This is a genomic window from Nocardia sp. NRRL S-836 (assembly GCF_001279525.1).
GTDB lineage: Bacteria > Actinomycetota > Actinomycetes > Mycobacteriales > Pseudonocardiaceae > Lentzea.
Genome location: NZ_LGDY01000001.1, coordinates 335,320 through 392,990, shown reverse-complemented (window position 1 = coordinate 392,990; position 57,671 = coordinate 335,320). Strand labels below are relative to the sequence as shown.

Annotated in this window: 46 protein-coding genes and 1 pseudogene (1 of these 47 running past the window's edge); 29 read left to right on the top strand and 18 right to left on the bottom strand. The window is 70.1% G+C overall.

The annotated features are described in order from the left end of the window. The 8 genes from ADL03_RS01875 to ADL03_RS01845 all read left to right on the top strand — a co-directional run. Nucleotides 1-44: the 3' portion of a DUF1918 domain-containing protein gene (locus tag ADL03_RS01875; protein ID WP_053731635.1), read on the top strand. It extends 154 nt beyond the left edge of the window; 44 of the gene's 198 nt are visible here — the last part of the coding sequence; its start codon lies off the left edge, out of view; its stop codon occupies nt 42-44. A gap of 3 nt (nt 45-47) precedes the next feature. Further along, nucleotides 48-176 (top strand): hypothetical protein, encoded by a 129-nt coding sequence (locus ADL03_RS50130; RefSeq protein WP_255353321.1) that lies wholly within the window; start codon nt 48-50, stop codon nt 174-176. Next, on the top strand, nt 158-925 hold the full coding sequence (locus tag ADL03_RS01870; protein WP_053731558.1) for a DUF4010 domain-containing protein: 768 nt from the start codon (nt 158-160) through the stop codon (nt 923-925). Before ADL03_RS50130 ends, ADL03_RS01870 begins: the two co-directional genes overlap by 19 nt. A 76-nt stretch (nt 926-1,001) precedes the next feature. Then, entirely contained in the window at nt 1,002-1,505 is a 504-nt protein-coding gene (locus tag ADL03_RS01865) for a universal stress protein (protein ID WP_053731557.1), read from the top strand. Next, nucleotides 1,502-4,084: a bifunctional GNAT family N-acetyltransferase/acetate--CoA ligase family protein gene (locus ADL03_RS01860; RefSeq protein WP_053731556.1), complete on the top strand. Its 2,583-nt coding sequence runs from the start codon at nt 1,502-1,504 to the stop codon at nt 4,082-4,084. The genes ADL03_RS01865 and ADL03_RS01860 overlap by 4 nt, the downstream gene beginning before the upstream one ends. Nucleotides 4,085-4,114: 30 nt before the next feature. Next, on the top strand, nt 4,115-4,564 hold the full coding sequence (locus ADL03_RS01855) for a universal stress protein (RefSeq protein ID WP_053731555.1): 450 nt from the start codon (nt 4,115-4,117) through the stop codon (nt 4,562-4,564). Between the two features lie 112 nt (nt 4,565-4,676). After that, entirely contained in the window at nt 4,677-7,199 is a 2,523-nt protein-coding gene (locus tag ADL03_RS01850) for an HAD-IC family P-type ATPase (RefSeq protein WP_369808917.1), read from the top strand. Continuing rightward, complete coding sequence (locus ADL03_RS01845; RefSeq protein WP_053731553.1) at nt 7,199-7,822, top strand: hypothetical protein; 624 nt, start codon at nt 7,199-7,201, stop codon at nt 7,820-7,822. Before ADL03_RS01850 ends, ADL03_RS01845 begins: the two co-directional genes overlap by 1 nt. 47 nt (nt 7,823-7,869) lie before the next feature. Here ADL03_RS01845 and ADL03_RS01840 read toward each other — a convergent pair whose 3' ends face one another. Beyond that, complete coding sequence (locus ADL03_RS01840) at nt 7,870-8,901, bottom strand: LacI family DNA-binding transcriptional regulator (protein WP_053731552.1); 1,032 nt, start codon at nt 8,899-8,901, stop codon at nt 7,870-7,872. A gap of 371 nt (nt 8,902-9,272) precedes the next feature. Between ADL03_RS01840 and ADL03_RS01835 the strand changes: the two genes are divergently transcribed. From ADL03_RS01835 to ADL03_RS01820, 4 genes are all read left to right on the top strand, one after another. Then, nucleotides 9,273-10,586, top strand: coding sequence for an ABC transporter substrate-binding protein (locus tag ADL03_RS01835; protein ID WP_082372793.1), 1,314 nt, complete (start codon nt 9,273-9,275; stop codon nt 10,584-10,586). Between the two features lie 64 nt (nt 10,587-10,650). Further along, a complete protein-coding gene (locus ADL03_RS01830; protein ID WP_197287985.1) occupies nt 10,651-11,616 on the top strand; it encodes a carbohydrate ABC transporter permease in 966 nt (321 codons plus the stop codon). Next, complete coding sequence (locus ADL03_RS01825) at nt 11,613-12,473, top strand: carbohydrate ABC transporter permease (RefSeq protein WP_053731550.1); 861 nt, start codon at nt 11,613-11,615, stop codon at nt 12,471-12,473. Before ADL03_RS01830 ends, ADL03_RS01825 begins: the two co-directional genes overlap by 4 nt. A 7-nt stretch (nt 12,474-12,480) precedes the next feature. Then, a complete protein-coding gene (locus tag ADL03_RS01820; RefSeq protein ID WP_053731549.1) occupies nt 12,481-13,986 on the top strand; it encodes an alpha-N-arabinofuranosidase in 1,506 nt (501 codons plus the stop codon). Here ADL03_RS01820 and ADL03_RS01815 read toward each other — a convergent pair. From ADL03_RS01815 to ADL03_RS01800, 4 genes are all read right to left on the bottom strand, one after another. Continuing rightward, nucleotides 13,980-15,362: a glycoside hydrolase family 43 protein gene (locus tag ADL03_RS01815; protein ID WP_053731548.1), complete on the bottom strand. Its 1,383-nt coding sequence runs from the start codon at nt 15,360-15,362 to the stop codon at nt 13,980-13,982. The two genes, ADL03_RS01820 and ADL03_RS01815, sit on opposite strands and share 7 nt — an antisense overlap. A 70-nt stretch (nt 15,363-15,432) precedes the next feature. Then, nucleotides 15,433-16,929 (bottom strand): family 43 glycosylhydrolase, encoded by a 1,497-nt coding sequence (locus tag ADL03_RS01810; RefSeq protein WP_053731547.1) that lies wholly within the window; start codon nt 16,927-16,929, stop codon nt 15,433-15,435. A gap of 41 nt (nt 16,930-16,970) precedes the next feature. Continuing rightward, nucleotides 16,971-17,921 carry an arabinan endo-1,5-alpha-L-arabinosidase gene (locus tag ADL03_RS01805; protein ID WP_053731546.1) on the bottom strand — a complete coding sequence of 317 codons (951 nt, stop codon included), beginning with the start codon at nt 17,919-17,921 and terminating at the stop codon, nt 16,971-16,973. Between the two features lie 652 nt (nt 17,922-18,573). Next, a complete protein-coding gene (locus tag ADL03_RS01800) occupies nt 18,574-19,644 on the bottom strand; it encodes a LacI family DNA-binding transcriptional regulator (protein ID WP_053731545.1) in 1,071 nt (356 codons plus the stop codon). A 452-nt stretch (nt 19,645-20,096) separates the two neighbouring features. Here ADL03_RS01800 and ADL03_RS01795 point away from each other — a divergent pair. The 4 genes and pseudogenes from ADL03_RS01795 to ADL03_RS01780 all read left to right on the top strand — a co-directional run bounded on the left by ADL03_RS01795 (nt 20,097) and on the right by ADL03_RS01780 (nt 26,139). Then, nucleotides 20,097-22,813, top strand: a pseudogene (locus ADL03_RS01795) (hypothetical protein). A gap of 8 nt (nt 22,814-22,821) precedes the next feature. Beyond that, nucleotides 22,822-23,001 (top strand): hypothetical protein, encoded by a 180-nt coding sequence (locus tag ADL03_RS01790; protein ID WP_053731544.1) that lies wholly within the window; start codon nt 22,822-22,824, stop codon nt 22,999-23,001. Beyond that, nucleotides 22,998-24,335, top strand: a complete 1,338-nt coding sequence (locus ADL03_RS01785) for a right-handed parallel beta-helix repeat-containing protein (protein ID WP_197287983.1) — start codon at nt 22,998-23,000, stop codon at nt 24,333-24,335. Before ADL03_RS01790 ends, ADL03_RS01785 begins: the two co-directional genes overlap by 4 nt. Nucleotides 24,336-24,525: 190 nt before the next feature. Then, on the top strand, nt 24,526-26,139 hold the full coding sequence (locus tag ADL03_RS01780; protein WP_197287982.1) for a family 43 glycosylhydrolase: 1,614 nt from the start codon (nt 24,526-24,528) through the stop codon (nt 26,137-26,139). A 134-nt stretch (nt 26,140-26,273) separates the two neighbouring features. On the opposite strand, the gene ADL03_RS01775 is transcribed toward ADL03_RS01780, so the two are convergent. The 4 genes from ADL03_RS01775 to ADL03_RS01760 all read right to left on the bottom strand — a co-directional run bounded on the left by ADL03_RS01775 (nt 26,274) and on the right by ADL03_RS01760 (nt 30,694). Further along, on the bottom strand, nt 26,274-27,158 hold the full coding sequence (locus tag ADL03_RS01775) for an alpha/beta hydrolase (RefSeq protein WP_053731632.1): 885 nt from the start codon (nt 27,156-27,158) through the stop codon (nt 26,274-26,276). A gap of 82 nt (nt 27,159-27,240) precedes the next feature. Further along, nucleotides 27,241-28,281, bottom strand: coding sequence for a rhamnogalacturonan acetylesterase (locus tag ADL03_RS01770; RefSeq protein ID WP_053731542.1), 1,041 nt, complete (start codon nt 28,279-28,281; stop codon nt 27,241-27,243). Between the two features lie 11 nt (nt 28,282-28,292). Beyond that, entirely contained in the window at nt 28,293-29,303 is a 1,011-nt protein-coding gene (locus tag ADL03_RS01765) for a glycosyl hydrolase 53 family protein (protein WP_053731541.1), read from the bottom strand. Between the two features lie 344 nt (nt 29,304-29,647). Continuing rightward, nucleotides 29,648-30,694: a LacI family DNA-binding transcriptional regulator gene (locus tag ADL03_RS01760; RefSeq protein ID WP_053731540.1), complete on the bottom strand. Its 1,047-nt coding sequence runs from the start codon at nt 30,692-30,694 to the stop codon at nt 29,648-29,650. 547 nt (nt 30,695-31,241) lie between these two features. On the opposite strand from ADL03_RS01760, the gene ADL03_RS01755 reads away from it, so the two are divergent. Next, on the top strand, nt 31,242-32,168 hold the full coding sequence (locus tag ADL03_RS01755; protein WP_063798431.1) for a DUF3048 domain-containing protein: 927 nt from the start codon (nt 31,242-31,244) through the stop codon (nt 32,166-32,168). 158 nt (nt 32,169-32,326) lie between these two features. On the opposite strand, the gene ADL03_RS01750 is transcribed toward ADL03_RS01755, so the two are convergent. Both ADL03_RS01750 and ADL03_RS01745 read right to left on the bottom strand, forming a co-directional pair. Next, nucleotides 32,327-32,881 carry a DoxX family membrane protein gene (locus ADL03_RS01750; protein ID WP_053731539.1) on the bottom strand — a complete coding sequence of 185 codons (555 nt, stop codon included), beginning with the start codon at nt 32,879-32,881 and terminating at the stop codon, nt 32,327-32,329. A 134-nt stretch (nt 32,882-33,015) separates the two neighbouring features. After that, nucleotides 33,016-33,999, bottom strand: a complete 984-nt coding sequence (locus ADL03_RS01745; protein ID WP_053731538.1) for a nitroreductase family protein — start codon at nt 33,997-33,999, stop codon at nt 33,016-33,018. Between the two features lie 350 nt (nt 34,000-34,349). Here ADL03_RS01745 and ADL03_RS01740 point away from each other — a divergent pair, with 350 nt between their 5' ends. From ADL03_RS01740 to ADL03_RS01730, 3 genes are all read left to right on the top strand, one after another. Further along, nucleotides 34,350-35,444 (top strand): ricin-type beta-trefoil lectin domain protein, encoded by a 1,095-nt coding sequence (locus ADL03_RS01740; protein WP_053731537.1) that lies wholly within the window; start codon nt 34,350-34,352, stop codon nt 35,442-35,444. Between the two features lie 371 nt (nt 35,445-35,815). Further along, nucleotides 35,816-37,798, top strand: coding sequence for a tetratricopeptide repeat protein (locus ADL03_RS01735; protein ID WP_053731536.1), 1,983 nt, complete (start codon nt 35,816-35,818; stop codon nt 37,796-37,798). Further along, on the top strand, nt 37,795-38,997 hold the full coding sequence (locus tag ADL03_RS01730) for a hypothetical protein (protein ID WP_053731535.1): 1,203 nt from the start codon (nt 37,795-37,797) through the stop codon (nt 38,995-38,997). The genes ADL03_RS01735 and ADL03_RS01730 overlap by 4 nt, the downstream gene beginning before the upstream one ends. Nucleotides 38,998-39,090: 93 nt before the next feature. Here ADL03_RS01730 and ADL03_RS01725 read toward each other — a convergent pair whose 3' ends face one another. Both ADL03_RS01725 and ADL03_RS01720 read right to left on the bottom strand, forming a co-directional pair. Next, nucleotides 39,091-40,173 (bottom strand): hypothetical protein, encoded by a 1,083-nt coding sequence (locus ADL03_RS01725; protein ID WP_053731534.1) that lies wholly within the window; start codon nt 40,171-40,173, stop codon nt 39,091-39,093. A 290-nt stretch (nt 40,174-40,463) separates the two neighbouring features. Then, nucleotides 40,464-41,165, bottom strand: a complete 702-nt coding sequence (locus tag ADL03_RS01720) for an SDR family NAD(P)-dependent oxidoreductase (protein ID WP_053731533.1) — start codon at nt 41,163-41,165, stop codon at nt 40,464-40,466. 114 nt (nt 41,166-41,279) lie between these two features. Between ADL03_RS01720 and ADL03_RS01715 the strand changes: the two genes are divergently transcribed. The 8 genes from ADL03_RS01715 to ADL03_RS50640 all read left to right on the top strand — a co-directional run bounded on the left by ADL03_RS01715 (nt 41,280) and on the right by ADL03_RS50640 (nt 48,501). Beyond that, nucleotides 41,280-42,143: a helix-turn-helix domain-containing protein gene (locus ADL03_RS01715; protein WP_231641346.1), complete on the top strand. Its 864-nt coding sequence runs from the start codon at nt 41,280-41,282 to the stop codon at nt 42,141-42,143. 24 nt (nt 42,144-42,167) lie between these two features. Next, nucleotides 42,168-43,013, top strand: coding sequence for an alpha/beta hydrolase (locus ADL03_RS01710; RefSeq protein ID WP_053731531.1), 846 nt, complete (start codon nt 42,168-42,170; stop codon nt 43,011-43,013). Then, complete coding sequence (locus ADL03_RS01705) at nt 43,010-43,663, top strand: TetR/AcrR family transcriptional regulator C-terminal domain-containing protein (protein WP_053731530.1); 654 nt, start codon at nt 43,010-43,012, stop codon at nt 43,661-43,663. The genes ADL03_RS01710 and ADL03_RS01705 overlap by 4 nt, the downstream gene beginning before the upstream one ends. 410 nt (nt 43,664-44,073) lie before the next feature. Then, nucleotides 44,074-44,682 (top strand): CBS domain-containing protein, encoded by a 609-nt coding sequence (locus ADL03_RS01700; RefSeq protein WP_063798430.1) that lies wholly within the window; start codon nt 44,074-44,076, stop codon nt 44,680-44,682. Between the two features lie 31 nt (nt 44,683-44,713). Then, nucleotides 44,714-45,040 (top strand): universal stress protein, encoded by a 327-nt coding sequence (locus tag ADL03_RS01695; RefSeq protein ID WP_082372790.1) that lies wholly within the window; start codon nt 44,714-44,716, stop codon nt 45,038-45,040. Further along, nucleotides 45,037-45,453, top strand: a complete 417-nt coding sequence (locus tag ADL03_RS01690) for an HPP family protein (protein WP_082372789.1) — start codon at nt 45,037-45,039, stop codon at nt 45,451-45,453. The genes ADL03_RS01695 and ADL03_RS01690 overlap by 4 nt, the downstream gene beginning before the upstream one ends. 83 nt (nt 45,454-45,536) lie before the next feature. Then, nucleotides 45,537-47,678: a DEAD/DEAH box helicase gene (locus tag ADL03_RS01685; protein WP_053731526.1), complete on the top strand. Its 2,142-nt coding sequence runs from the start codon at nt 45,537-45,539 to the stop codon at nt 47,676-47,678. A gap of 154 nt (nt 47,679-47,832) precedes the next feature. Further along, nucleotides 47,833-48,501 (top strand): hypothetical protein, encoded by a 669-nt coding sequence (locus ADL03_RS50640; RefSeq protein ID WP_053731525.1) that lies wholly within the window; start codon nt 47,833-47,835, stop codon nt 48,499-48,501. A 45-nt stretch (nt 48,502-48,546) separates the two neighbouring features. Here ADL03_RS50640 and ADL03_RS01675 read toward each other — a convergent pair whose 3' ends face one another. Then, nucleotides 48,547-49,824 (bottom strand): hypothetical protein, encoded by a 1,278-nt coding sequence (locus ADL03_RS01675; protein ID WP_053731524.1) that lies wholly within the window; start codon nt 49,822-49,824, stop codon nt 48,547-48,549. Between the two features lie 190 nt (nt 49,825-50,014). Here ADL03_RS01675 and ADL03_RS01670 point away from each other — a divergent pair, with 190 nt between their 5' ends. Beyond that, entirely contained in the window at nt 50,015-50,455 is a 441-nt protein-coding gene (locus ADL03_RS01670; protein WP_053731523.1) for a hypothetical protein, read from the top strand. A 21-nt stretch (nt 50,456-50,476) separates the two neighbouring features. Here ADL03_RS01670 and ADL03_RS01665 read toward each other — a convergent pair whose 3' ends face one another. The 4 genes from ADL03_RS01665 to ADL03_RS01650 are packed head-to-tail and all read right to left on the bottom strand — an operon-like array spanning nt 50,477 to nt 57,552. Next, complete coding sequence (locus ADL03_RS01665) at nt 50,477-51,691, bottom strand: cytochrome P450 (protein ID WP_053731522.1); 1,215 nt, start codon at nt 51,689-51,691, stop codon at nt 50,477-50,479. Then, nucleotides 51,688-54,072 carry an SDR family oxidoreductase gene (locus ADL03_RS01660; protein WP_053731521.1) on the bottom strand — a complete coding sequence of 795 codons (2,385 nt, stop codon included), beginning with the start codon at nt 54,070-54,072 and terminating at the stop codon, nt 51,688-51,690. The genes ADL03_RS01665 and ADL03_RS01660 overlap by 4 nt, the downstream gene beginning before the upstream one ends. A gap of 23 nt (nt 54,073-54,095) precedes the next feature. Then, on the bottom strand, nt 54,096-56,339 hold the full coding sequence (locus ADL03_RS01655; RefSeq protein WP_197287981.1) for a beta-ketoacyl synthase N-terminal-like domain-containing protein: 2,244 nt from the start codon (nt 56,337-56,339) through the stop codon (nt 54,096-54,098). A 4-nt stretch (nt 56,340-56,343) separates the two neighbouring features. After that, a complete protein-coding gene (locus tag ADL03_RS01650) occupies nt 56,344-57,552 on the bottom strand; it encodes a DUF1493 family protein (protein ID WP_053731519.1) in 1,209 nt (402 codons plus the stop codon). Nucleotides 57,553-57,671 lie beyond the last annotated feature (119 nt).

The window sequence follows — 57,671 nt, the reverse complement described above, 5'->3', positions numbered from 1 at the left end:
TCGTCACGGCAGAAGACGAGGCCGCGCGCCTCCACGCGAGCTGAGTCGTGGACACCGCTGTCGCATTGGGCCACCTCGCGACGGCGCTCGCGATCGGGTTGCTGCTCGGCGTGGAACGTGAACACGACAACCCGCACAGCTCGACCACACCGGCGGGTTGCGGACGTTTCCGCTGATCGCGTTGACCGGTGCGGTCAGCGCCGCGTTGTCACCGGTCGCACTGGGAGTGGCGCTCGGCGCCGTCGCCGCTCTCGTGATCGCCTGGTACCGGCTCGAGCTCGCGGTGCCGGTGGGCGCCGCGGCAGCGGTGTTGCTGGCTGCGAAACGACCGTTGCACCGGTTTGCCCGCAAGGTGATGAGCGACCAGGACGTGCGGGACGCGATGATCCTGTTCGTCGTCGCGTTCGTCGTGCTGCCGCTGCTGCCAACCGGCCGCTCGGCCCGTACGACCGCGATCGCCGGCCCGTCGGTCGCGTTGAGGCTCCTGCCCGCGGTCGGCGCGGGCGCTGTGGTGCTGCTCGCCGAGGTGGCGTGGCTGGTGTGGCGGACGAAGCCCGCTGAGACCGAGAACGACGACCCGCTCGTCGGCAGACCCATGTCGCAGAAGGACGTGCTGTCGCTGGCAGCGGTCCTGGTGCTGTTCCTCGTGCTCACCCGCGCCGCGGCGGAGTGGCTCGGTGGCGGGGGAGTGGTGGCCGCAGGCGGCCTGGCGGATGCGCACGCCACGGCGATCGCGGCCGCTTCGCTCGCACCGCGGTCGATCCCGGTGCACGTCGTGGTGCTGGCGTGCGGCGCCGCCCTGGGCACGAACACCGTCGTGGAGCTCGTGCTGGCGGCGATCTCGGGCGGGCCGCGGTGCGCGTTCAGGCTCGCCGCGTGGCTGCTTCCGGTGGTGGTTGCGGTGGCGCCGGGCATGGCCCGGTAGCGCGGGGACGAAGGTCCCGGGAGGCCTGGGACCGCGGCCACTCACCGGCCGCGGCACGGTTCGCGAGGCTGAGGGCATGAGCGAGAACGAGTCCCGGCCCGTGGTGGTCGGAGTAGACGGATCACCCGCGTCCCGGGCCGCGCTGCGGTGGGCCGTGGAGGACGCGCGCCGGCGTGGTTGCCCCGTTGACGCGATCTCGGCGTGGCACCCGGACTACGGCGTGATGATGGGGCCGTTGCCCGCCGAGGTGTTCGCCGAGGTGACGCCGCAGGCGTTGAAGGCGGCGGGGCAGCAGGTCCTCGACCACGAGGTCCAGGGCTTCGAGGGCGTGGAGATCCGCCGGATCCTGGTGGAGGGCGATCCCAGGGACGCGCTCACCAAGGCTTCGCGGGACGCGGAGTTGCTCGTCGTCGGCAGCCGCGGTCGCAGCACCTTCGCCGGGATCATCCTCGGCTCGGTCAGCTCGTACTGCGTGCACCACGCCGCGTGCCCGGTCGTCGTGGTTCGTGAACCGAAGGTCGAGCAGGACCACGCACCCGTCACCGCGGCCCCGCCACTGACGCCCGGACCGCTGCTGTGAACGCGACCGCGCTGCTGACCGACGGCTCGGTCGTGACGGTGCGCGAGTTGGAGCCGGACGACGTGCCGGCGCTGCTGGAGCTGCACCGGGCTCTGCCGCTCGAGGACCAGTACCTGCGGTTCTTCAGCACGTCGCCGCGGCAGCTGGAGGACTTTGTCGAGCGGATGGTCTCGCCGGACGCGCCGCGGCACGTGGTGCTCGGCGCGTACGGCGACGGCCGGCTGCTGGGTGCCGCGAGCTACGTGGTGGTGCGGAAGACCTACTTCGCGGAGGTGGCGCTGGTTGTGTCGCACGCCGAGCAGGCCCACGGCGTCGGCACTCTCCTGCTCGAACACCTCGCCTCGCTGGCGCGCGGCCGGGGCGTGCGGCGGTTCACCGCCGAGGTGCTCACGATCAACGGCCGGATGCTGCGGGTGTTCACCGACCTGGGCCTGGTCACCTCGATCGTGCCCGATGGCGAGGTCGTCCACGTCGAGCTCGTCCTGGAACCGGGAGACCGCTACCTCGATGCGGTGGGCCGGCGGGAGTCGCGCGCCGACGTCGCGAGCCTGGCCCATGTGCTGCGGCCCGGTTCGATCGCCGTGGTCGGTGCGGGCCGGTCGTCCGGCTCGGTGGGCCACGCCGTGCTGCGCAACCTGGTGGAGGGCGGCTTCACCGGCGACCTGTACGCGGTGAACCCGCACGCGAGGTCCGTTGCCGGCGTCGACTGCCACGCCTCGGTCAGCGAGCTGCCGCAAGCCCCGGAGCTGGCGGTGCTGTGCGTGCCGGCGAAGGCCGTTCCGGCTGTCGCGGAACAATGCGGTCGCCGGGGTGTGCGGGCGTTGGTCGTCATCTCGTCCGGTGTCGACGCGGAGCAACTGCTGGAGGCGGTTCGCGCGCACGGCATGCGGCTGGTCGGACCGAACTGCCTCGGTGTGGCGACGAGTTCGTCGGGGGTGCGGATGAACGCCACGTTCGCCGCCGGCCACGGCCTCGTCGGCGGCGTCGGGCTGGTCACGCAGTCCGGTGGCGTCGCGATCGGGGTGCGGGAGGAGCTGCGGCGGCTCGGGCTCGGCCTGTCGAGCCTGGTGTCGACGGGGGACAAGCTCGACATCAGCAGCAACGACCTGTTGATGTGGTGGGAGCACGACGCCGACACCCGGATCATCGCGTTGTACCTGGAGTCGTTCGGCAACCCGCGCAAGTTCGCCCGGATCGCCCGCCGCGTCGCCGCCGCCAAGCCGGTGCTCGCCATCCGTGCGGCCACCAGCGAGGCCGGTCAGCGCGCCGCCGCCTCGCACACCGCCTCTACCGCGACGCCTGCGGTCACCAGGGACGCCCTGTTCCGGCAGGCCGGTGTGATCGCGGTCGACAGCGTGCCGGAACTGACCGACGCCGTGATGGCGCTGAGCTGGCAGCCCCTTCCCGCAGGAAGGTCGGTCGCGGTGCTGAGCAACGCCGGCGGCCTCGGCGTGCTGGCCGCGGACGCCTGCGTCCCGGAAGGCCTGCACATGGCCACGTTGAGCGAGAAGACCCGCGCGGCGTTGGCGGAACTGGTCCCCGCGACGGCCAGCACGCAGAACCCGGTCGACACCACCGCGGTCGTCACCGACGAGACCTTCGCCCGCTGCCTCGACACCATCGGCGCGGACCCCGCGGTCGACGCGGTGATCACCGTGACGGTGCCGACCGCACTCGGCGACCCCACCGCCGGCGTGCGCAACCTCAACCTCAACGGCAAGCCGGTGCTCGCGGTGCGCACCGGACAGACCGAACGACTCGCGGGCCAGGTGCCCTGCTACGCGGAGCCCGCTCGCGCCGCCGCTGCACTGGCACGGCTGGTCGAACGCGCTGACTGGTTGGCCCGGCCCAGGGAGTTCGCCCGCCTGGGCCGGATCGACCTGGACGGCGCACGGGCGATCGTGGTGAAAGGGCAGGGCTGGCTGCCGCCCGACGAGGTGGTGTCGCTGCTGACCGCGTTCGGGCTGCCGGTGCTGGGCGGAACGCTCACGACCACCGTCGAGCACGCGGTCGCGGCACAGCAGGCCTACGACGCGCCCGTGGCGCTCAAGGCCGTGGCCGATGACCTGCTGCACAAGAGCAAGGGAGGCGGCATCGAGCTCGGGGTCACAGACGCGGCCGGTGTAGCGGAAGGCTTCCGCGCGTTCCAGCACCGCTTCGGTGACCGGTTGCGTGGTGTGTTCGTGCAGCCGATGGCGTCCGGTCGCCGGGAGCTGCTGATCGGCGTGGTCACCGATGAGAAGTTCGGGCCGCTCGTGGTCACCGGCCTTGGCGGCGTGGACACCGACCTGCTCGACGACCGCGCCGCGGCACTGGCCCCGTTGTCCACTGCGGACGCCGACGACCTGCTGCACGGTTACCGCGCCGCGGGTCAGGTCCTCGCCGGCACCGACGAGGACGCCGTGCGGGACGTGCTGCTCCGCGTCGCTGAACTGGCCGGTGCACTGCCCGAAGTCGTCGAACTCGACCTCAACCCCCTGGTGCTGAACGAAAACGGGTGCGTGGTCGTGGACGCGCGGGTGCGCGTCGCTCCGGCTCAACACGCCGACCCGTTCCTGCGTCGCCTGCGCACCACCTGACCGGAACCGGAAACCGAGGGAGAACGAGCCATGAGCAGCAGGCCGATCGTGGTGGGCGTCGACGGCACGCCCGCGTCCGACCAAGCGCTGGAGTGGGCGCTGGACGAGGCAGCCGTGCGCGGGTGCCCGGTGCACGTCGTGCACGCCTGGACCTTCGAGGCGCTGACCGACTGGACCGAGACCACGGAGCAGCGCACGCGGGCCGAGTCGGAAGCCCTGATCGACAAGGCCGTGCAGGCCGCAGCGGAGAAGCGCCAGGAGATGCCCGAGATCGTCCGCCAGAGCTTGCGCGGCGAGGCGGCGGAGACGCTCGAACGCGCCTTGGAGGGCGCCGCGATGGTGGTGGTCGCCTCGCACACCGGGCACCGGCTCCGGCAGATCGTCCTGGGCTCCACGAGCATGCACGTCGTGCGGCACGCACACGCGCCGATCGTGGTCATCCCGGTCGACGACCGCGAACTCGCAAAGCCCGCGCGATGAAGGCCGCCGACACCGTGGCCCGCCCGCTCGTCACGGCCGGACCGCGTGACTTCGCCCGCCACGCCGAGGGACTGATGGACGACTTCGGCCCATCTGCGAGTGGGCCATGCCGCTGAGCACCGCTGACCGCGAAGACGTCGTCCACCACGGGCTGCCGGTGGCCGACGTCGTCCTCATCGCGGAGACCGATGAAGCCGCGGGCCTGTCCACATCCCAGTGGCGGGAACGTCTGGCCGCGCTCGGTCCGAACGAGCTGCCGGCCCGGCGCGGGCCCAGTCGGGTGGTGCGGTTGCTGCTGCAACTGCACCACCCGCTCATCTACGTCCTGCTGGTGGCCGCGGGGATCACCGCCGCTCTGGGCGAGGTCGTGGACGCCTCCGTGGTGTTCGGCGTGGTCGTGGTCAACGCGATCATCGGCTTCATCCAGGAGGCGCGGGCGGAACGCGCCCTGGACGCCTTGACCGCGATGGTGCGGACCGAAGTCACCGTCGTGCGCGACGGCCTCACCGAACGGGTTCCGTCGGTTGAGCTCGTACCAGGCGACCTGGTCGTGCTGGAGGCAGGCGACCAGGTCGGCGCGGACCTGCGCCTGGTGACCACCAAGGAACTGCGGATCGACGAGTCGGCGCTGACCGGCGAGTCCGTTCCGGTGGCCAAGGACCCGGTGGAGCTGCCGTCGGACACCGCGCTGGCCGACCGCGCCAACATGGCCTACTGCGGCACGCTGGTGACCGCCGGGGCCGGGCGTGGTGTCGTGGTCGTGACGGCGGCCGGCACCGAAATCGGCCGGGTGCACCGGTTGGTCACCACGACCACCACCGTCCAGACGCCACTCACGCGCAAACTCGCCCGCTTCAGCCAGATCCTGACCGTCGTGATCCTCGGGCTCGCGGCGTTCAGCGTCGTGATCGGTGTGCTGCGCGGCGAACCGCTCGCCGAGATGGTGACCGCCGCCGTCGCCCTCGCGGTCGGCGCGATCCCCGAAGGCCTCCCCGCCGCGGTCACCGTGACGCCCGCCATCGGAGTGGCGCGGATGGCGAAGCGCAACGCGATCATCCGCCGGCTGCCGGCCGTCGAGACGCTGGGCAGCACCACCGTGATCTGCACCGACAAGACGGGAACGCTGACTGCCAACGCGATGACGGTCAACGCGGTGCTCGTGGGCAGCACGCGCCACGACGTCTCGGGCATCGGCTACGAGCCCACCGGAACCGTGACGCCCGAGCCGACCTCGGCACTGCGGGAGTGTTTGCTGGCGGGTCTGGCGTGCAACGACGCGCGGGTTGTCGAGGATGGCGGGCGCTGGTTGCCCGTAGGCGATCCGACCGAGGCCGCGCTCGTCGTGGCGGCACGCAAAGCCGGCTTGGACCACATCCATGTGCCGCAACGGGTGGACGTGCTGCCGTTCAGCTCGGAGCGGATGTTCATGGCGACCCGGCACGCCGACGACGTGGTCTACGTGAAGGGCGCGGTCGAACGGGTCCTCGCCCTTGCCGGGCTCGACCACCACGCCGAAGCCGAGCAACTCTCCGCCTCCGGCCTGCGGGTACTCGCCATCGGACGCGCGGCAGGCGTCGAACTGACCGAGAAAGCCCTGCAGGGCAACGTGGAGCTGCTCGGCGTCGTCGCCATGCACGACCCCGCGCGGCCGGAGGCGGTCGAGGCGGTGCGCGCCTGTCAGGCGGCGGGCATCGAGGTCAAGATGATCACCGGCGACCACCCGGCCACGGCCAGGGCCATCGCCGCCGAGTTCGGCATCGCCGACGTGCACGCCCGCGTGGCACCCGAGGAGAAGCTGCGGCTGGTCGAGGAGATCCAGGCCGCCGGTGAGGTCGTCGCGATGACTGGTGACGGTGTGAACGACGCACCCGCGTTGCGTCGCGCGGACATCGGTGTGGCGATGGGCAGGGGCGGCACCGAGGTGGCGAAGCAAGCTGCCGACATGGTGCTGACCGACGACAATTTCGCCTCGATCCGCGCCGCCGTGGAGGAGGGCCGCGCGGTCTTCGACAACCTGCGCAAGTTCATCATCTGGACGCTGCCCACCAACATGGCCGAGGGCCTGGTGATCCTCACCGCGATCCTGCTCGGCGCCGCGCTGCCGATCCTGCCGGTGCAGATCCTGTGGATCAACATGACCACGGCGGTCGCCCTGGGACTGACGCTGGCGTTCGAGCCGCGGGAAGCGGACGTGATGAGCCGCCCACCGCTGCCTCCTTCGTTGCCGTTGCTGACCAAGCAGCTCGTCGGCCGGATCGTGTTGGTCTCCGCGATCCTGCTCGCCTGCTCGTTCGGCGCGTTCCGCTGGCAGCTCGCCTCGGGCGCCACGCTGGAGGTGGCGCGCACGGTGGCGGTGAACGTGTTCGTCGGAGCCCAGATCGCCTACCTGGTCAACTGCCGGTCGCTGGAGAAGTGGCGGCCGAGCACCGGCCCGAACCGGTGGCTGTGGGCGGGTGTCGCGGTGACCGCGGGCCTGCAGCTGCTGCTGACCTACGTCCCGGTCATGAACGACCTGTTCCACACCGCACCGCTCGGGTGGCAGCCCTGGCTGGTGGTCTTCGTGCTGAGCGCCGCGGCGTATGTCGTCGTGGAGCTGGAGAAGTGGCGGCAACGCCGCCACGGGAAAGGCAGTTGATGGCCAAGCTGGGGCGCGACGTCTACGAGCGGGAGCTGCTGCGCCTGCAGATCGAGCTCGTGAAGCTGCAGGAGTGGGTGCGGGCCACGGGCGCGCGGCTCGTGGTGGTGTTCGAGGGCCGTGACGCGGCGGGCAAGGGCTCGGCGATCAAGCGGATCACCGAGCACCTGAACCCGCGGGTCGCGCGGATCGTGGCCCTGCCCGCGCCCAGCGAACGAGAACGCACCCAGTGGTACTTCCAGCGCTACGTGGCACATCTGCCGGCGGCGGGCGAGATCGTGCTGCTCGACCGGAGCTGGTACAACCGCGCGGGCGTCGAACGCGTCATGGGCTACTCCCCGATGGACCTCGAGTCGCTGACGCGCTGGGAGGACTACTCGCGCGCCAAGGACGAGATGATGGTGCACACCGACATCCCCGAAGCACCCTGGTACGCCGTCGAAGGCGACGACAAGCGGCGGGCGCGGATCAACATGATCGCGCACCTGCTCGGGACGATCGACTACCACGAGGTCACCGCTCCGGAGATCACCCTGCCCGCGCGGCCGCCGTCGACCGGATACCAGCGCACGGCGCGTGCCTTGCAACGCGAGGTGCCGGACCACGCCGCCAAGTTGACCTGACGGCACTGCGCGGCCGGCCCCGGCGACCGGCCGCGCAGTCCCAGCTGTCACTCGGCGCCTGGTGCGCGCCCCACGGTGCTGTGCCGGGCGATCAGCCGATGCGAGGCACGCACCTCTATGCCGGGCAACGGTGTCGTGCTGCCGATGCGCATGAGCAGCCGATCCACCGCGGTCGTCGCGATGGCGTCCTTGTCCGGAGAGATCGTGCTGATCGCCGGGTTGGCGTAGCGGCCTTCCTCGATGTCGTCGTAGCCGATCAGCGCGATGTCCTCGGGCACGCGCAACCCGCGTTCCAGCACCTCGTGCAACGCGCCGAGCGCCACCGTGTCGTTGTAGCCGAAAACGGCGTCCGGCGGGTCGGCTCGATCGAGCAACGCCCGCATGGCGGCCGCACCGTCGGCGCGGTTGAACCGGCGCGTCTGGATGATCAGCGACTCGTCCACCGGCACGCCGGCGTCCGCGTGGGCCCGCCGGTAGCCGAGGGTGCGCAGCTGCGCTGCCTCGCCGGTCGGGTACGGCTGGTCGCCTATCGCGGCGATCCGGCGCCGGCCCAGGCCGATCAGGTGTGCCGTGGCCGCGCGGGACGCCTCGACGTCGTCGATGCCGACGTGGTCGAAGAAGGCGTTGGACGATCGCTCACCCAGCAGGACGAGCGGGAACGTCGGGTCGCTCTCGGCCAGGTCCTCCTGCGCCAGGCCGAGAGGGCTGTAGATCATCCCGTCGAACAGGGCCGCCCGTGCGCCGCGCCGGATCAGCTCCCGCTCGTGGGCGGGATCGCCGTCGGTCTGGTCGATCAGCACGTGGTAGCCCCGTTCGCGGGCCTTGGGGATGATCGCCTGCAGCAGCTCGGAGAAGTACGGCACGTCCAGGAAGGGAACCACCACCGCGATCTGCCCCGACCGGCCGTTCGCCAGGTTGCGGGCCAGCACGTTGGGCCGGTAGCCCAACTCCTTGATCGCTTTCTCGACCTTCTCGCGGGTGGGCTCGGTGACCGGGGCATAGCCGTTGACCACGTTCGACACCGTGCGTGCGGACACCCCCGCCAGCTCGGCAACGTCACGCAGCGTGGCATCGCGCATGTGTTCACTCCGTCGAGACCGGCGCGGCGGCCCACCGCTGCAGCGCTGCAGCGCAGTGTGCCCGCCGGCCCTCGCCACGACAAGTCCCAGCCCTCCGGGTGTCGGGAACCGGCCTCACGGCTCGTTCGACGTACCTGAGATTGGGTCTTGCAGCGCGGCAAAAGCCAGTCCATAGTGCTTTGCAGCGCAGCAAGACCATTGCCACGGTGGCAGCCACGGTCGATCCACTCGGATCCGCCGGCCGTGGTGCAGCACCGCATCGACTCAGCGGTCCTCGGTTCGTGCCTCACGGGGTCACCGCATCTCCGATCACTCACCGTGATGGCGATCGAGCATGCACTGACGCATGCCGCGACGGAAAGGCGCTACTCATGCTCCGCACCAGATGGATGGCGAAACTCCGCGCAGGGCTCGTCGTCACGGGCCTGCTCGCCGTGGCCGCGTGCGGCGGGGCCGCCGGCAACGCCGACGGACCCGTGCGCGTGTCGGTCTGGGCCTGGTACCCGGAGTTCAAGGGCGTGGTCGACGCGTTCAACGCCTCCCACAGGGACATCCAGGTCGACTGGACCAACGTCGGCACCGGCCCCGACCAGTACGCCAAGCTCAAGACGGCGTTCACCGCCGGCAAGGGCGCGCCGGACGTGGCGATGGTCGAGTTCCAGCAGATCCCGACGTTCGTCATCCTCGACGCACTGGTGGACATGGGGCAGTACGGCGCCAACGACGACAAGAGCCTCTACGCAGAATGGGCGTGGAGCCAGGCCACCGACGGCGACAAGGTCTACGCCATCCCGGTCGACGGCGGACCGATGGCGCTGATGTACCGCAAAGACCTCTTCGACCAGCACGGCATCCCGGTGCCGACGACCTGGCAGGAGTACGCCGACGCGGCGGTGAAGATCAAGGCCGTCGACCCGAACGCCCACATCGCGAGCTTCGGCAGCGACGGCGGCTGGCTCAACGGTCTGATGTGGCAGGCGGGCTGCCGCCCGTACGGCTACTCGCAGGCCAGGGCGAAGGACGAGGTGAAGATCAACCTGACCGCGCCCGAGTGCGAGAAGGTCGTGAACCTCTACGGCGACCTGGTGAACAAGGGCTTGATGGCCCAGGACAAGTTCTTCACCGCCGACGCCACCGCGGCGCTGGACTCCGGCAAGTACTGGACCTGGGCCGCGGCCGGCTGGACGCCCGGTTACGTGGCCGGCTCGCTCAAGAACACCGCGGGGAAGTGGGCGGTCGCGCCGATGCCGCAGTGGACCGCGGGTGCCGATGAGCAGGGCGACTGGGGCGGTTCGACGTTCACCGTGACCAAGCAGGCCAAGAACCCGAAGGCGGCGGCCACGGTGGCCCGCGAGTTGTTCGGCCGTTCGAAGGCCGCGTGGGACATCGGGCTCAACAAGGCGTTCCTCTACCCGCTGGTGAAGGAGGTCGCGGCCGACCCGGCGTTCACCGGCAAGGCGTACGACTTCTTCAACGGGCAGAAGGTGAACGAGATCTTCGTGCCGGTGTCGCAGAAGCTCGGCGAGTTCCAGTACACGCCGTTCCAGGACTTCGTCTTCAAGGACCTGAACGACCGCACCGCCGAGGCGATGTCGGGCAGCAGGCAGTGGAGCACGGTGCTCGGGGAGACGCAGAAGAACGTCGTCGCGTACGCCGAGAAGCAGGGCTTCAAGGTCAGCCGTTAGTGCAGCCGAGGTCTGCCGCGGCCCACGGGTCGCGGCAGACCGCCCCCAGTCCAGGAGGTCCCCCGTGACGCGGTCCGCACCGATCACGGCACCCGCGGCCGACGCCCTGCCGCCGTCTCCCCGTCCGGTCGAGCGCCGGCCACGGCGGAAGCCGCGCCGGGTCACCGCGCACCCGGTGGCCGGAGCGCTGTTCGTCCTGCCGTTCTTCCTCGTCGTCGTGGCGTTCCTGGTGGTGCCACTCGGTTACGCGTTCTGGCTCAGCCTGTCCAGCAAGAGCCTCGCGCTCGGCACCCGGTTCACCGGCATCGACAACTACGTGCGCGCGTTCACCGATCCGCTGCTGCTCGACGGCCTGCTGCGGGTCGTCCTCTTCGGACTGGTGCAGATCCCCGTCATGCTGGGCATCGCGCTGGCCGGAGCGTTGACGCTCGACGCCGTCACGACCAGGCTCGCCCTGGCGTTCCGGCTCATCGCCTTCATGCCCTACGCCGTGCCGGCCGTCGTCGGCGCCCTCATGTGGGGCTTCCTGTACAGCCGCACGTTCGGTCCGTTCGCGGACCTGCCGACGCTCGTCGGCGGCGACCCGATCGACTTCTTCAGCGCCTCGCTGCTGCTGGTGTCGCTCGGCAACATCGTGACCTGGGCGTGGACCGGCTACAACATGATCATCCTTTACTCGGCGTTGCAGGGCGTGCCGCGCGAGATGTACGAGGCCGCGGTCATCGACGGGGCGACGCCGGTGCAGATCGCGCTGCGGGTCAAGGTGCCCGCGATCAAGCAGGCCATCTCGCTGGCCGTGATCTTCACCGTCATCGGCACCATGCAGTTCTTCACCGAACCGCAGATCATGGCCCGGTTCGCACCGCAGGTCTCGGCCGGCTACACGCCGAACCTCTACGCCTACAACCAGGCGTTCGCCTACTCGGACTTCCACTACTCGGCCGCGCTCTCGTTCGCGCTCGGTTTCCTGGTGTTCGTGGTGGCCTACGCGTTCGTGTTCGTCAGCCACAGGCGGGGAGCGCGCTCATGACCGGTGGAGCCGGCAACACGACGGCACGGACGTGGCTCCCTCACCTGCTGATGGGGGCGGGCATCCTGTACTTCCTGGTACCACTGCTCTGGGTGGTCATCGCGGCCACCAAGAGCCAGCCGGACCTGCTCGACAGCCCGGCGCTGTGGTTCGCCGACTTCAACCTGCTGGAGAACGTCGAGCAGCTGTTCCACGAGGACGGCGGCGTCTACGGCGGGTGGCTGGTCAACACGGCGTTGTACGCGGGGCTCAGCGCTGTGGGCGCGACCGCGCTCGCCGCGGCCGCGGGCTACGGGCTGGCGCGGTTCTCGTTCCCGGGCAAGCGGTTCTTCCAGACCGCGTTGCTCGGCATGATCATGGTGCCGGCCACCGCACTGGTGCTGCCGACGTACCTGATCCTGTCCGAGCTCGACATCGTCAACACCATGTGGGCGGTCGTCCTGCCGTCGCTGCTCAGCCCGTTCGGTGCGTACCTGGTCCGCGTCTACGTGGACGAGAGCGTGCCGGCGGAGCTGATCGACGCGGCACGGGTCGACCGGGCGAGCGAGCTGCGCATCTTCTGGCAGATCGTGCTGCCGATGATGCGTCCCGCGCTCGTCACCGTCTTCCTGTTCACCCTGGTCGCGACGTGGAACAACTACTTCCTGCCGCTGGTGATGCTCAGCGACGCCGACCTGTACCCGCTGACCGTCGGGTTGACCACCTGGTTCAACACCGCACAGCAGGACGCCGGGAACCGGATGCTGTTCAACCTCGTCGTGACCGGCTCGCTGCTGGCCATCGTCCCGCTCATCGCCGCTTTCGTCCTGTTGCAGCGCTTCTGGCGCAGCGGCGCGGCGGCGGGCGCTCTGAAGTAGGAGAACCGTGCTCAACGCCTCTCTGGTCCTCAACCCCCACTACGTCATCGCGCCGGTGCGACGCAGGCTCTTCGGGTCGTTCGTCGAACACATGGGCCGCTGCGTCTACACCGGCATCTACGAGCCAGGGCACCCGACCGCCGACGAGGACGGTTTCCGGGGCGACGTGCTGGCACTGGCCCGCGAGCTCGGCATCGAGCTGGTCCGGTACCCCGGCGGCAACTTCGTCTCCGGCTACCGCTGGGAGGACGGCGTCGGCCCGGTCGCCGGGCGGCCGGTGCGCCGCGAGCTCGCGTGGCACAGCCTGGAGACCAACGAGGTCGGCATCGACGAGTTCGTCCGCTGGGCGCGCAAGGCCGACGTCGAGGTGATGTACGCGGTGAACCTCGGCACCCGCGGTGTCGCCGAAGCGCTCGACGTGCACGAGTACATGAACCACGACGGCGGCACGCACCTGTCGGAGCTGCGCAAGGCGAACGGGTCCAAGGCACCGCACGGGGTGAAGCTGTGGTGCCTGGGCAACGAGCTGGACGGTCCGTGGCAGCTCGGCCACAAGACCGCGCACGAGTACGGGCGGCTGGCCGCCGAGACGGCCCGTGCGCTGCGGCAGGCCGAGCCGGACCTGGAACTGGTGGCGTGCGGCAGCTCGAACTCGGCCATGCCCACGTTCGGCGAGTGGGAGGCCACCGTGCTGGAGCTGGCGTACGAGGAGGTGGACCACATCTCCCTGCACGCCTACTACGAGGTGCTGGACGGTGACGTGGACAGCTTCCTCGCCTCCGCGGTCGACATGGACCGGTTCATCGAGAGGGTCGTCGCCACGGCGGACGCGGTCGGCGCGCGGCTGAAGAGCGACAAGCGGATCACGTTGTCGTTCGACGAGTGGAACGTCTGGTACATGCAGCGGTTCCACGACACTCCGCGCACCGAGTGGGAGGTCGCGCCGCGGGTCATCGAGGACCGGTACGACGTGACCGACGCGGTCGTCGTCGGCAACCTGCTGATGTCGTTGCTGCGGCACAGCGACCGGGTGGCCGTGGCGTGCCAGGCGCAGCTGGTCAACGTGATCGCGCCGATCCGCAGCGAGCCGGGCGGGCCCGCGTGGCGCCAGACGATCTTCCACCCGTTCGCGTTGACCTCGCGGCTGGCGCGCGGGCAGGTGCTGCGGGTGGAGACGTCCTCGCCGACGTACCGGACCAAGCGCTTCGGTGACGTCCCCGTCGTGGACGCTGTCGCGACCCACGATCCCGAAACGGGCGACACGGTGGTGTTCGCGGTCAACCGGCACCAGACCGAGCCGGTGGACCTGCGGGCGGACCTGGCCGCGTTCGGCGAGGTGGCGGTGGCCGAGGCGTGGTCCGTGCACGACGAGGACGGTGCGGCGACCAACACCGAGGCCGACCCGGACCGCGTCGTCCCACGACCGCGGCAGGCCGACGTCGTCGACAGCGGCCTGCACGTCGTCCTGCCGCCCAGGTCCTGGACGGCCGTCCGCCTCACCGGCGGTCAGTAGCCGACGCGGAAGGTGGCGTCCTGGCGGTCGGCCGCCGCCGACCCGGCCGAAATCGGGTCGATGCGCAGGACGTATCCGGAGTGCCGGATGTGGCGGTCGGGGAAGTTGTGGGAGCGGAACGAGGTCCACGCCGGGTCGGCGAGTCCCGCGACCCGGTGGAAGGTGGCGTCGGCGGCGAAGGTCGTGCTGCCGTCGTTCGCCGCCAGGACGAGCGCGTAGTCGGCGTGGCGCAGGTAGCGGTCGGGGTAGTTGACCGAGCGGAACGAGATCCCGGCCGAGGCCGCCAGGCCCGGGACGAGCTGCCACATCGCGTCCTGGTACGGGTCGAACGGGTAGGGGTCGATGCGGGCGGTGTTGCCGGTGTGCCGGATGAGCTGGTCGGGGAAGTTGTAGGACTTGATCCGGTTCCAGGTGGGCGTGCCCCAGCGGCTGACCAGGGCGTTGTACTCGGTCGCGGTGATGCCGCAGATGGTGGGGTGCTTGGCGTTGAGCGGCTGGGTGTACTGGGCCTTGGTCAGCGGCGACCACGAGTCGGCGGCGATGTTGCCCGAGCGCCAGGCGTACAGCTCGCCGTTGACCGGTGAGTACGAGTCGCCCCACAGCCACCACTCGTCGCGGTCGTGCGCCTTGACCACGATCGGGGCCTCGATGCCGCCGCTCACCACGCCGGCGGTGTAGGTGCCCCGGTCGAAACTGCGCGGGGTGAGCGTGGCGGACCGCGCACCGTGCAGGCGGCCGTCGCTGAAGCTCTTGTAGTACAGGTAATTCGTGCCGTTGCCGACGTGCACGGTGGCGTCGAGGACGTTGAAGCCGGGGTCGAAGAACAGCTGCGGTGCGCCGACGTTGACGAAGTCGGTGGTGTAGTTGACGTAGAACGCGTCACGGCCGCCGCTGTTGGCGGAGTAGAGGATGCCGTACTGGTTGCGCGAGGCGTCCCAGAACGCCTCCGGCGCCCACGTGTGGGTCGGCATGGAGTGCATCTTCAGCCGCCGGTATCCGGTGAACGACCGCAGGTCGGCCGAGTCCCAGGCGTGGATGTACTGGTTCTGGCGGGTGAAGTCGGTCCCGGTCAGGTCCGTCGCCAGCACGACGAACCCGCCGTTCTGCTTGCGCATGATGAACGGGTCCCGCAGGCCCCCGGTGCCCGCGGTGGGCGTGGTGACCGGGTTGCCCTGGTTGAGCGGCATCCAGTTCAGGCCGTCGGTGCTGACGGCCAGGTGCAGGGCGTACCGGTCGGCGACCTTGCCGGGTGACTCGGTGAAGTAGCCCATCGCGTAGGCGGTGTCACCCGGGGCGGCGAGGGAGGTGAGCCGGTTCGTGCCCGCCAGGGCGACCGCGGCCACTCCACCGGCGAGAAAAGTGCGTCGTTGCGGCACGGGACGTCTCCTGTCCGGAGCGGTGGGGGATGGCCGGCGGCGCGGGCCGCCGGCCATCGGAGGGGATCGGTCAGGCCGCGGGTTCGCCGGATGGGGCGGCGAGCTGCGTGCCGAGGCGGACCGGGGTGCCGAAGTTCGGCGTGCCGTCGGAGTTCCAGCTGAACTTCTGGGCACGCGTCGACCGGTTCATGTCACAGCCACCGGAGGCGCTGTCGTTGGCGTGGTACACGATCCAGTCCTCGGTGCCGTCGGGCGACTTGAAGAACCCGTTGTGGCCCGGGGCGAACACGCCGTTGCCGTCGTTGCGCTGGAACACCGGGTTCGGCGACTTCGTCCAATGTGAGCGGTTGAGCGGGTCGGAACCGGTGAGCGTGAGCAGCCCCAGCTTGTAGTCGGGACCCCAGCACGCGCTGGCCGAGTACACGATCATGGTCTTCCCGTTGCGGTACAACGGTTCGGCGCCCTCGTTGACCGCACCGGTCTGCCGTTCCCAGGACAGCGTCGGCTGGCTGATCGTGCGCCGCGCGCCGCTGAGCGTGTAGGGGTTCGACATCGGGGTGATGGTCAACGACTGGGTGCCGTCCATCGCACTGCCCATCAGGTACAGCTTGCCGCCGTGCTGCAGGATGCTCGGGTCCAGCTCCCAGGTGTTGCCCAGGTCGGCCTTGAAGCTGTACGGCCCCATCGGGTCGGTGCCGGAGGACTCCAGCACGTGCAGCCGCTGGGTGGGGTTGTAGTCCGGCACGTTCTGCCCGGCGACGTAGTAGAGGTACCAGCGGCCGTTGAGCAGGTGGAACTCCGGTGCCCACATGTTGCAGCACCCGTTCGGCCGGCCGGACAGGCTGAAGACCACCTGGTCGGCGGCGCTCGACAGCCCGGCGAGGGTGCGCGACCGCCGCATGGTGATCGTGGAGTTCCACGTCGTCGTCGCCAGGTAGTAGTACCCGTTGTGGTACTGCAGCCACGGGTCCGGGCCGTTGCGCTTGATCGGGTTGGTGAACGTCCCCGCCGCCGGTGCGCCCAGCTTCACCAGCTGCCACTGCTGGTTCGCGCCACCGGTGTCCGGCCACTGCACCACCCGCGCGCCGTCGGCGGTGGACCACTCGTAGGTCTCCACGGCCTTGCCGCTGTTGCGGTTGAGCAGCCGCACGTACCCGCCGGACGAGTCCGCGAGCCGGAACTGCTGGCTGCTCGCGTTGCTGTCGGTCCACTGCACCACGTCGGCGGCGTCGGCCGTCGAGCCGCCCGAGACCTGGAGGACCTTGTTGCTGTGCTTCGACTTGAGCCGGTAGTAGCCGCCACCGGAGTCGACGAACTGCCACTGCTGCCAAGCCCCGTCGTTGCGCGTGTACTGCGAGATCCGGGCGCCGTCGTTGGTCGCGAGGTCGTAGACGTCCAACGCCTTACCGCTGTTGCGGTTGACCAGTACGTACGACGCGTTGGTGTCCACGGAGGCCGCCGACACCGCCGGTGGCAGGGCGGAGGTGACCCCGCCGAGCAACGCGGTGGTGGCGGCCAGGACAAGTGTGGTTCGCCGTCGTCCACGGCGGCTGATGGTCGAGATCATGCTCTTCTCCCTGCGGCTGCACGGATGTCGTTCGCATTCGATCAGTGGAGGTACGGCCAGCCGGCGGAGTCGATCGCCAGCAGGTTGATGCCCAGCAGGGACGCGCCGTTGTCCGCGTAGTAGTGGTAGACCAGCACATCGCTGTCGCTGTCGGCCAGCACGTCCTGGTGTCCGGGTCCGTGGATGCTGCCGTGGCCGGCGAGGATCTCCGTGCCACCACCGGAGGTCATGGCGGTGCCGTTGCGGTCGGTGTAGGGGCCGGTGACGCTGGTGGAGCGGCCGACCATGACGCGGTAGGTGCTGGCGGCGCCCTGGCAGCAGCGGTCGAACGAGACGAAGAGGTAGTAGTAGTTGCCGCGCTTGACGATGTTCGGCGCCTCGATCGCGCCGCCGTTGCGGCCGGCGATCGAGCGGATCGTGGAGTCGGAGCGCAGGCCGGTCGACGCGTTGAGCGCGATCATCTTGATGCCGGACCAGAAGGAGCCGAAGCTCAGCCACCAGCGGCCCTGGTCGTCGACGACGAGGTCGGGGTCGATGGCGTTGAAGTTGTCGCTGGTGCGCGACTCGACAACCAGGCCGCGGTTGGTCCACGTGCCGGAGTTGCCGCTGGGGCTGGTGGCCAGGAAGATCGCCGATCGGTTCGAGCCGAACGTCGAGGCCGAGTAGTACATCCAGTACTGGCCGTTGCGGTAGGAGAGGTCCGGCGCCCACAGGTTGCGGCTGTTCGCGGTGTAGGTGTCGGCCCACGGCGTGCCGTTGGGGAAGGCGGCGCCGGCGTTGCGGAACGCGGTGCGGTCGGCGGAGGTCTTGAGCGCGATTCCGTTGCCCGTGTGCGCGACCAGGTAGCTGCCGTCCGGGCGCTTGACCGTACTCGGGTCGTGCACGCCGATGTCACCGGTGACCCGGCCGGGCGCGGGGTAGGCCGCCGACGCGGAAGGTGTCACCGCGACGGTGACGACCAGGGCCAGCAGCGGTATCAGTACGCGTTTCATCGATGGGACCACGATGTCCTCGATTTCTGGCGAGTGGTTGCGGCGGCGCGGGTTTGACGCCGACGCGGTCCGGTGACCGCATCGGCTGGTGAGGTGTCGAGCAGTGTCAGGACGTCCGGTGCCGGTGTGGTGATCTGCGCAGGGCCAGGACATCGGCAGCCCGGAAAGCCGGCTGCGTGAGTGAGCTCATGCCTCGCCTCCTCGCGAGCGGGAACCTGAGTGCACCACCGGTCGTGTTCCGAGCTATAACTTCGGCTGCGCTTTTAGCACGATAACGATGACCGACACCTCCGACAAGACCTGCTGTTATCGCTAACAGTGGTTGTGCTGTCGAATTTTTCGACCACAGGTGTTTCGAAACACTTCTGAACTGCCCAAACACTTGATCAACCAGGGCGGAAACGCTGCTGTCGGCGAAGGCTATGTTAGCGATAACATCACTTGGCGATGCTGTTCGGTGGTGCGCGACGCCGATCAGCGCCGCTGTGACGAGCTGGTGCGGTCCGGTGTGGACGGTCCCGTTGTCCCGCGATGTCGAAGTGGTGTCATCGGCGGTCTGCACGTGCCCGCGGGTGGAGTCGGTGTCGTCTTCCGGCCACCATCGACTGTCTCGACGTCGGAGCTGCCGCTGCCTGACCCCGTGCCCGGGGTGTCAGGACACGCGGGGACGGACCGAGTCGCGGATCACCAGGTGCGTCCCGAGGACGACGTGCGGAGGTGTGCCGCCGCGTGCCTCGTGCTCCAGCGCGAGGCGCACGGCGGTGCGCCCGATCTCCTCGTGCGGCAGGTGCACGCTGGTCAGGCCGAGGTCGAGCGACGACTGCAGGTCGTCGAACCCCACCATCGACACGTCGTCGGGCACCCGGAGTCCGTGTTCGGCCAGTGCGCGGCAGGCGCCGCCGGCGATGAGGTCGTTGAGGGCGAAGACCGCGGTGAAGTCGAGGGGGCCGGTGGCCAGCCGCTCCTTCATCATCCGATAGCCCTCGTGCCACTCCATCGTCGTGCCCTCGACCTCGAGCGCGGGGTCGTGCGGCACGCGGTGCGCCTCCAGCGCCCGGCGGTACCCGGCCACCCGGCCTTCCTGCGTGGTGTGGCCGGGACGCGTGCCGAGGCACAGGATGCGCTCGTGTCCCGCGGACAGCAGGTGACTGGTCGCCGCGAACGCGCCACCCGTGTTGTCGTACTCCACGACGACCGCGGGTACGTCGGGGCCGAGCGGAGGGCGGCCGCACAGCACCAGCCGGGAACCGATCGCGCTCAGGGCGTGCGCGTACTGGCCCATGCGCTTGCGGTACCTCTCGTCGGCCACGACGTTGCCGACCAGGATGACCGCCTCGGCGTGCTGCTCCCGCATGAACTTCACCATCGCGAGCTCACGCTCGGGGTCGCCGCCGGTCGTGCCGATCAGGCAGAGCCGGCCTTCGGCGGCGGTCTGGGTCTCCACGCCCTGCGCGACATGCGCGTAGTGCGGCGAGGTCACCGAGTTGAGCACTATGGCGATGCTCTTGGCGGACGTGCCCGCAAGCGCACGGGCGTGGGCGTTGGCGACGTAGTCGAGTTCCTCGACGGCGCGCAGGACGCGCTTGCGGGTGGCAGGGGCGGCCGGGTAGTCGCCGCTCAGGATGCGCGACACGGTGGCCACGGACACGCCGGCCCGTTCCGCCACCTCGCGGATCGTGGACCGCCGCCGGCCGTTCGCCTGTTCGCTCGCCCGCCGCGTCATCGTCCACCGGCCCTTCCCGTCACCGCAGTACCGGGGATTGTTCCAGAAAACGGTTACCGAACCGGTTGTACCCCGAGTTGAGTCGAACAGGTCGAAATGCCATCGACGGGCGCCTTGCGGTGCCAGCGCGATCGAGCATGCCACTCGATGAGCTCCACCCGCATCGGCGATGTGGAAGCCGTGAGCAGAAAGCCCTTGTGCACCCCTTACGCCGTTGCTGTCCAAGCCCGCGCGCCCTGGTGGGGAGACAGCTGCCTGACAGTCGAAGACTGTCGAATCCGAGTTGAACCGCTTACCTCGGATGGATCGAATGCATGATCGACCGGTGGCATGCCAAAACCATTGCTGAAAAGGAAAGTAAGGACGGCGGGCTTGACACGATCAAGAAAACCTTGGTTCGCTCGCCGCAGCGATAGTAACCGTTTTAACCTCGGCTCAGGTGGAGGGCAACGATGCCCGAACTGTCTCGCCGCACTCTTCTGGTCGGCGTCGCGATGACCGGCGCGGCAAGCGGGCTGCCAGCACCGGCACAAGCCGGCACCGCGCTGAGCGGTCAGCCGACACCGGTCACGGACGCGGAAGTTCCGCTGCACTGGCTGGAAAGCGATGCGCCGCAGGCACTCGTCGGTACCACCTGGGGAGTGCCGTGGGCGCGGGGCGCTCTGTCCCAAGGCAGTGAGTTGTCCCTCACCACGGCTGCGGGCCAGGCCGTACCCGTGCAGTCGTGGCCGACTGGTTTCTGGCCGGACGGGACGGTCAAGTGGACCGCACACGCGATCGGCACGGAGGTCGCGCCGGCGCGGGAGTACCTGCTGCGCAGGGGAAAACCGGCCGCGCCCGCCGCCCCGTTGCGGATCAGCCAGAACCGCGAGGAGGTCGAGGTCGACACCGGCGTCATCCGCTGCCGGATCGCTCGCCGCGGCCGCGTCCTCGTTCCGTCGATCTCCAGGGGAAACCGGACCGTCGCCACCGGCGGCACCCTGGTCTGCCTGCGCAAGAACACCGCGGACGACGCTCCCGAGGTGGTGCGCACCGAACGGTTCACCGCCGACGTCCGTGCGGTGACCGTCGAGCAACGTGGCCCGGTCCGCGCCGTGGTCCGCATCGAGGGCGCGCACCGCGCCGAGCGCGGCCCTCGGGCGTGGCTGCCGTTCACGATCCGGCTGTACCTGTACGCGGGTAGCGACGGCATCCGCATGGTGCACACCTTCGTCTTCGACGGCGACGCGAACAAGGACTTCATCTCGGGCCTCGGTGTCCGCTTCCAGGTGCCGATGACCGATCAACCGCACGACCGCCATGTGCGCTTCGCCGGTGAGGGCGACGGCGTGTTCGGCGAGGCCGTTCGCGGCGTCACCGGTCTGCGCCGTGATCCCGGTGCGGCGGTGCGGCAGGCGCAGATCGCCGGACGAGCGACACCTCCGCTGTCCACCTGGGACACACGGGTGAGCGGCCGGCTGCAGTACGTCCCGGCCTGGGGCGACTACAGCCTGCGGCAGTTGTCCGAGGGCTGCTTCGACGTCCGCAAGCGCACCCGTGCGGGCCACGGCTGGATCCCGGTGGACTCCGGGCGCCGGGCGTCCGGCCTCGGCTACGTCGGTGGGATCAGCGGCGGGTTCGCGTTTGGCATGCGGGACTTCTGGCAGCTGCACCCCACGCAGCTCGACGTCCGCGGCGCGGCCGGGGAGACCGCCGAGGTGACGATGTGGCTCTGGTCGCCCGACGCCACCCCGATGGACCTGCGCTCCTACCACGACGGGATGGGCCAGGACACGTACCCGGAACAGCTCGAAGGGCTGGAGATCACCTACGAGGACTACGAACCTGGCTTCGGCACGCCGTACGGGATCGCCCGCACCACCGAGCTGTCGTTCTGGGCCTTGGACGCCACGCCGTCCGCCGAGCGGTTCGCGCAGCTGGCCGCGGCCGTCCGCACGCCGCCGTTGATCGTCGCTTCACCGGCTTGCCTGCACAGCGCCGGTGTCTTCGGGGACTGGAGCCCGGTCGACCGCGGCACCCCGGCGCGGCGGGAGGTCGAGGACCGGCTGGACTTCCTCTTCGACCACCACCGCGGCCAGGTCGAGCAGCGCAGCTGGTACGGGTTATGGAACTACGGCGACATCATGCACACCTACGACCCCGACCGGCACGTGTGGCGCTACGACGTCGGCGGGTACGCGTGGGACAACTCCGAGCTCTCCACGGACCTGTGGCTGTGGTACCAGTACCTGCGGTCCGGGCGCGCCGACGTGTTCCGGTTCGCCGAGGCCATGACCCGGCACACCGGCGAGGTGGACGTCTACCACCTGGGCAGGTGGCGCGACCTCGGCACCCGGCACGGCGTGCAGCACTGGGCGGACAGCGCCAAGCAGCTGCGGATCAGCACCGCCGCGTACCGCCGGTTCTACTACTTCCTCACCGCCGACGAACGGGTTGGCGACCTGATGCGCGACCTCGTCGACGGCGATCGGACGTTCCTCGTCCTCGACCCGCTCCGCAAGATCCGCACCGAGCCCTACGAACCGGATCCGCACGCGTTGTCCGTCTCGCTCGGCACCGACTGGAGCGGTGTCGCCGCCGCCCTCCTCACCAGTGGGAGCGTGGTGGGGACCCGGTCGCGCTGCGCAAGCTGTCAGCGGGCGCTCGCAGCATCGGGGCGCTGCCCAACGGCTTCGTCCAGGGCAGCGGACTGTACGACCTGGACACCGGAGCCTTCGCGCCGGCGAAACCGGCTGTCTCCGTCGGTGCGCTCGGCGCGGTGTTCGGCCTGGTTGAGATCTGCAGCGAGCTCGTCGGCCTGCTCGACATCCCGGAGTTCACCCACGCCTGGCTGCAGTACTGCCGCCTGTACAACGCCACGGCCGAGGAACAGCAGGCCGAGACCGGTCAGTCGTTCGGCAGCCTGAACCTGCGGCAGGCCCATTCCCGGCTCACCGCGTACGCCGCGGCGAAGACCGGCAACGCCTCGTTGGCCGCCAGGGCGTGGCAGGAGTTCTACACGGGCCACGCCGGTTACCCGCGCAACGCACCCTGGACAGCGGTGCGGGTCGACGGCCCCGCCGTGCTCAAACCGGTGGACGAGGCGAGCTTCGTGTCCACGAACGCCTCCGCGCAGTACGGCTTGGCCGCGATCCAGTGCCTTGCGCTGGTCGGGGACCACCTTCCCTGACCGGAGCCGTGGCCGTCCTGCTGTCCGCGACAGCGGCGGCCTCCACGATCAACGCGGCGGCGCCCGGCGGCGTTGCGCAGGCGGCCGCCAGACCGGTGGAGAACCTCGGCCGCGGCCTCCTCGCCCGGCGCCGGCCTGAGCCGCCCGCTCAGGCCGAACATCACTCATCCAGGCAGGTGAAGCTGTGAGAACCACGAAGTTCATGACCCGTGCCCTCCTGCTGGCGGTGGTCACGGCGAGTCCGCTGGTGGTGGTCGCCGGCTCGGCAGCCGCGGCCGGAGCCGTCTACTACGTCGCCCCGAACGGCAACGACGGCGCAGCGGGCACCCAGGCCGCCCCGTGGGCGTCGATCGCCCGCGCGCAGACCACCGCCAAAGCCGGTGACACGGTTTACTTCCGGGGCGGCCGGTACGCCTACACCCGCGCGACCGGTGCCTGTTCCAGCCAGACCGCCAGGGTCTCCGCGATCGTCCTGAACAAGAGCGGCAGCTCCGGCAACCCGATCCGGTACTGGGCCCAGCCGGGGGAGAAGCCCGTCTTCGACTTCTCCGGCATGAGGGACGACTGCCGCATCAAGGGCTTCGACGTGACCGGCAGCCACCTGCACCTCAAGGGCCTGGAGGTCACCGGTGTCCCGCAGAACAACAACCGCAACCACGAGTCGTGGGGGCTTTTGATCTCGGGCGACAACAACGTCTTCGAGCAGATAGACACCCACCACCACATGGGCGCCGGGCTGTTCATCGACGGCGGGGGCGGCAACCTCGTGCTGAACTCGGACTCGCACGAGAACTACGACTCGCGCAGCTCGAACGGTGCCGGTGAGAGCGGTGACGGCTTCGGGTCGCACTACACGCCAGCCGGACAGCCCTCGAACGTGTTCCGGGGGTGCCGGGCGTGGTGGAACTCCGACGACGGGTTCGACCTCATCCACACCTATTCGCCGGTGCTCATCGAGAGCTCGTGGGCGTGGCGCAACGGGTACGTGCCAGGCACGACGACGTCCGCGGGCAACGGCGCCGGTTTCAAGATGGGCGGCTTCGGCGCCAAGTACGACGCCGGGGCGGTGAAGCACACCGTCCGCTCCTCGGTGGCGTTCCTCAACAAGGCCGCGGGCTTCTACTCCAACCACCACCCGGTCGCCAACGACTACTTCAACAACACCGGCTACGGCAACCACCCCGACTTCGACATGCGGGGCATCAACTCGACCGGTACGTCCGTCGGCCGGGGCACCCTGCGCAACAACATCGCCTACACCGGCACGCTGCTGGCGAACATGGACGGCACGACGGCGTCGCACAACTCCTGGAACCTCGGCGTCCCGTTGTCGGACGCGCAGTTCCGCAGCGTCTCGACGTCCGGCTGGGACGCACCCCGGCAAGCCGACGGCACCCTGCCCGCGCTGCCGCACCTCCGCCTCGCCGCGAACAGCGCGTTGATCGACAAGGGCACCGGCGTCGGCTTGCCCTACAACGGAAGCGCGCCGGACCTCGGCGCCTTCGAGAGCGATGGAAGGTGACGTTTTGAGGCAAGCACCGCGGGTCGCTTCGAAGTACTGGAAGTTGTCCGCCACCGCGTTGTTGTCCCTGGCACTGGCCGTACCGCTCTGTGCGAGTACCGCCGTGGCGGGACCAGCGGTGGCCCGGACGCAGACAACCGGGGCAGCGGGAACGCGGCTCCTGGACGAAGGGGCGGCCGCTGGACCGGTGGTGGAACGCGGCCTCGACCACCTGGTGTCCGACTACCGGACCCGCGTTCCGTCGCAGTACACGGCCGACTCCTGGGCCCCCTTCGCCAAGGCTCTGACCACCGCCGCCGGCGTCGCCGGCAGCAGGTCGGCCACCACCTCGGAGGTCGCCGCCGCGAAGACGGCGCTGATGAACGCCGCCGCCGAGCTGAAGGCCGCGGACGAGGGCACGTTCCAGACCATCACGAACGACACGTTCTGGAACGACACCAGCGGCAACCCCATCTACTCGCAGGGCGGCGGAGTCTTCAAGTTCGGCGACACCTACTACTGGTACGGCGTGCACTACGCCGGTGCCGAGCTCTACCGCGCCAATCCGACGAAGAAGTACGACGGCAACGTCTCGTTCGTGTCGATCCCGGTGTACTCGTCGAAGGACCTGGTGAACTGGAAGTTCGAGAACCGGGTCGCGACGCGGTCCACCGGCGTGGGCAACGGCGCCGACCTGGGTGGTGCGGGCTGGGTCGGCCGGCTCGGTGTCTCCTACAACGAGAACACCGGCAAGTACGTGCTCGCCGTGCAGATGTGGCACACGGGTCGCGGCGGACACGGTGTTCTGCTGCTGCAGGGCGACTCGCCTACCGACACCTTCGACTACGGCTACTTCCAGACGCAGATCACCAACTCGCCCACGACCGGCACCGGTGACCAGACCGTCTTCACCGACGACAACGGCAAGGACTACCTGGTCTTCTCCAACCGCGAAGGGCGTTCGCGCGGCTTCGTGGCCAAGTTCCGCGAGTCCGACTCGCTGCGGATCGAGCCGGCCGTGGAGATCCGCCGCGGCGACGGCCGCGAGGGCAACGCCATGTTCAAGCTCGACGGCAAGTACTACCACGCGGCGTCGGACCCGCACGGCTGGAACAGCTCCGTCAACTACGTCAACGAGTTCGGCAGCGTCCAGAGCGGCTACTCGGCCGAGTACGTGCTTCCGGGCACCGAGATGGACTACAGCCACGTGACCCAGACCGGGTTCTTCGTGACGGTCAAGGGGACCAAGCAGAACACGGTGGTCTACGCCGGCGACCGCTGGGCCGACTTCGCCTGGAACGGCATCGGGTACAACCAGTGGGTGCCGATCACCAAGACCGGTGCGCGGCCACAGTTCCACTCGGTGAGCCAGTGGCAGTTCAACGTCACGACCGGCGAATGGCGCGCCGGACCGGCGAACAACCACATCCTCAACCCGGACATCCAGGCCGACCGCGTCATCGTCTCCAGCGTCCGGGGATGGCGGAACCTCGGCGGTGCGGTCACCAACGTCAACGGCGGTGTGAACGGGTCCCGCTTCGCCCTCCAGGTGAGCAACAGCGGGGGCGTGGAGCAGCGGATCGAGTCGGTGCCCGCGGGCACCTACACCCTGGCCCTGCACGCTCGCGGCAGTGCCGGACAGGTCGTCGTCACCGGCGCCGACGGCAGCCAACGCACCCTGAGCATCCCGTCGGCGAGCGGCTGGACCAGGCGCGAGCTCACCGGCGTCGTGCTCCCCGGCGGGGCCGCCACCGTCACCGTGCGGGCGTCGGGTTCGGGCGGTGTCGTCGTCGACCAGCTCTCACTGGTCAAGACCTCACCGTGACGTGACCAGGGCAGCGTCAGCGAGGTGATCGCCGACCTCCACCACGGCCATCGGCGCCGGGTGGAGGTCGGCTCGCGCCTAGCTGAGCACGTGGCCGGGGCCTTGGACGCGTCGTAGCCCCGGCAGGTCCGGTGTCACCCCAGCTGGGCTTCCCACCTGGTCTTGGAGCCGGACGCGTCGGCCGGGAGGCGGTCCCGTGCGGCGGTGTCGCCGTACATGGTCCAGCGGGCCCAGTCGACGACGGTCCTGGGGAAGCGCTGGTCGCTCCAGAAGCTGGTGTGGCTGCCGCCGACGAAGGTGAGGAAGGCCTTGGGCCACCGCAGCTCCGCGTACGCCTGCCGGGCGGAGGAGTAAGACGTGGTCGAGTCCTTGTCGCCGTGGACGAACAGGACCTTGGCGGTGACCGAACCGGCCGGGTCGCCCACGTCCACGCAGGACTGCGGGTTGGCGGAGATGATCCGGCTGTCGGGCCAGCGGGTCAGCAGGCCGTGGGTGACCATGCCGCCCAGGGAGTGGCCGGAGACGCCGACCCCGATGCCGGTGTTGATGTGCCCGGCCAGCGGTCCGCTCGCGTTGAGGGCGAGGGTGTCGGTGAGGACCTGCGAGACGTCCTTGGAGGTGTTGCCGTTGTTGACGTCGTCGAAGCTGTGGTTGAAGTGCGGGGCCGGAACGACGAAGCCCGCCGAGGCCAGGGCCCGGATGATGAACAGGGAGTTCTGCGGACTGCTGCCGAAGCCGTGGGTGAAGTTGTAGACGGGGAAGACCCCGGCGGCGGCAGGGGCGTTCGTCACGGGATTGCCACCGGCCGTGCCGGTGGCGGGGTAGTAGACGTAGGTGGTGATCCGGCGGCTGCCGCGCGTCCAGCTGTACTGGCGCACACCGACGGCGAACGGCGTGGCCGGCGCGGTTCCCAGGGGCGCGGCGGGAACGGCACCGGCCGGGCTGGAGCCGAGCAGGGTCGCGCTACCCGCGGTCGCCGCTGCGACCGTGCTCAGCCTCAGGAAGGTACGTCGTTGCATCGACACGATGACTCCTTGCAGGGGTGGGGAGGTGTGCGAAGCGGCGGCGGGAGAGTCGGCCGCGGCGAGGCGGGCCGGAAGGTCAGCGCAGGTAGCCGGTCAGCGGCAGGTTCAGCTCCCGGACGCCCTGCACGACGAGGTTCGCCATCTCCGCACCGCCGCGCTCGGAGAAGTGGGTGTTGTCGCCCGTTTCCCTGGTGAGGTACAGCGCCTGTGACGCCGACGGTCCCATCGACTCGACGAGGACCTGGCTCTTGGCGGTCAGGTCGATGACCGGCACGTTCGCGCTGCGGCCGAGCGCCCGCATCACGGCGGGCAGGTCCACGCCCGCGCCGTTGACGTGCAACGCGGTCCCGGTGAGCTTGCTGCCGCTGAACTGCCGGCGCACAGGTGGCGTCACCAGCACCGGAACGCCGCCGCGCTCGCGCACGCCGTTGATCAACCGGGTGAGGTTGTCGCGGAACGCCGTCGCGGTCGTCTGCTTGTCGTTGTGACCGAACTGGACGAACACCAGGTCCTTGCTCTTGATCAGCGGCTTCACCGTCGGGAACAGCACGCGGTTGGACAGGAAGCTGCCGGAGCTCTCGCCGGAGTCGCCGTAGTTCGCGATCACGGCACCGCCGCGGACCCTCGCGGGCAGGAACTGGCCCCAGCCCGCGTAGGGCGCGGTCGGCTGATCGCAGGTGGTCGAGTCGCCCGCGAGGTAGGTGACCAGCGGGGCGGCGGCCGGTGTGACGGTGAGCGCGCCGATCGCGGGTGCGCTGCCGCCGAAGGTGATCTGCAGGCCCGGCGTGCCGGTGCCGCCCTGACCGGTGGGCTGACCCTCCGGGTTGCGGACGTTGACCGTCGCGGTGGCGCGGACGATCTGGCCCGCGGTCGTGGGAACGGCGTCGAGAACTTGCCTGCGGGCTTCCACCGACATGGAGGTGTTGGCTGCCTTGGTGGTGCTGCCGAGTTCCACGGTGATGTCGTAGTTGCCCGGTGCGACGTCGAAACTGCATTTGACCGGTGCGGTGCCGGAACACTGCGGCGGCAACGCCGCGGTTGCCGCCACAGCGGGGATCGGGGCCAGCACGGCCACGTTGACCGCGGCCGTGAGGAGCGCGAGACGCTTGAGGGACATCGGTTCTCCTGTCACACGTCGAGGAAGCCGTCCATGGCGGCGGTGGGACGGCGATCGCTGGTCCAAGCGGTCATGCCGTAGCCGGTGAACGGCGAGTAGCCGGCGGGTTCCCAGAAGAACGTGCCCAGGCCGCCGAACCCCTTGGTGGTGGTGATGAACTGCCGCAGCCCGTCGCGGACCTGGTTGGCCTTGCCGACCGGTCCTCCGTATTCGACGTGCATGACCGGCTTGCCGTAGGTGGACTGGATCGTCCGCATGTTGCCGGCGATCGGTGCGACGTTGCTGCCCTGGGCGTAGGAGGACAACGCGGTGATGTCCCACTTGCCGCCGTTGCCGCGGTAGGCGTCGAAGAACCGCTGGATGCTGTCCATCTTCTGCGGCTGGGCCAGGTGCACCATGACCGGCGTGGCCGGGAAGACCTGTTTGGACACGTCGTAGGCGCCGTTGAGCAGACCGGTCATCTGGGACGGTGTGCTGACGCTGCCGACGGGCGAGCAGATGCCGCTGTTCTGCTCGTTGCCGATCTTCACCCAGCCCGGCGTGACACCGCCGGCCTTGAGCAGCCGCAACGAGTCGTCGACGTACCTGCGCAGCGCGTCCCGCATCTGCGGATAGCTCATGTTCGCCCACGCCTTGGGCGGCTTCTGCACACCGACGGAGTTCCAGGTGTCACCGAAGTGGAAGCCGAGCAACACCTGCATGCCCGCGTCCCGGCACCGCTGCGCCATCTTCGCGGTTTCCTGGATGCCGCAATGCCCGTCGGTCGGGCTGTTCGACGGGTTCACCCAGGTGCGCAGGCTGATCGCGTTGATGCCGTAGCCCCTGAGGATGGTGAACAGGTCCTGTCGCTGCCCGGACCTGGTGAGCCAGTAGTAGCCGTTGGCCTCCATCTGCGGCATCCAGCTGATGTCGGCGCCCTTGACGTAGGTCGCCGCGGACGCTGGTGGAGCTGTGCCCAGCGCGAGGGCACCGGCTCCGGCGGCCGCGCCGATCATCAGGCTGCGGCGGGAGATTTCGGTCATGACGAATCACCTCTTCTTCGGCAGGGCGGTGAAGAGAAGTCGGAGCGGGCCGATGTGGTCAGGCTGTTCAGCGGCCGCCGGGTACCGCGCACCAGGTGCCGCTCGGCGCCAGCGCGGTGATCTTCTTCGCACGGCACACGTCATGCGCGGTCATTCGATCTCCTTTGATCGAGCGAGGCCAGCCGAGAGGTCGCGAACTGTGAACGTGCACGGTCTCGTGGGACGCGCGATTAGCCTTGATAGAACCGTATTCAGGTGATCGTTTCAAGTGAGCGGAATGGATTCCTGTGAACGTGCACAGTCTGGTCGAAATTCGACCGCCGAATTCGACGGCGCCGGTCGGATCAGGCTGACTCGCGGACGACGAGCTCGGTCGGCAGGATCACCGCGGCCGGCCCCTCGCCGTCGATCTGGGCCAGCAGCTGGCGCGCCATCATCTCGCTGATGCGGTTCCACGGCTGCCGGATGGTGGTCAGCGGGGGACGGGCAGCGGTTGCGACCGGCGAGTCGTCGAAGCCGCCGACAGCGATGTCGTCGGGCACACGCAGGCCCGCCCGCTCGATCGCCGCCAGCGCGCCGTCGGCCATCAGGTCCGACGCCACGAAGACGGCGTCGACGTCCGGTGCACCGGTCAGCAGCCGCTGCATGCAGCCCTCACCGCTGGCCCGGCTGTAGTCCCCGACCGCCACCAGCCGCTTGTGGTAGGAGATGCCGTGCTCGGCGAGCACTTCCCGGTAGCCGGCAAGCCGTTCCAGTCCACCGGGCGTGTCCTGCGGGCCGGCGATGGTCGCGACGTGTTCGCGGCCGGACTCGATCAGGTAGCGCACCATGGCCTTGGCGCCCTCACGGTCGTTGGCCGTCACGTAGGACACCGCCTCGTGCTCACCGAGCGGCTCGCCGCAGCACACGAACGGCAGGTTGGCCTGCCGGAGGTGGCCGATCATCGGGTTGCCGCGGTGCGAGGAGACCAGCAGCACGCCGTCGACGTGGTGCGCCGACAGGAACGGGGCGATGCGGCGGCGTTCGGCCTCGGTGCCCGCGGTGATCAGGACGAGCGGCAGGTCGTGCTCTGCCAGTGCGGTGGTGCAGCCGCGCAGCAGGGTGGTGAAGTTGGGGTCCTCGAAGAACCGCTCCTGCGGCTCTGACAGGAGGAACGCCACCGAACCCGCGCGCTGCGTCACCAGGCTGCGGGCCGCCCGGTTCACCACGTAACCCAGCTTGCGGATCGCGGCGTGCACCGCCTCCTGCGACGCCGGGCTGACGTTGTGCCCGCCCTGCAGGACGCGGGAGACGGTGCCGCGCGACACGCCGGCGTGCGCGGCGACGTCGAGGATCGTCGGCGGCCGCTTCGTTCGCGAGCGCGCTCGCCGTTGTGGCGCGGTGTCCGTCATGTGCCCTCATCCGCTGTGACCGGTGGTCACGACTTTACGGCCCCGTCAACAGGTTGACGCGCCAGTAGCGCCGCAGGGCGAGCGACAACTCGATCAGGAGGATCTGCACCGTTTCATACCGGCGGAGTGGCCGCTTCGGATGAACGCGCTTCCACGCGGGCGCGCACTACGCGCCACCGCGCCGGTGCCGTGACCGGCGACAACCGTCACGGCACCGGATGAGGGGCGGTCAGACCGCCCAGCCGGTGCCCGCTCGATGAACTGGCGGACGAGAACCGTGCCGTCGAGCTGCACGATGTAGGCCGACTGGGGGGCCTTCGAGCGCGGCGTCCCACGTGCCGCCGCTGTCGGTCCAGTCGAAGACGTGCTCATCGGGCCGTGCTGGTCCCGGCTCGCCCGTCCACGCCCCGGAGAACCTCCGTCACCCGATCGATCGACTCTCCGGAGTCACTGACGGGTTCAGCACCTCTGAGCTCGGTCACTGTCCGGAAAGGACTCCGGCCGCGTCGCGAAACTCTCCGAAGCGGTCTACTGTGGAGCGTTCACCGTGGAGAGGCAGGACGTGCGCACGAAAATCGTTCTCGCTGTGGCGGTGGTCGCCGCCGTGGTCGCCGCTGTCGTCGTGCTCCTGCCCAAGGGTGGTGAGCCCGGCAAGAGCACCGCGTCGCCCACGAACACCCTGCCGGGGGTGTACGTCGTCAAGATCGACAACGCCACCGCCGCCCGACCGCAGACCGGTCTGGGATCGGCCGACGTGGTGTACGTGGAACCGGTCGAGGGCGGCCTGACGCGGTTCGCCGCCGTGTACTCGTCACCACCCGAGGTGGTGGGACCGGTGCGCAGCGCCCGCGAGACAGACCTCGACCTGCTGACCCAGTACGGGTCGCCGGTCCTCGCCTACTCCGGTTCCGCGCCCGAGCTCGCGCCCCTGGTGCAACGCTCCGGCCTGGTCCGCGCGGCACCGGAGGACGCGGCCGACGCGTACTCCCGGGACAACGCCAGGGCCGCGCCGCACAACCTCTACGTCCGGCCGCACCACCTGCCCGCACCGTCCGCGGGTCCGGCGAAGGCCCCGCGGACGGGCCCGGCCCCGTCCGGCGGCCGCCCGGTCACCAGCCAGGAGATCACCTACCCGGGTGACCGCTTCGACCTCGCCTGGAACGACGGCTGGAAGATCTCGCTCGACGGGTCCCCGTTGACGTCGACGGAGTCGGGCCAGGTCACGGCCACCACCGTCGTCCTGCAGCAGGCCTCCACCCGATCGGGCGAGTTCGTGGAGGACACCAGCGGTAAGCCGTCCCCCGTCGTGGTGACGGTCGGGTCCGGTTCGGGCGTGGTCCTGCGCGACGGCCGCGCCTTCGACGTCACGTGGTCCCGCCCGACGGCGACCGAGCCGACCCGCTACACCACCGCCGACGGCACCGAGGTCCCGCTGGCCCCGGGACAGACGTGGGTGTTCCTGGTCGTGCCCTGACCTGGCAGCACCCTCCACTGTGGACGCGACACTTGCGGCGCCCTCGGTCGTGTTGCCTGCGCTCACGTCGAGCACCTTGCCGCTGTGGCGGTTGCTCGGACCGATGAGCGCGAGTCGGGGGCGCCGCGATCTCGTGGCGCCCCCGACCCCTCCCACCATCACCGCAGCCAGGTGTTCGCCTTGACCACGGGCAGCTCGTTCCACCAGCGGGCCAGTCCCCAGGTCGCGCCCGAGGCGGTGGCCGCCAGTGCGATCAGCACGAGCGCGTAGACGACGTGGTAGTCGATGAGCGGGTTGGTCGACATCGTGGCCTGGCCGCCCGAGGTGTGCTGGGCCGGCGGCCATTCGGCGGCCCACATGAGCAGCATCATCACGGCGCCGCCGGTGGCGGCGATCCGCAGGCCGATGCCCAGTACCAGGGCGACGCCGATCGCGAGCAGACCCGCCATGAAGAGCAGGTCGGCCCACCAGGCGCCGGCCATGTCGTGGAACACCGACTCGAACGGTCCGACGGCCACCCGGCCGAGGAAGCCCTTCGTGGGCGAGCCGCCCGAGAACCACGCGTTCTTGGGCTGGGTGGCGTAGCCGAGGCCGAACGCCTTGTCGGCGAAGGCCCAGACGAACAGCAGGCCGGTCGTGATGCGCAGCACCGCGAGGGAGACGGTGGCACCCGTGCGGGTGTCGGTGCGGGCAGGGGCGTGAACGGCGGACATCGTTACCTCCTGGGAAGTTCCTCTACGTCGAGTCTGCTCAGGACCGTCGGCCGCGGACGCGGTCCTTGGTCCCGATCCGGCCGGGACGTCACGACCTGCCGTGGCGTCGAAACTGTGCCCTGCACCGAAATCGGTCAGTCGCGAAGCAGGTCGACGACCGGGCGGCGGGGTGTCGCGGGCAGCGGGTCGGCGTTGAAACCGGCCCAGCCGATCCTGATCACGAGCTGCGGGCACGCGGCGCCGCCGAGGACCTCGTCGCGCACGAGCTCCCTGGTCTCCACCACCTCCAGCGGCTGGCTCAGCGGGCAGGTCGCGAGTCCCGCGGCGGTGGCCTCCAGCAGCACCGCGCTGGTCGCCTCACCGGCCCGCAGCCGTGACAGGTCGTCGTCGGACGACGTGCTGAGCACCAGCAGCGCACCCGAGTCCTGGCCGAGCACGCCGCGGCCGCCCTGCAGCAACGAGCCGGGGGAGAACTCGCGCATCCTGAGGTTGCCGTACTGCCGCGGACCGACCGGGATGTTCGCCGCGGGAACACCCGCCGACGCACCGGGGTACACGCCGCTCCACTGCCGGATCTCGGCCCGGTAGGCGGGATCCGACTCCTGGACCTCGGCGGCCCTGATGATCGCCATCAGCAGCTCGTCACGCGCCTTGCCGGTCGCGACGTGAGCGTCCACGCCCTCGGCGCGCGCGGTCGCGACGAGCTGGTCCAGCAGCTCGTCGGGCGCGGGCCACGAGGAGAAGGCGCGGCGATCGGTGCGCCTGCGCGGGATCGCGGCCGCCAGCGCCACCTGGACGCCCCTCGGTTCGGATGGTTCGAACTCGACCGCGGCCAGGTGGTCGCGCAGGGCCGGGTTGGGCAGCCGGTGGACCTTCGCACGCCAGCCCAGTGCCGCGAGCCCGACCCGCAGGTGGTGCAACGCCGCCCCGCAGCTGACGACCAGGTCGGCGCCCAGCGGGTCGGTCGCCGGCACCGCGCGGGTGCGGTCGGCGTACAGGTGCAGGCTGTGCGCACCGGTTTCCCAGCGCCACGGCTGGGAGTTGTGCACCGACGGCGCTCGGCCCGCGAGCGCCACCGCCGCTCGCAGCGTCGTCTCATCGGGCTGACCACGGTCCATCCCGCTCACCTCCACGTCGAAGTACTGCCCTGAAGCTCGCAGGAGGGGCCACCGAGCGTGAGGGGCCTACGTCCCGACCGGACCGGGACCCATGTTCGCCCACAGATGATGTGAGCGTTAACTTCCGGGGCCTGGTGGCCAATTCCGCGGACAGGCGGTGGATCCGTCCGGTGAGGTCGAATTCGACAACCTTTGTTCGACGGTCACCACGTGCTAATCAGAGACACGATGTGTCTGCCTGGGCGTTTTCGAAACGTCGTCTCGTCTGGAGTTCTCCTTGACAGTGCGGCGGCGCGCGCCTTGACTGTGAGCGTTAACATTCCATTGTTGCTCTCAATGGGGAGAACACGATGCAGATCAGGTCAAGGTGGCTCGTCGGCTGTGCCGCCGCTCTGCTCGCCGCAGCGCTGACGTCCGCCCCACCGGCGGTCGCGGAGTCCAACGGTGGAACGCGGGTCATGCCGCTGGGCGACTCGATCACCGAGGGCACGCAGGTGCCCGGCGGCTACCGCATCGGGCTGTGGCAGCGGTTCGGCTCGGGTAACTACCGAGTCGACTTCGTCGGCTCCCAGTTCAACGGCCCCGCGTCGTTGGGAGACCACGACCACCAGGGTCATCCCGGCTGGCGCATCGACCAGATCGACGCGAACGTCGTGACGTGGCTGCGCAACACCAACCCGCGCACCGTGTTGCTGCACATCGGCACCAACGACATCCTGCAGAACTACAACGTCGCCAGCGCGCCCGCGCGTTTGTCGGCCCTGGTCGACCGCATCACCGCGACCGTGCCGAACGCCGACGTGTTCGTCGCGACGATCATCCCGCTGGCCAACTCGGGTCAGGAATCCGCTGCGCGCCAGTACAACGCGACGATTCCCGGCATGGTGCAGAGCAAGGTCAACGCGGGCAAGCGCGTGCGCCTGGTCGACATGCACGCCGCACTCACCACCGCCGACCTGATTGACGGCGTCCACCCGACGGCCACGGGCTACGACAAGATGGCGGCCGCCTGGTACGCGGCGCTGCGGTCCGTGCCCGGCAGCATCGGCGATCCCGTGACGGGCGGCAGGCAGATCGTCGGCGTGCCGTCGGGCCGGTGCGCGGACGTTCCGGGGTCGAGCACCGCCAACGGCACGCAGCTCCAGCTGTGGGACTGCCACGGCGGCAGCAACCAGAGCTGGACCTACACCTCCGGCCGGCAGCTCGTCGTCTACGGCTCGAAGTGCCTCGAAGCCGCCGGCGGCGGTACGGCCAACGGCACCAAGGCGACGATCTATGACTGCCACGGCGGCACGAACCAGCAGTGGAGCGTCAACGTTAACGGCACCATCACCAACGCGTTGTCCAACCTCTGCCTGGACGCCAGCGGCCTCGGCACGGCCAACGGCACCCAGCTGATCCTGTGGTCCTGCTCGGGGCAGTCCAACCAGCAGTGGAGGCAGTGAGCTGACGGATCGTCCCCTGGCCCGCGTACCGGGTCAGGGGACGGGCGCCTTGCCGCGGTTGTGGCCGCTTCGGACATGCGTGTGCCTCGGCGGCGCTGAGCGCGCGGGATGGTCGATGCCGAGCCGTGAAAGCCAGCCGAACAACGCGTGCCGATCTGATTCCGTTCGACCTGGCAAGATTGTTCAGAAATTCCTATAGCAGCTGCCAGGAGCCCTTTCGAGGAGCGACCTGGAAGTCGTCGTGTATCCTCCCGTGCGCCTTTTCCTGCCGCTAGCCCGTTGGAGTGCAAACGCCACTTCGTCGTTCATTTTCTGGGCATCATCGTGGGGTGAGCGACGATTCGAGAACAGGTGGCGGGAACAGAGCGGATGTGAAGTCGGTCGGAACGCTGGTTCAGACCGGGGTCGTCAACGGCGACCTCAACCTGCACCCCGGCGCCGGACATCAGGCCGCCGAATACCGCGCTCCGCGGCAGCTGCCGGCGACCAGCAGGCACTTCGTCGGGCGGGCCGAGGAGCTCGGCCGGTTGACGGCGCTGGCCGAAGCGCCCAGCGGCAGGGGCAACCGGGTGTGCGTGGTCGAGGGCGCGCCTGGGGTCGGCAAGACCAGCCTGGTCACGCGGTGGGCGCACGACGTGGCCGACCGGCTCTTCCCCGACGGTCAGATCTACCTGAACCTGCACGGCTTCACACCGGGACGGCCCGCCGTCGACCACGAACGGGCCACCCTCGCGCTGCTGGCCGCCTTGCGGGTGCCGCCGGAGCGGGTGCTGCCCGACGCCGACCTGCGCATGGCGTTGTTCCGCGACCTCGTGCACGACCGGTCGTTGTTGCTGGTGCTCGACAACGCCTTGGACAGCGGTCAGGTCGAGCCGTTGCTGCCTGGCGACGGGTCGTGTTTCGTGGTCGTCACCACGCGCCGCAACGCCACGGGGCTGCGCGCTTTGTACGGGGCGGAGTCCGTGCGGCTGGAGTTGCTGGCGCGGGACGAGTCGCTGGAGCTGTTCGGGCGTTATCTCGGCGCGGAAAGAGCCGGCAGTCCCGCTGTCCACGAATTGGCCAGGAAATGCGCCGACCTGCCGTTGGCGATTTCCATCGCGGCCGCGGCTGCGGGTCAGCACCCCGGCATGGATCTCGACAGGTTCGCCGGGGAGCCGCTGGACGAGAGCCTGCGGCTCGACCTCCCCGCCGCCGACGTGTGGGCGGTGGTCGCGAGCTCGTGCCGACTGCTGTCGGCGGGGGCGGCGAGAGTGCTGCGGCTCACCGCTCTGTGGCCGGGCGACGCCTTCGGGGCGGAGGCCACCGCGGCGGTGTGCGGACTGGGGGTCCGCGAGGCCGAACGGCTCCTGCGGGAGCTGGTGTCGCACAACCTGCTGCTCACCGACGGCCGCCGCTACCGGTGCCACGACCTGCTGCGCACGTTCGCCCAGGAGCGGTGCGCGGCGACTGATCCGGCCGCGGACCGCGACAAGGCGATCACCGCGTTGCTCGACTACGCCCTGCACGCCGCGTTTCGGGCGGACCGGTACCTCAACGCGCACCGCCGGCCGATCGCCGTCCCCGAACCACCGGCCGGGATGGCGTTGCCCGCTGTCACCGACTACGCGGGCGCGGTCGCCTGGTTCGGCTCGGAGATCACGGCGCTGCTGGGTGCCGCGCGGCTGGCGTTCGACCGCGGTTCGTTCGGCCACGCCTGGATGATCCCGTGGACGCTGGTGAACTTCCTGTCGCTGCACGGCCGCTGGCAGGACTGGATCGACAGCCACACCACGGCCCTCGACGCCGCGCGCCTGCTGCACGACGTGACGGCGGAGAGCCGCGTGCTGCAGTCGCTGGCCAGGGCGCACACCGAGGCCGGGCAACCGGACCGCGCGGTCGCGCACTACTCGGCCGCGCTCGCGAACTACAGGCGGGCCGGCGACACGAACGGCGAGGCCAACTGCCTCAACGGCCGCGCGGGCAGCCACCTGCGCGCGGGCCGGCCGGAGGACGCGCTGCCCGACGCCACGGCGGCCTTGGCGATCTACACGGCGCGGGACGACACGATCGGCCGCGCGAGCACGATCAACCTGATCGGCCGGGTGCAGACCGCCCTGGGCGCGCGGGAACGGGCCGTCGTGGTGCACGGCGAGGCGTTGCGGTTGTTCCGGCGGGCGGGCGACCGGTACGGCCAGGCGCAGGCCCTCGGTGCGATGGGACTCGCCCTGAGCGCGTCGGGACGGCACCGGTTCGCGGTGGTCTGCCACCAGCGGGCCGTCGCGCTGCACGAGGAGCTGGGCAGCACCGTGCAGCTCGCGCTCGCCCGCGACTGGGCCGCGCAGGCGCTGGCCGCCGAGCGGGAGGTGGCGAGGTGACCGCGCTGGACCTGTTCCTGTTTCTGGCAACCACCACCGCGGTCAGCGCCCTGTTCCGGGTCGGCAAGGCGGCGCGCGTCCTGTGGGGACCCGCGGGGCTGCTGCTCTACGCCCTGATCGCGCTCTTCCTCAACGTGGTCACGACGGCCGGCCTGCTGGCGATGCTGCACGTCACACACCCCCACAGCATCCTGGCGGTCGTCTTCACCTGTGGCGTCACCACCGCCGCGTTGGCCGCTGCCGTGACGACCCGGCCTGCCAGACTCGCAAGGCGTGCCAGACCCGCAAGGCGGGCGGGTCCCAGGTTCTCCTGGTTCCCGTACCTCACCTTCGGCAAGGCGTTCACCATCGCCGCAGGCGCCGTCCCACTGGCCACGATCTACTTCCTCCTGGCCGGCGGCCTGCCCGAGTCGATCGCGATGCGGCTGCACGTGTTGATCGTTCCCCTCGTCGTCGTGGCGAGCCTCTTCCTCGACCGCGCACAACGCCAGCTGAAGGCCAAGACCGAGGCGAACGCCACCAAGATCAAGGGGGCGGTGGTCTACATCCGCGGGTTCCGCGAGGAGTGGACGCGCTTCGCCATCACCTCCACCGACCACAAGGTGAACAACAAGCTCGGCATCACCTACAAGACCAACCGCCTGCGCCGCGGACAGGCGACGTTCGCGGAGTTCCTGGCACTGAACGTCACCCGGCAGTTGGGGCCCTGGCGGCACATGGGCAACCTGAAGGACCGGCTGCCACCCCACGGCGGCACACCGCTTTACATCGCCAACAAGCAGTGGCGCAGGGACTTCGCCTTCCTGGTGCGGCATTCTCGGTGCGTCATCACGTTTCCCCACCACTATCCGAAGCTCCGGTACGAGCTGTCGGTGATCAGAAACGAAGGTGCGCACCGCCGACTGTTCGTGCTCACCCCACCGTTGACCTCGGGCCGCAGGATGGCCAACATCGGTTCACAGCGGTGGTACGAGTTCGCCGACACCGCACGGCAGAAGCACGGGAGCGCCGATCCGTTCTCCCGCGAGCTGTGGCCGAACCCAGGTCCCGGCGCCGTCGTGACCTTCAACGACGATGGCACCGCCCTGGTGTTGCGCACCAACGCCCAGACGCCGGCCGACTACGTCAGCGCCATCAAGCCCCACCTCGACTCGCTCACGTCCGGTCCTACCGCCGGCTCGACGCCGGTGTCCGGGTGACGACGAGAGTGCAACGGCGGCGAGCACCACGGCCGGAACCGGCTCGCCGGCGCGGGAGACCGGGCCGGCGAGCCGTGCTGGTGCTCGGGCGGACTACTTCTCCCGCAACAGGTACACGTCGCCGTTGCCGGCCGCGTCGCTGTTGAAGATCAGGTCCGTGTCGTTGATGAACGCGGCGTGCGGGTGCACCGACTCCGAGTCCGAAGAGCTCCGGTGCTTGAACATCTTCACGGTGTCGACCTTGTTCGTGCCGGGCTTGATGTAATAGTAGTAGATGTAGGGCGCCGATTCGTCGTGCCCGTCGCCCTGGATGATCGTCCGCGCGGGGTTCATGGCGAAGTGGTTGCTCCGGTCCCGGATGTCGTAGCTGAAGAACTCCTCTTTGCGGATGTTGTAGGTCACCACCTGCTCCGGCGTGTCACCTTGCGCCCGTTGCACGAAAGCGGCGTCCCGGCCGTTGGACTCCCAGAAAGGGTGCGCGCCGTGATCGTTGGAGTCGGTCAGCATCGTCTTCTTCTTGGTGTCGATGTTCACCAGGCCGATCTGGTCCTCGACGAGCAGGTGGAAGAGCAGCGTGTCCCCGTGCACGGGATTGATCAACACGTGGTCGACCTTGCCGTCGATCTTCTTGACCGTTTCGAGCTCTCCCGTTCTCGCGTCGATGAGGACGAGTGAGGAACGTTTTTCCTCCTCGTGGTACAGCGACGCGGCGATCGTCTTCCCGTCCGACGTGAGCGAGGGAATGCCCTTGAGGTCGTATTTTTCCGGGATGGTGCGGATCTTCTTCTCGCGGTACGGCGCGCGCAGGCTGACGCTGGTGATCGTCCGGTCCTCGACGTAGAAGGCCTCGTCGGTCGTGGGCGAGACGTTGGCGTGGTCGCCCTCGATGTCGTCGGAGTCCGTCACCTGCACGAACTTCCCGTTGTCGAGCGACATGAGGTAGAGGTTCTCGTGCCCGTCCCGCTTCGACATGAACAGGACAGAATTGAGTGAGGGGACGTAGGGGTCCACGTCGAGGTACATCTTGTTGTCCAGCGCCTTGGACGTGGTGAGCTGAACTACCTCGTAGTCGGGATCGAGCGCCGGAAGGGTTTTCCACTCCGCCTCGAAACGCGCGCCCTTTCCGTATTCGGCGACGGATCCCTCGGCGAGGGCGGCGCAGGAGAACCCCAGCATGCTGACGCAGACGAGTAAAGCCGCAGTTGCTTTCACGAGAATAGACCCTCCAGGCTGGAACGCGAAAGACAGGCCGTTCTCGACTATAGAAATCGGTATCGCGCTCCACAACGGATTCAGTCTCACTCTTTCGAGTGGAGCACAGTGGGGTTCTCCCACCGTGGATTCTCCACATCATCACCACTATTCCTCTCGATGGGAAATTTTCGGCGGAAGTCAAAGATTCCACGGTGGCTGGACAGGGGGTGTCCGGATTTCGCGATCGGGAGTGGTGCGGAAACGCCGCCGGGTCAGGACCAGGCGAGTTCGCCCTCGCGGGAGACGAGCCTCCCGGTGCCCGCTCCGCGACCCTCGGTGGCGAGCGCGACGATCGCGTCCGTTCCCTCGGTGACGGTCTGGAAACCGCTGTGCCCGTTGAGGTCCGTCGCGGTGTAGCCGGGGTCGGCGGCGTTGACGCGGAGGCCCTCCAGTCCCTTGGCGTACTGCGTGGTCAGCATCGTCAGCGCGGCTTTCGAGGCGGTGTACAGCGGCGCGAGGACTCGCGACTCCGGCCGGTCCGGATCGTGGGTGAGGGCGAGGGAACCCATGCCGCTGCTGACGTTCACGACCACGGGGTCGTCCGAGCGCCTCAGCAGCGGCAGGAACGCGCTCGTCGTGCGGATCACGCCGATGACGTTGACCTGGAAGACGGCGAGGGCGTCGGCGCCGGTGAGGTCCTGCGGGTCCCCTCCGACGGGGCCGTGCACACCGGCGTTGTTGATGAGGACGTCGATCCGGCCCTCGTGCTCCCGGACGTTCGCTGCCGCGGCGGACACCGAGGCGTCATCGGTCACGTCGATGGGGACGTACCGCGCGCCGAGCGCCGCGGCGGCCTCTTCTCCACGGGCCCGGTCGCGGGCTCCGATCAGGACGGTGTGGCCCAGTTCGACGAGGCGGCGGGCGGTTTCGCGGCCGAGACCCTTGTTGGCGCCGGTGATGAAGGTGATCGTCATGAGCTCGATGGTGGTCCTGGGCGCGGACGCGAACCAGGAACGACGTGACGGTAGGAAGAGCAGTACCACCTTCACGTTCGGACAACCGGGGCCGCAGGCAGCAGGATGGACGTCGTGACGACCTCCGGCGCCGGCCTCGGCGCGATGATCCGCACCTGGCGGGACCGGCTGTCCCCGGCGGCCGCCGGGTTCGCTGTGGCCCGCGGACGGCGGGCGACCGGGCTGCGGCGTGAAGAGCTCGCCGACCTGGCCGGGGTGTCGGTCGACTACGTCGTGCGGCTGGAACAGGGGAGGGCCACCACGCCCTCGGCGTCGGTGGTGGCGTCGCTGGCGCGCGCGTTGCAGCTGTCCGCCGCCGAACGGGATCACCTGTACCGGCTTGCCGGGCTCGTACCGCCGGCCGAGGGATCGATCTCCGACCACGTCCCGCCGGGGATGCAGCGGGTGCTCGCCCGCCTCGGAGACGCGGCGGTCGCGGTCTTCGCGGCGGACTGGCAGCTGGTGTGGTGGAACCGTGGTTGGGCGGCGCTGCTGGGTGACCCCTCCGTCTGCCCGCCCAGGCTGCGCAACTTCGCCCGTGACCGGTTCCCCGCCGTCAGCGGTTCCGCCCACCTCGCGCGGTGGCCGGTGACCGAGGCGGACCGCGATGCCACGGATGCCGCCGTCGTCTCCGACCTGCGCCGCGCCACCGGCCGGTTCCCGCACGACCGCCGCCTGACCGCACTCGTCCGCGAGCTGACCGCGGGCAACAGGAGGTTCGCGGAGCTGTGGGCGACCGGACGGGTCGCCACGCACCGCGAGGACCACAAGACGATCCACCACCCCGCTGTGGGACCGGTCGAGGTCGACTGCGACCTCCTGACCGACGGCGACTCCGAGCTCAAGATCGTGATCATGACGGCGGTGCCCGGCAGCGAGGACGAGACCAAGCTCCAGCTCGCCGCCGTCACCGGCGCACCTGCCGCGGTGGACGCCTGAGCTCACCGCGTTGCCGGGGCGCGGTTGTACGCGGAGATCACGGGCACGGGTGCGGCGCTGGTGCTGATCCCCGGCGGTGGTGGTGACGCCGAGATGTACGCCGACGTCGTCCCACTGCTGGCGAGGCGGTTCACCGTGATCACCTACGACCGGCGCGGGAACTCGCGCAGCCCGCTCGACGACGAGGCCGCCTCGATCGCCGTCACCGACCAGGCCGCCGACGTGGTGGCTGTGCTGGACCACCTCGGAATCGAGCGGGCCCACGTCTTCGGCAACAGCGGTGGCGCGATCATCGCGCTGGAGGTCCTGGCCGGGCACGGTGACCGGTTGCTGAGTGCGGTGGTGCACGAGCCGCCGCTGGTGCAGATCCTGCCCGGCAGCCCGGAGCAGCGGGAACTGGACGAGCTGCGCCGGATCGCGGACACCGAAGGACCACTGCGCGGGTTCGTAGCGTTCGCGGCGATGACCATGCCCCGGCCACCTCGGTTGCTCCAGACTCGCGCCGGCCGGGCGGTGCTGGCCGCGGCGATGCGGGTGGCGCTGCTCGCCGGCGCGGTGACGCGCCGGGTGACCGGGTGTGCGCCGGGTGGCATGCACCGCCTCCTGGGCAACGCCGAGATGCTCTTCCGCCGCGAGTTACCCGCGTTCTGCTACGACTACCACCCCGACTTCACAGCGCTGGGATCGGCCGGGGTGCGCTGGTGGCCGGCGACCGGCCGGGACAGTGGAGGCCGGCCCTACCACCGGCCCGCCCACGTCCTGGGTGAGAAACTCGGCACACCCGTCGTGGAGTTTCCCGGCGGGCACACCGCATACCAGCAGCACCCCGAGGAATTCGCCCGCCGCCTGACCGAGCTCCTGGACACATGACCAGCAACGAACGCCCCCACCGGCCGCGCCCGGTCGCGCCGACCAGACCGGCGCTGAACCGCGAGTACATCGCCGCCATGGCGCTCGTGCTCATCGACGACATCGGGCGGGACAAGTTCTCCATGCGCAAGCTCGGTGCCGAGCTCGGCGTCGACCTGATGGCCGTCTACCGGTACTTCACCGACCAGGAAGCACTCTTCGACGGCATCGCGGACACGCTCTTCACCGAACTCGACGTCGAGGCGCTTCCCTGGGCCGGACCCTGGCGTGATCTGGCCGAGCAGTACACCCGTCGCCTGCGCGACGTGCTGCTCGCGCACCCGCGTGCGGTGACCGTCTTCGCCACCCGCCCGGTCCGCTCTCCGGCCGCCATCGAGACCGGCGACCGCATGATCACCCTGATGACCGAGGCCGGCTTCACCCCGGGCGACGCCCTGCGCGTCCTGCGCTGCCTGCGGGAGTTCACCGTCGGCCACGCACTCATCCAGGCCGTGCTCCAGCTCGGCGGCGAACGGCGGAGCAGGAAACCGGCGCCGGAGTCACCGGAGTACAACCTGCTGGCCCGCGGGGCCGACGAGGCGGGCGCCGACGGGCACTTCGACCTCGGCCTCACCGCGATGCTCGACAGCTTCGCTCGGCTCAGCAGATGACGGCGTGTGTTGGAACTGCTTGCTGACGACCGAAGGTGAACCGGGGTAGGTGGGTGGGACGACCTCGCTTCCCTTGCGCACGGCGAGGTCAACCCGCTGGCTCAGCCGCCACCGCCGCCACCGGACGTTTCCGGTCCTGGCTCGTCGTCGGGGTGCCCCGGATTCGGTGACGGTGCCACGAATGCGGACGATGTTCAGCGCCGAGTCCCCGCGCTGCAACGACACCCGCTTCACGCCTCAGCGGAGCAGGACCAAGGTCCCCGGCGAGGGCAGGACCGGGGTCCCGCCCGGTGGCGCCTTTGGCACGTGTCCGCCGCGCCGCGCCCTGGGCAGGCTTGACCTCGTCGCACCGAACCCGCGAGGCCGGGGTCGGCCCGCCACACCGAGAGCGTCGGTTGAAGGAGCACCAGATGAGGACCCGAGACGTGATGACGACCGACGTCCTGACCGTCACCCCGGACACGCCGGCCCGTGAGGCCGCCCGGCTGCTCGCCGAGCGCGGCTTCACCGCGTTGCCCGTGGTCGACGCCGCGGGTGAGCTGGTCGGTGTGGTCGGCGAGAGCGAGTTGTTGCGCGACCGGTTGCCGCAGGACCCGCGGTGGCTGGTGCACGGCGAACCGCCGCAGCCCCGTCGCGAGCCCGCGGACTCGGTGTCCGCGGTGATGGCGAAGCCGTGGACGGTGACGCCGAACACCGACCTCGCCGAGGTCGCCGACCTGATGCTGCGGCACGGCGTCCGCAGCGTCCCGGTCGTGCGGGAAGGACGGCTGGCCGGCGTCGTGACCCGCCGCGACCTGCTCCGCTCGATCAGCCGGGCGGACTGGATCATCGAGGCCGAGATCCGCCACCGGCTCGGCATGATCGGCGGCTCGCAGCGGTGGGCGGTGGCGGTCGACAACGGCCGGGTGTCCATTGTGGACAGGATGGACGACGCGACCGACCGGCACGTCGCCGAGGTGCTCGCGCTCGCGGTCGCGGGCGTCACCGGCGTGCACATCACCGCGCCCCAACGGATCTGAGCCCAGCTCCACTCCGAACGAGGAGGACCTCATGAACACGGCATCAGCCCCGGTAGTGGTGGGTGTCGACGGCACACCGGCATCGAACGCCGCACTGGAATGGGCGGTGGTGCGGGAGTCGACGGTGAACCGCGTGCAACTGACCGAGATCGCGCAGCTGAGCTTGCGGGGCTGTGCGCCCGAGGCGCTGGAGACGGTGTCGGAGGGCGCGGCGCTGCTGGTCGTCACGTCGCACACCGGCCACTGGACGCGGCAGATCGTGCTCGGCTCGACCAGCACGCACGTGGTCCGGCACGCCCACGCACCGGTCGTCGTCATCCCGGCGACCGACCGCGAGACGGCGGGAGCCACGCGATGAAGGCGGGCGACATGGTCCTGCGACCGTTGGTCAGCGTTGGTCCGCGCGACTTCGCCCGGCACGCCGAGGGGCTGATGGACGACTTCGGGCTCACGATGCTGCCGGTGGTCGACCAGGACGTGTTCCTCGGCGTCGTCACCGAGCCCGGCTGCCGGCGCGGCAAGGAGGGAGTGGCGGCACCGCACGTGCAGCAGGTCATGACGCAACCCGCGCTCACCGCGGGGCTGGACATGGACGTGCGGGACCTCTACGACGCGATGACCGTCTTCGACGTGCTGTGCGTGCCGGTGCTCGACGACGGACGGGTCGTCGGCATGGTCACCCGGTGCGAGGTGCTGCGGGCCATCAGCCACGACGATCCGCACCTGCGCGTCGGTCAGCTCGACGGCGCCGGCCTGACCGTCATCGGCTGACCGACCTCCGGCGAGGAGCGGCTCCGATCACCGACGACGAGTCCGGCTTCGGTATTCTCGGTCCGCCTGACGGAAGGACACGGGTGGACGACTCGTCGAAGGTCGGTAGGCATGCCCGCGCGGTGCTGGCCGCCGCGGAGGCGTTCCGGGCCGAGGCGGCAGCGGTGCGCGCGGAACCGGATCGGCTGCTCGCGCTCGCCGCCGAGCGGTACCGGGCGGTTCGCGACTCGCTGGTGGCCGAGCAGTTGCGCGCCATGCCGGTGGACAGGCTCCGGGACGCGACGGCGAACCTGCGGCTGAGCGCGTTGAAGGACGCCGGCTACCGGACCGTCGCCGATGTCGCCGGGGCGCGTCCCGAACAGCTCGACGGCGTTCCCGGGGTCGGCAGGCAGTCCGCCGAGCAGATCGTGCGGGTTGCCCGTGCCGTCGTCGACGGGGTCGTGCGCGACACGACGGTGCGGTTGAACCCCGATCGCGCTGACCGGGGCCAGACCGAGTTGCTGCAGCTGATGTCCAAGCTGCGCAGGGCGAACCAGCTCGTCGGACCGCTGAGCGAGCCGATCGCGGACGTGCTGGAGCGGGTCGACGCGGACGTGCGTGCCGCGGCCCGTGCCTGGAGCCGGCTGCGGATGTTCTTCTCGTGGCCGAAGAACCGGCAGGCCGCCATCGACTCGCTCGACCGGCTCGAGGTCCTGCTGGGCGGCCGGGACGTTGCGGTGTTGCGGGCGGTGGGCGCGCAGCTGCGCGTGCCGGACCTCGACCACCGCGCGCTGTGGCGCGACTACGAGCTCGACGCGGCCGCCTACAACACGCTGCTGGCCAGTCTCGCCGGTGCGGACGCGGTGCCGAATCGCAGTGCCGCCAACGGTTTCGTTCCGGCCGACATCGAGCACGAGGTCGACGCGACCACACTGGACACCAGCCTGCTGAAGGTGTCGCTGCGCGGCTACCAGGTGTTCGGGGCGAAGTTCGCGCTCGCCCGCAAACGCGTGATCATCGGTGACGAGATGGGGCTGGGCAAGACGATCGAGGCCATCGCGGTGATGGCCAGCCTCGCCGCGGGTGGGCGGCGCGGGTTCCTGGTGGTCTGCCCGGCGAGCGTCGTCGTCAACTGGGTCAACGAGATCGCGCGGCACAGCGACCTCGTGCCGCACCGGATGCACGGCGCGGGCCGTGACGACGCGGTCAGCGAGTGGGTGGAGCAGGGCGGTGTCGGTGTGACGACGTTCGGCACGTTGCCGAAACTGGTGCTGCCGAAGGGGTTCCGGCCGGCGCTGGTCGTGGTCGACGAGGCGCACTACGTCAAGAACCCGGACACCCAGCGCTCGCAGGCGGTCAACGAGGTCGTGCAGCGCGCGGAACGGGCGGTGCTCCTGACCGGCACGCCGATGGAGAACCGCGTCGAGGAGTTCCGCAACCTGGTCTCCTACCTCCAGCCGGGTGTCGCGGCCCGCACGGGCGCCGTCGACGCCGTGGTGGGGGCGAAGGCCTTCCGCCGCGTCGTCGCGCCGGTGTACCTGCGGCGCAACCAGGAGGACGTGCTGGGGGAGCTGCCCGAGCTGCTGGAGGTGGAGGACTGGGTCGAGTTCGGCGAGCAGGACCGGTCCGCGTACCTCGACGCGGTGCGCGAGGGGAACCTGATGGCGATGCGCCGCGCCGCGTTCGCGCCGGGCACGCCCGATGGCTCGGCGAAGCTGGAGCGGTTGCTGGAGATCATCGAGGAGTCGCGGGACAACGGCTGGAAGGTCGTGGTGTTCTCGTACTTCCACGACGTGCTGGACGCGGTCGCGAGCCAGGTCGACGTGTTCGGTCCGCTGACCGGCGCGACGTCGGCGCAGGGCCGTCAGGAGCTGGTGGACGCGTTCACGGCGTGCGAGGGGCACGCGGTGCTGGTGGCGCAGATCGAGGCGGGCGGTGTGGGCCTCAACATCCAGGCCGCGTCCGTGGTGATCATCGCCGAGCCGCAGTGGAAGCCGAGCACGGAGGACCAGGCGATCGCGCGCTGCCACCGGATGGGACAGGTCCGCAAGGTCCACGTGCACCGGTTGCTGGTCAAGGACAGCGTGGACGCGCGGGTGCAGGAGGTCCGCGACCACAAGACCCTGCTCTTCGACCACTACGCGCGTGAAAGCGACACGAAGCACTCACACGCAAGCGCGCTGGACTCGGCGATGTCCGTCGAGCAACGGGTTGTGCGGGCTGAGCAGCAGCGCCTCGGCGTCTGACGGCGGGCGGGACGGCACGGCTGTCACGTTCTGCGGCGAGGCGCTCACCAGCGGTGATGTGAGCATGAACACTCGCCTGTGACCTTCTCGTGCTCGTTTCGTAATATCACGCGCCGTACGACCATGCCCTGTCCCCGACGCAAGGTGTTCCTGAATGCCGGGCCGACATAGAACGAACCAGGCACCCAGCCGGAAGCTGCCCATCGCGGTCGCCACCACCCTCTCCGCGGGCCTGGTCGTGACCTTCTGGGCCGTCCACGCCTCCGGCCAGCCGGTCGATCCAACCGGAGCGGCCGCCCAGCTCGCGGTCTCGTCGAGCCCCGTCAGCCAGGACGCGCTGCCGACCTCGACCACCGCGCTGCCGTCCTCGTCACCTCCGGCGACCACCACCACGGCACCTCCGGTGACCACGACGCCACCGCAGACCACCACGCCACCGCCGCCACCGCCACCTCCTGCGCCGCCGCCCTGTCCGACCACCCTGAACGGCGTCAAACCGCACGTGGCACAGGTGGGTCACCACGTCGCCGGCAAGTTCGGCGTCGAGGACGTCGGCGGCGCCGCGGGCCGGGGCGGTTCGGGCGACCACCCGCTCGGCCTGGCGCTGGACTTCATGGTCGACCCCGCCACCGGCAACGCCCTGGCCGACTACGTGCTGGCCAACCGCCGGGCGTTCGGCGTCACCTACGTGATCTGGCGCCAGCGCTACAACGACGGCAGCGGCTGGTCGGCGATGGAGGACCGCGGTAGTCCCACGGCCAACCACATGGACCACGTCCACGTGTCGTTCCAGGCGAGCGCGACCGTCAAGGTCACCTGCTGACCGCTCACGGCGGCTGAGCGGAGGACCGCCCGCCCCGCAGCCGGGTCAAGGCGGGTCGGAGTCCTCCGGCGTGACCGATCGGGTCGACGACGTGGCCCGGTCCGGGGCAGCGGTCGAGGACGTCGGGCAGCAGTTGCTCGACGCGGACGCCGCCGAGTGCTCGGCCACGGCGAGGTGACGGAGCACGGCGGCCACGTAGTCGGCGGGCTCCTCGGCACCACGTGCCAGCACAACGGCACGCCCGTCCTCCTCGAACGTCACCACGGCCCCCGGCCCCGGATCCGGCCCGAGCCGATAACCGCATCCACCACCCAGAGCCGCCGCGAAGTCGTGCCAGTCCTCGTGCCGAAAACCCTTGAGCCGGTTGACCCGCCGGATCTGGCGGGCCTTGCGCGCGGGCGGTGTTAACACGAACAGCCTGCGGTGCGCCCCCAGCTGCCTGATCACCCGGAACTCGTACCGCAGCTCCGGCCAGTCACCCGGCGCCATGACCACGCACCTGGCCCCGGCCACCAGATCGGCGAACTGTTCTCGCCACGAGTCGTCGGTGGCGTAGTGGCGGTCGATGCCGTCGGGCGGGAGGTAGTCGCGCGGGTTGCCCAGGCCGTAGCCGCGTCCGAGCTCCTCGGCGATCGCCGGTGCGAAGTACTCCTCGAACGACATCGGCTCCGCGCGGTGGCTGAAGACCTTCCTGAGCTCCGGGCGGGCGCGGGTCTCCTCCTTGTCGCGCCGCCGGAAGCCGAACAGGCGACGTTCGTTGCCGAAACCGCGGATCCACACCACGGCCGGGCGTGGATCGACCGGTGGCAGCGCGTCGATGCGGTCCGCTCGCCGCGCCGCGGTGTGGCACAGGACCGACAGCATGGCCATCGGCAGCATCAGCTGGACGCCGACCGTGGCGGGTTTGCCGTTCAGCAGCAGCGCTGCCATCACCAGCGGCGGTGTCACCGCCGCCAGGTTGCCCAGCACCCGGAACGGTGTCCGCGGCCGCCGTCGTCGGCCTGACCGGACCGGCCGCGCAGGCAGGAGGTGAACGCACAGAGCGAGCCCGCCCAACGACACCGCGACACCGAGCAGGCTTGCGAGAACGACGAACACGTCGGCGCCGGGACGGACCAGCACGGCGCCCAGCCACGCTCCGCCCAGCAGACCGGCGAAGGTGGTGATCATGAGGATCGCGGGCGTGACAGGGCCGGTGCACCCCTTGGCCTGGGCCCGTCGCCACACCCGCATGAAGGCCGCGATCGCCAGGTACACCAACACCATCCCCACGGCCAGCGCGGCCGCGACGGCGAGCAGTGCGAGCACCACGCGGACCGTCATCGCACCGCCCCTCCCGTGGCCGCGGACGAGTCATGTCTATGCCCGTCACGCACGTGCTCGGCACCGCTGAACAGAGGATTCGCAGAACCTGGCCCGAGCAGGGGACCACGCTGCCCGCGCGACGGGTGGCCGATGGGACCCGACCGGGTGCGCCGCACGCGGCGGTGGCCCGGCAGGCTAGTTTGCCCCGGTGAGTTCTCTCGATGACGTGGCCGAACGCGACGGCTGGCGCTGCTGGGTGTGCGACGAACCGGTCGACCCCGGCATGTCGGTCAACGACGCGCGGGGGCCCAGCGTCGACAGCCGCACCACCGACCGCAAGGCCAAGCTCGCCGAGCGGCTCGCCCACCGCGGGTGCAACACCCGCAAGGGCGCGGTCAAGGTGGTCATCCCGTGGCCGGACGGCCTGCACGTGGCCGAACCCGCCCCGCTGATCACGGTCGCCGGGCGGCTGGAGCGCAAGGGCGGTCGCGAGCTGGTGGCCCGCTGCCCGACCAGGCAGGACGCCCAGGAGGCCGCGGACTGGCTGGTGGACCGGTTCTCCCGGCTGGTACCGGGACTGCCGGTGACCGCCGAGGTCCAGGCGGGTGGCGGTCAGTTCCTCGTCGTGCTGGCCACCGGACGCCGCTGACCGGGATCGGCGTCGACTGGGTCACCGCCGGGTGACGTCGACGACGAGCCGGGTGTACCGGCGGACCACGGCGCGTGCCTGACGCCGAGGCTGCTCGACCTCCCTGATCGCGTCGACGCGCGACGCCAGCCGCCGGAAGGCGACCTCGCCGGTGACGAGCGCCAACTCGCTTCCAGCGCACCGGTGTGCGCCCAGCCCGAACGACAGGACGTCGCGTGGCTCGGAATCCGGGGCGAGGAACCGGTCCGCCACGAACGTGTCCGGATCGCCGAACCTGCCGGGATCTCGGCCGAGCGCACCGAAACAGACGAGCACCACGCTGTCGCGGGCGATCGGGACACCGGCGAGCTCGGTGTCCTCCGCCGCGACCCGGACGCCGTACTGGATCGGGGGGTCGTACCGCAGCGTCTCCTGGACGAACGACCGCAGCAGCGCGTCGTCGTCACGCAGCCGTGGCAACAGGTCGTTGTGCGCCGCGAGCTGACGTGTGCCGCTGCCGAGCAGCGACCCGGTGGTCACGGTTCCCGCGCCGAGCAGGAACACCAGGTTGCTCACGAGGTCCCGCTCGTCAATCTGGCTGTGCCCCCTGAGCGAACGGACGAGCGGCGCCTCGCTGCCCGGTCGCGCCAGGACCGTGTGCGTGATGTGGTGGACGAGGTGCGACGTCGCCTCGTCGGCGTCCACGAGCGCCTTGTCCGGCGGGTGCATCTCGTTGCGTTCCAGGAACCTGTCGAGCCAGCCGGCCACCCGATCGGCGTCTGATCGCGGCAGGCCGAGCAGCTCGCCCATCACGGAATCGGGGATGGTCGTGAACGACCGGGCGGCGTCCACCGCGCCGTCGCCCTGGATGAACGGCATCGTGCCCGCATCGGCGTGCCGCGTGATCATCGGGCGCATCCGCTCGACCTGGTCGGGGGCGAAGAAACGCGCGATGAGGCGCCGGGCGGGTTGGTTGTCGGGTGCGTTGCGGAAGAGCAGGCTGCGGTAGAGCAGGTCCGTCGACCCGAACGTGCGCCAGGTGGGCCACAGCCGGTCGGCGTAGTGGTGGTCGGGTACCCGGAAAAGTCTCGGGTTCAGCAGGACGTCCGCGCACTCCCGGTAGCCGGTGACGAGCAACCGCTGACGGGTGATCGGCAGCACCGGCCAGTGCTCGATCAGCTCGCGGTAGTGGTCGTAGGGTGCGATCCGTCCGTCGGGCGAGAACAGCCGCAGCAGCACGTCGTGAGGACTGGTCACGGTGTGCCGTCCCGTCCGCTCAGCACGAGTCCGGACAGTGTCACGAGTGGGCTGCCGTCGTCCGTGTGTGCGATGCCATCGGCGACGCCACCGGCGTGTGTCACATGTAGACAGACACGGTTCTTCGTCTGCGTCAATGCGAGGTCGTTGTGTTCGGTGTGCAGCCTCAGCTCGGCGATCGAGTGGGGCGTCGCGAACCGGTGCGCGGTGCCGGTGGCGCAGGCGGTCTGCAACAGGGCGTCGACGAGCAGCCACGGCGTCCGGTGCGAGGCGAAGAACTCGCCCTCCGGGGGCGAGGGTGCCCAGCGCGCCGTTGTCGTATCGGCCGTGAGATTCAGGTCGCGGACCTGGTCGAACAGGCCCGACATGGACATCGTGGCCGGCGCGCGCCGGACGCGGAGCTGACGCGGCTGGGCGGGCGGGACGGTGGTGTCGGCGGTGCCGCCGACCGGGACCAGGACCTCGACGTGGTGGACACGGCGGCTGCGGTTCCCGGCCCCGAGGTGTGATCGGATGGCGACGCTGACGACGCCCGCATCGGGAGCCGTCGGCGTGAACGACGCGGCCAGGGTGTACTCCGCGAGGTGCGGGTCGACGGCGACGGGAGCCTCGAAGCGGATGTCCCGGAACCTGTCCACGACGGCACCGCCGGTGAGGTGGCCGGCGACCTCGGCCGCGAGTTCCAGCACGAGCGCACCGGGCACGAGCGCTCGCGACTGCCGCACGTGGCCGCGCAGGTGTGCGTGCCGCGAGAGGTCCAGTCGCCAGGCGGTGTCGTCCTGGTCGGTGTGGGACGGGCTGCCCAGGTAGGGGAGCCGGGCGCGGTCGTCGGCGAGGCCGGGGAACCGCGATCCCACCAGTCGCCACTCCGCTTCGCCCAGCAGGACCGGTGACGCGTGCCGCCCGAGGTGGTTCGCCGACACCAGCGTGGTGAAGATCCGCTGCCCCTCGGCGTCGCTGAGCAGGCCGAGCTGCCCGGTCCTCGCCGTGTAGTCGGTGAAACCGCTTCGCGGCCCGATCCCGGACTCACCCCACAGGCTCCAGCCGATCGCACACTCGGCGGGCGTGGCGCGGGCGGACTCGTACCGGGCGGCCGCGTTGAGCATGTCGTTGGCCGGTCCGTAGTCGATCTCGCCGGGCAGGCCGAACGCGCCGGCGACGGAGCTGAAGTGGCACCACGCGAGCGGCGCGGAATCGTGGAACGCCGCCCTGAGGTTGTGGTAGCCCATGACCTTGGTGTCGCGCACCCGCCGGAACGTCGAGAGGTCCTTGTTCTTCAGCCTTCGGGCGCCGCTGATTCCCGCGCCGTTCAGCACCAGGTCGATGCGCGGCGTCGTCGCGGTGATCGTCGCCGCCGCGCGCCGGACCGCGGCCGCATCGGTCACGTCGCATCCTAAGTAATGCACCCGGTCCGCCCCGATCCGTTCGCGCAGGGCGCGGATGGTTGCAAGCGCCTCCCGCGACCTGCGGCAACGGTCGTAGGTCGTCCGCAGGCCGCCGATGTGCGCACCGGGGTCCTCGTGGCGTCGGCGGCGCACGTAGTCGGCACCGCTCAGATCCGCGATCTCCGCGGATTGAGCAGCCATCACGTCCGGTTCGGTGGTGCCGAGCAGCCACAGCGCCGACGGCGGAGGGTTCATCCCCTCCAGGCACCGCGCGGTGATGCCTCGTGCACCGCCCACGGCAACCACGACGGGGCTGGCGACGGCGTGGTGTTCGACGGCGGGCAACGGCTCTGCGAGCGGGAGGAGCCGTTCCTCCCACCTGGTCGCCGGAGCCGATGCGGTCCGGTAGTAGGCGACGGGCAGTCCTGCGCCGCAGCCGGACTCCGCGCGCAGCCGCGCCACCGCGGCGGCGAGGTCGACGTCGTCGGTGACCACGGCGTGCACGTGCGCTGACGGCAGCTCCCACGCGACTGACTTCGCCATGCCGGTCAGCAGCGCGCAGTGCGGATGCGGGGTTCCGCCATCGAAGCGGTCGAGCACGAGGATCGTGACCGACGAGTTCTCGTGCGCCGGGTCCGCACGCTGTTTCAACGCCACGAAGGCCGCCTCCTGCAGGGCGAGAAGACCCGGACGTGGCGCGGCCGGCCACGCGGCACCGCGCAGGGACGTGATCACGCACAGCTGGTCGCTGACCGGTCCCGGCGGGGTGACGAGGTCCACCACCGCCTCCTCGTCCCAGGTGGCCGCAGCCTCCGGCACGAGCACGACCGTCACCTCGTGCGCCGCGACGGCCCGCACCTGGTCCGCGATCTCCGCGTCGTCGGTGAGCACCAGCGCTCCGGCCGGCAGCGGATCGCGTTCGGGGAAGCGGGCCACAGCGGGACGTGGCACCAAGCGGAGGTCGTACGGCCGCACAGTCGTCTCCACCGTGTCCATGTCCGCATCCATCTTCGGGGGCGTCACGGCAGCGGTGGGAGCACGTGGACGGTCGGTCCCGACTCCGTCGAGAACCGTTGGGGCAGTGCACCTCGAACGACGCCGCGGATGACGTCGAGCACGCCGTCCGCGGCGAGGTAGCTCGTGCTGCGGCGTGGCGGTGCCGCCGCGGGTGTGGGCGCCAGTTCGGTGCGCACCCGTGCGAGCACCTGCCAGCCACGGGCGGCAGCGGTGTAGGGTCGGGCGATCGCGACCCCGAACGCACCCTCGGCGATCTCCTGGCCCTCGCTGCCGGACGCGCAGGCGCCGCCGAAAGCATCGGTGTTCCACGCCATCACCAGCGCGAGGTCGATGTCGCCGCGGCGCAGGTAGCAGCCCGCGGTGTGCAGGGCGGCGAGTCCTGACGCCTCTCCGGCATCGACCATCATCGTCGGTCCGCGCAGGTTCCTGCGGTTGCCGACCCACCCGAGTGCGATGGACGACATGCGCCCGACCAGGCTGTACGGGCCGATGGCCTGGCCGCGGTCGCGGAGCTCTCGCAGGTACTGCTCCGCGGCCGCCTTCTCCTCGCCGTCCAACGTCTCCGCGAGCCCGTCACCAAGGCACCGCACGGTGGACTCGACAGCCGACCTGCTGACGCCGTACCGGGCGCCGAAGACACCCGTGCGTTCCTCCAGACCCTCCCACAACGGTGTGCCGTCTCCCGATCCCGCCAGCCGGCCCGCCAGCTCGGCCGTGAGCAGCTGGCTCACGTCCAGCTGGGCCGCGACCTTCGGCACGATCAACGAGCTCGCGAACGGGGGAAGCGGGTACGGGTCCTCGAACCGGGTCGTGCCGGTGGGATCACCGCCTCGGGCCAGCTGATCAGCGACCGACTCGTCCTCCGGCTTGCCCGGCAGCAACGCGCTCCACCGCACCAGCACCAGTTCGTCACAGGACGCGGGCGGAGCGGACCGCACGGCACGGGTCGGCGGCCCGGCCGGGTAGAGCAGCTGATGTCCGTTGATACCACCGAGTCCACAGGCGAAGACCCCGACGAACGACGGTTCCTCCGCCGCCAGCGGCACCGGTGCCGCGGGGACCCGGAGGGACAGGGAGCGGGCGTACTCCGGCAGCGACGTGTGGTTGGGCTGCCGGGGGACCGTCGACCGGTGCAGGCCGATCGCGGCCTGGATCAGCGAGACGATTCCGCAGGCCATGCCGGTGTGGCCGAGCATCGCCTTGTTCCCCGTGATCCACGGTGCGCCGCCGGGGTGGGCGGCGGCGATGGAGCGCAGCTCCGTCGCGTCCCCAGCCAGGGTCGCGGTGCCGTGCCCGATGATCCACGCGACCTCGGCGCCGGCGACGCCGTTGACGTCTCGCGCCCGCGTCATCGCACGGGTCTGGCCCTCCTGGCTCGGTGCGAAGATCGCTTTGCTCTTGCCGTCGCACGCGGCGCCGAACCCGGCGAGCACCGCGAGCACCGTGTCGTTGTCCCGCAGGGCGTCACTCATCCGCTTGAGCGCGACGATGCCGGCGCCTTCGGAGAACACCGTGCCGTCCGCCGCCGCGTCGAAGGCGCGCAGCTGTCCTGCCCGCGACAGCGTGCCCATCTCGCCGAAGTACACCTGGCGCAACGGTCCGTGTGAGCTCACGCCGCCGCAGAACGCGATGTCCACCTCGCCGTCCAGCAGATGTCTGACGCCGAGATCCACCGAGTACAGGGCCGACGGGCAGATGTTGTCGGAGATGAGCACGCGCGTGCCGGGAGGGAGCAGTCCCTTCGCGGCGCGGACGGCCTGGTGGTGGGGGAGGAACTCGGCGTGTCCGCGTTGCGCGCAGGGATCCGCTTGCGCGATCTTCCGCCTGATCGCGTCGCGCCGGTCTCCCGGCAGCCGCGCCGCGATCTGGTCGGCGAGTGCGTCCGCGGCGAGCGCGAGATCCATCTCGTAGCTCGTGTCCGTGGACGAGGCGAGGAACAGACCGGTGCGGCCGGTCGAACCAGGCGACGTGGTCGTGACGCACTGGTGCAGCGCGCGACGCAGCCAGGAAACCTGGAGGTCGCCGGCATCGTCCGTCGTCGCCGCCGGAACCTCGCCGAACCGCAGTTCATAGGGCTCACCCGTGTCGCTGTGGGTCAGCCGCGCCAACGATTCGAGCCCGCGGAAACGAGCGGAGGGCCCGAACACCGGTGGGCCGTCCTGCGCTCGTCTCCACAGCTCCTCGACGTCGTCACACCCCGGGGTCACGACACCGGCGGCGACGACGCAGACCTGGTCGGCGTGCACCGGATCAGGCCGTTTCCCGTGCCGCACCGGCGTCTTTCAGCAGCTGGGCCACCGTGCGGACGGTGATGGTCGCGGGCGACTCGACATGACCGAGCTCGACCGCCCACCGCTGCTGGGCCTTGGTCAGCACGAGGTGGTGCTGGAGGGAGTCCAGGCCGAACTCGGCTTCGAGATCGACATCCGGGGTCACCATCTCCTCCGGGATCTCGAGCGCGGCAGCGTAGCTTTCGCGCAGGTAGGTGGTCACCGCGTCGTCTGAGCTGGTCATGGCTGACTCCTCGGGGCTGGTGAGAAGAGCGGTCATCTGTCGGACATCGGTCTCGGTCAGACGTTTCTTGAACGGCGCCCACACCCGCGCCCTGCCGCCGAGCGTCTCGGAGACGAGCCGGGTCAGCGTGTCCTTCAGACCGCATTCCACGAACTCCGTCACCCCCAGCGAGCTCAGCTCCGTGACGGCGTGGCAGAAGTCCAGCGGTCGCACCATCTGGAGGGCGGCGAGCAGGACCAGGTCGTCGTCGGCTCCCAGCGCTCGCCCGAGCACGGGTGACCACACAGACGTTTTCAAAGGCGCGCAACGGATTCCACGCACGGACGCGAGGTACCGTTCGAACGCGGGGCCGAGCGCGACGTGGTGCTGGGCGTAGGGTCCGGCGCGCAGCCCGGTCACCCTGACGCCCTGCGCACGGGCGCGGTTCGCCAGCTGCTCGATCTCCCCGGCGGGGCCGGAGAGGATCACCTGCGTCGGGCTGTTCACCGCGGCCACCACGACGCCGTGAGCTCCTGCCGCGACCGTCGCCGCCTGGTCGGACGACAGCATGAACGCCGCGGTGGCCGCATCGGCGTTTGCGTGTGCCTGCAACGCTGTGGCGCGTTCGCACAACAGTCGGGTGCCGTCCTCGACGGTGATGCCCTCCGCCGCCACCATCGCGGTGATCTCACCGAGGCTGTGTCCCAGCAGGACATCCGGTCGCAGCCCGAACTCCTCCAGGAGAACGCGGTGACAGCTCAGTTGCGAGTGGTAGGTCTGCACCTCACCCAGCGGACTCCACGCCGTGAGATCCGGCTCGCTCAGGACGGACGGCCATCCGAGGTCGGCCGTCACGGCGTCGATCCGGCTGGCGAGCTCGGCCGCGAACCGCCGACCCGCGGGGTGGTGGGCGAACGGATCGGTGAAGAGCGATCCGAGGCCGGGAAAGACGAACGCCGTCTTCACGGGATCTCGTCAGGTCGAACCGGTGCACCGCTGTGCGGCGTGGTTGTAGCGGTCAGCGCCATGGAACTCCGCCCTTCGCCGCACCGCGTGGGACCCGACGCGGTGGACGGTATGGCAAG

Excerpts from the sequence above, each read along its gene's own strand:
- ADL03_RS01745 (WP_053731538.1), bottom strand. The coding sequence starts at position 33,999 with ATGGACCGTGGTCAGCCCGATGAGACGACGCTGCGAGCGGCGGTGGCG.
- ADL03_RS01800 (WP_053731545.1), bottom strand. The coding sequence starts at position 19,644 with ATGACGCGGCGGGCGAGCGAACAGGCGAACGGCCGGCGGCGGTCCACG.
- ADL03_RS50640 (WP_053731525.1), top strand. The coding sequence starts at position 47,833 with ATGCCGGGCCGACATAGAACGAACCAGGCACCCAGCCGGAAGCTGCCC.
- ADL03_RS01805 (WP_053731546.1), bottom strand. The coding sequence starts at position 17,921 with ATGAAACGCGTACTGATACCGCTGCTGGCCCTGGTCGTCACCGTCGCG.
- ADL03_RS01835 (WP_082372793.1), top strand. The coding sequence starts at position 9,273 with ATGCTCCGCACCAGATGGATGGCGAAACTCCGCGCAGGGCTCGTCGTC.
- ADL03_RS01825 (WP_053731550.1), top strand. The coding sequence starts at position 11,613 with ATGACCGGTGGAGCCGGCAACACGACGGCACGGACGTGGCTCCCTCAC.
- ADL03_RS01775 (WP_053731632.1), bottom strand. The coding sequence starts at position 27,158 with ATGCAACGACGTACCTTCCTGAGGCTGAGCACGGTCGCAGCGGCGACC.
- ADL03_RS01765 (WP_053731541.1), bottom strand. The coding sequence starts at position 29,303 with ATGACCGAAATCTCCCGCCGCAGCCTGATGATCGGCGCGGCCGCCGGA.
- ADL03_RS01855 (WP_053731555.1), top strand. The coding sequence starts at position 4,115 with ATGAGCAGCAGGCCGATCGTGGTGGGCGTCGACGGCACGCCCGCGTCC.
- ADL03_RS01810 (WP_053731547.1), bottom strand. The coding sequence starts at position 16,929 with ATGATCTCGACCATCAGCCGCCGTGGACGACGGCGAACCACACTTGTC.
- ADL03_RS01660 (WP_053731521.1), bottom strand. The coding sequence starts at position 54,072 with ATGGACACGGTGGAGACGACTGTGCGGCCGTACGACCTCCGCTTGGTG.
- ADL03_RS01695 (WP_082372790.1), top strand. The coding sequence starts at position 44,714 with ATGAACACGGCATCAGCCCCGGTAGTGGTGGGTGTCGACGGCACACCG.
- ADL03_RS01740 (WP_053731537.1), top strand. The coding sequence starts at position 34,350 with ATGCAGATCAGGTCAAGGTGGCTCGTCGGCTGTGCCGCCGCTCTGCTC.
- ADL03_RS01760 (WP_053731540.1), bottom strand. The coding sequence starts at position 30,694 with ATGACGGACACCGCGCCACAACGGCGAGCGCGCTCGCGAACGAAGCGG.
- ADL03_RS01700 (WP_063798430.1), top strand. The coding sequence starts at position 44,074 with ATGAGGACCCGAGACGTGATGACGACCGACGTCCTGACCGTCACCCCG.
- ADL03_RS01725 (WP_053731534.1), bottom strand. The coding sequence starts at position 40,173 with ATGCTGGGGTTCTCCTGCGCCGCCCTCGCCGAGGGATCCGTCGCCGAA.
- ADL03_RS01720 (WP_053731533.1), bottom strand. The coding sequence starts at position 41,165 with ATGACGATCACCTTCATCACCGGCGCCAACAAGGGTCTCGGCCGCGAA.
- ADL03_RS01690 (WP_082372789.1), top strand. The coding sequence starts at position 45,037 with ATGAAGGCGGGCGACATGGTCCTGCGACCGTTGGTCAGCGTTGGTCCG.
- ADL03_RS01750 (WP_053731539.1), bottom strand. The coding sequence starts at position 32,881 with ATGTCCGCCGTTCACGCCCCTGCCCGCACCGACACCCGCACGGGTGCC.
- ADL03_RS01845 (WP_053731553.1), top strand. The coding sequence starts at position 7,199 with ATGGCCAAGCTGGGGCGCGACGTCTACGAGCGGGAGCTGCTGCGCCTG.
- ADL03_RS01770 (WP_053731542.1), bottom strand. The coding sequence starts at position 28,281 with ATGTCCCTCAAGCGTCTCGCGCTCCTCACGGCCGCGGTCAACGTGGCC.
- ADL03_RS01840 (WP_053731552.1), bottom strand. The coding sequence starts at position 8,901 with ATGCGCGATGCCACGCTGCGTGACGTTGCCGAGCTGGCGGGGGTGTCC.
- ADL03_RS01675 (WP_053731524.1), bottom strand. The coding sequence starts at position 49,824 with ATGACGGTCCGCGTGGTGCTCGCACTGCTCGCCGTCGCGGCCGCGCTG.
- ADL03_RS01705 (WP_053731530.1), top strand. The coding sequence starts at position 43,010 with ATGACCAGCAACGAACGCCCCCACCGGCCGCGCCCGGTCGCGCCGACC.
- ADL03_RS01865 (WP_053731557.1), top strand. The coding sequence starts at position 1,002 with ATGAGCGAGAACGAGTCCCGGCCCGTGGTGGTCGGAGTAGACGGATCA.